This is a genomic window from Mesorhizobium silamurunense (assembly GCF_014843905.1).
GTDB classification, from domain to species: domain Bacteria; phylum Pseudomonadota; class Alphaproteobacteria; order Rhizobiales; family Rhizobiaceae; genus Mesorhizobium; species Mesorhizobium silamurunense.
In genome coordinates, this window is record NZ_LPVS01000092.1 from 1 (window position 1) to 55,223 (window position 55,223).

At 64.9% G+C, this 55,223-nt stretch carries 58 protein-coding genes, 1 tRNA gene and 1 pseudogene (1 of these 60 running past the window's edge); 26 read left to right on the plus strand and 34 right to left on the minus strand.

What is annotated here, in order from left to right; genetic code table 11:
- Positions 1-102: 102 nt before the first annotated feature.
- Complete coding sequence (locus AU465_RS27275) at positions 103-600, minus strand: FxsA family protein (RefSeq protein ID WP_192255099.1); 498 nt, start codon at positions 598-600, stop codon at positions 103-105.
- A 203-nt stretch (positions 601-803) separates the two neighbouring features.
- On the opposite strand from AU465_RS27275, the gene AU465_RS27280 reads away from it, so the two are divergent.
- Genes AU465_RS27280 through AU465_RS27295 form a run of 4 tightly spaced genes read left to right on the plus strand, consistent with a single transcriptional unit; the run spans position 804 to position 3,553 of the window.
- Positions 804-1,511 (plus strand): Tim44/TimA family putative adaptor protein, encoded by a 708-nt coding sequence (locus AU465_RS27280; protein WP_192255101.1) that lies wholly within the window; start codon positions 804-806, stop codon positions 1,509-1,511.
- A 21-nt stretch (positions 1,512-1,532) separates the two neighbouring features.
- Positions 1,533-2,639: a murein transglycosylase A gene (gene mltA, locus AU465_RS27285; RefSeq protein ID WP_192255103.1), complete on the plus strand. Its 1,107-nt coding sequence runs from the start codon at positions 1,533-1,535 to the stop codon at positions 2,637-2,639.
- The gene (locus tag AU465_RS27290) at positions 2,636-3,160 is read left to right on the plus strand and encodes a Smr/MutS family protein (RefSeq protein ID WP_192255104.1); all 525 of its coding nucleotides are present in this window, start codon (positions 2,636-2,638) and stop codon (positions 3,158-3,160) included. The genes mltA and AU465_RS27290 overlap by 4 nt, the downstream gene beginning before the upstream one ends.
- 27 nt (positions 3,161-3,187) lie before the next feature.
- Positions 3,188-3,553 carry a helix-turn-helix domain-containing protein gene (locus AU465_RS27295; RefSeq protein ID WP_192255106.1) on the plus strand — a complete coding sequence of 122 codons (366 nt, stop codon included), beginning with the start codon at positions 3,188-3,190 and terminating at the stop codon, positions 3,551-3,553.
- Between the two features lie 193 nt (positions 3,554-3,746).
- Here AU465_RS27295 and AU465_RS27300 read toward each other — a convergent pair whose 3' ends face one another.
- The 3 genes from AU465_RS27300 to AU465_RS27310 all read right to left on the minus strand — a co-directional run bounded on the left by AU465_RS27300 (position 3,747) and on the right by AU465_RS27310 (position 6,475).
- A complete protein-coding gene (locus AU465_RS27300) occupies positions 3,747-4,364 on the minus strand; it encodes a transglutaminase-like cysteine peptidase (RefSeq protein WP_192255108.1) in 618 nt (205 codons plus the stop codon).
- Between the two features lie 191 nt (positions 4,365-4,555).
- A complete protein-coding gene (locus tag AU465_RS27305; RefSeq protein WP_192255110.1) occupies positions 4,556-5,833 on the minus strand; it encodes a polyhydroxyalkanoate depolymerase in 1,278 nt (425 codons plus the stop codon).
- Positions 5,834-6,112: 279 nt separating this feature from the next.
- Entirely contained in the window at positions 6,113-6,475 is a 363-nt protein-coding gene (locus tag AU465_RS27310) for a septal ring lytic transglycosylase RlpA family protein (RefSeq protein ID WP_192255112.1), read from the minus strand.
- 308 nt (positions 6,476-6,783) lie between these two features.
- Here AU465_RS27310 and AU465_RS27315 point away from each other — a divergent pair, with 308 nt between their 5' ends.
- Positions 6,784-6,969, plus strand: a complete 186-nt coding sequence (locus AU465_RS27315; RefSeq protein ID WP_192255114.1) for a hypothetical protein — start codon at positions 6,784-6,786, stop codon at positions 6,967-6,969.
- 349 nt (positions 6,970-7,318) lie between these two features.
- On the opposite strand, the pseudogene AU465_RS27320 reads toward AU465_RS27315, so the two are convergent.
- The 5 genes and pseudogenes from AU465_RS27320 to tauA form a co-directional block, all read right to left on the minus strand.
- Positions 7,319-8,249: pseudogene (locus tag AU465_RS27320) on the minus strand (TauD/TfdA dioxygenase family protein).
- A gap of 41 nt (positions 8,250-8,290) precedes the next feature.
- Positions 8,291-8,491 (minus strand): hypothetical protein, encoded by a 201-nt coding sequence (locus AU465_RS27325; protein ID WP_192255118.1) that lies wholly within the window; start codon positions 8,489-8,491, stop codon positions 8,291-8,293.
- Between the two features lie 20 nt (positions 8,492-8,511).
- Positions 8,512-9,372: an ABC transporter permease subunit gene (locus AU465_RS27330; protein ID WP_192255120.1), complete on the minus strand. Its 861-nt coding sequence runs from the start codon at positions 9,370-9,372 to the stop codon at positions 8,512-8,514.
- Entirely contained in the window at positions 9,369-10,142 is a 774-nt protein-coding gene (locus tag AU465_RS27335; protein ID WP_192255122.1) for a taurine ABC transporter ATP-binding protein, read from the minus strand. Before AU465_RS27335 ends, AU465_RS27330 begins: the two co-directional genes overlap by 4 nt.
- A gap of 155 nt (positions 10,143-10,297) precedes the next feature.
- Positions 10,298-11,311, minus strand: a complete 1,014-nt coding sequence (tauA, locus tag AU465_RS27340; RefSeq protein WP_192255124.1) for a taurine ABC transporter substrate-binding protein — start codon at positions 11,309-11,311, stop codon at positions 10,298-10,300.
- 512 nt (positions 11,312-11,823) lie between these two features.
- Here tauA and AU465_RS27345 point away from each other — a divergent pair.
- A complete protein-coding gene (locus tag AU465_RS27345) occupies positions 11,824-13,158 on the plus strand; it encodes an FAD/NAD(P)-binding protein (protein WP_192255125.1) in 1,335 nt (444 codons plus the stop codon).
- Between the two features lie 3 nt (positions 13,159-13,161).
- On the opposite strand, the gene AU465_RS27350 is transcribed toward AU465_RS27345, so the two are convergent.
- On the minus strand, positions 13,162-13,932 hold the full coding sequence (locus tag AU465_RS27350; RefSeq protein ID WP_192255127.1) for a type 1 glutamine amidotransferase domain-containing protein: 771 nt from the start codon (positions 13,930-13,932) through the stop codon (positions 13,162-13,164).
- 275 nt (positions 13,933-14,207) lie between these two features.
- On the opposite strand from AU465_RS27350, the gene AU465_RS27355 reads away from it, so the two are divergent.
- The 4 genes from AU465_RS27355 to AU465_RS27370 all read left to right on the plus strand — a co-directional run bounded on the left by AU465_RS27355 (position 14,208) and on the right by AU465_RS27370 (position 18,947).
- A complete protein-coding gene (locus tag AU465_RS27355; RefSeq protein WP_192255129.1) occupies positions 14,208-15,644 on the plus strand; it encodes a pyridoxal-phosphate dependent enzyme in 1,437 nt (478 codons plus the stop codon).
- Positions 15,641-16,810: a trans-sulfuration enzyme family protein gene (locus tag AU465_RS27360; protein ID WP_192255131.1), complete on the plus strand. Its 1,170-nt coding sequence runs from the start codon at positions 15,641-15,643 to the stop codon at positions 16,808-16,810. Before AU465_RS27355 ends, AU465_RS27360 begins: the two co-directional genes overlap by 4 nt.
- 75 nt (positions 16,811-16,885) lie before the next feature.
- Positions 16,886-18,127 carry a D-amino acid dehydrogenase gene (locus AU465_RS27365; protein WP_192255133.1) on the plus strand — a complete coding sequence of 414 codons (1,242 nt, stop codon included), beginning with the start codon at positions 16,886-16,888 and terminating at the stop codon, positions 18,125-18,127.
- A gap of 13 nt (positions 18,128-18,140) precedes the next feature.
- A complete protein-coding gene (locus tag AU465_RS27370) occupies positions 18,141-18,947 on the plus strand; it encodes a maleate cis-trans isomerase family protein (protein WP_192255135.1) in 807 nt (268 codons plus the stop codon).
- Between the two features lie 65 nt (positions 18,948-19,012).
- Here the strand turns inward: AU465_RS27370 and AU465_RS27375 are convergent, their stop codons facing one another.
- Complete coding sequence (locus tag AU465_RS27375) at positions 19,013-19,969, minus strand: polysaccharide pyruvyl transferase family protein (protein WP_192255137.1); 957 nt, start codon at positions 19,967-19,969, stop codon at positions 19,013-19,015.
- Positions 19,970-20,193: 224 nt separating this feature from the next.
- On the opposite strand from AU465_RS27375, the gene AU465_RS27380 reads away from it, so the two are divergent.
- Complete coding sequence (locus AU465_RS27380; protein ID WP_192255139.1) at positions 20,194-20,976, plus strand: hypothetical protein; 783 nt, start codon at positions 20,194-20,196, stop codon at positions 20,974-20,976.
- On the opposite strand, the gene AU465_RS27385 is transcribed toward AU465_RS27380, so the two are convergent.
- On the minus strand, positions 20,973-21,788 hold the full coding sequence (locus tag AU465_RS27385) for a glycosyltransferase family 2 protein (RefSeq protein ID WP_192255141.1): 816 nt from the start codon (positions 21,786-21,788) through the stop codon (positions 20,973-20,975). The two genes, AU465_RS27380 and AU465_RS27385, sit on opposite strands and share 4 nt — an antisense overlap.
- A 331-nt stretch (positions 21,789-22,119) precedes the next feature.
- Between AU465_RS27385 and AU465_RS27390 the strand changes: the two genes are divergently transcribed.
- Positions 22,120-22,302, plus strand: coding sequence for a hypothetical protein (locus AU465_RS27390; RefSeq protein ID WP_192255266.1), 183 nt, complete (start codon positions 22,120-22,122; stop codon positions 22,300-22,302).
- A gap of 1 nt (position 22,303) precedes the next feature.
- Here the strand turns inward: AU465_RS27390 and AU465_RS27395 are convergent, their stop codons facing one another.
- Together AU465_RS27395 and AU465_RS27400 are read right to left on the minus strand one after the other, a co-directional pair.
- The gene (locus tag AU465_RS27395; protein ID WP_192255143.1) at positions 22,304-22,609 is read right to left on the minus strand and encodes a UBP-type zinc finger domain-containing protein; all 306 of its coding nucleotides are present in this window, start codon (positions 22,607-22,609) and stop codon (positions 22,304-22,306) included.
- Positions 22,609-24,300, minus strand: coding sequence for an FAD-dependent oxidoreductase (locus tag AU465_RS27400; protein ID WP_192255145.1), 1,692 nt, complete (start codon positions 24,298-24,300; stop codon positions 22,609-22,611). The genes AU465_RS27395 and AU465_RS27400 overlap by 1 nt, the downstream gene beginning before the upstream one ends.
- A gap of 217 nt (positions 24,301-24,517) precedes the next feature.
- On the opposite strand from AU465_RS27400, the gene AU465_RS27405 reads away from it, so the two are divergent.
- Complete coding sequence (locus AU465_RS27405; RefSeq protein WP_192255256.1) at positions 24,518-25,297, plus strand: class I SAM-dependent methyltransferase; 780 nt, start codon at positions 24,518-24,520, stop codon at positions 25,295-25,297.
- Between the two features lie 248 nt (positions 25,298-25,545).
- Here AU465_RS27405 and AU465_RS27410 read toward each other — a convergent pair.
- The 9 genes from AU465_RS27410 to AU465_RS27450 all read right to left on the minus strand — a co-directional run bounded on the left by AU465_RS27410 (position 25,546) and on the right by AU465_RS27450 (position 34,501).
- Positions 25,546-25,630, minus strand: a tRNA-Leu gene (locus tag AU465_RS27410).
- Positions 25,631-25,704: 74 nt separating this feature from the next.
- Positions 25,705-26,325, minus strand: coding sequence for a 2,3-bisphosphoglycerate-dependent phosphoglycerate mutase (locus AU465_RS27415; protein WP_192255147.1), 621 nt, complete (start codon positions 26,323-26,325; stop codon positions 25,705-25,707).
- Between the two features lie 86 nt (positions 26,326-26,411).
- On the minus strand, positions 26,412-27,233 hold the full coding sequence (dapB, locus tag AU465_RS27420) for a 4-hydroxy-tetrahydrodipicolinate reductase (RefSeq protein WP_192255149.1): 822 nt from the start codon (positions 27,231-27,233) through the stop codon (positions 26,412-26,414).
- The gene (locus tag AU465_RS27425; protein ID WP_192255151.1) at positions 27,230-29,089 is read right to left on the minus strand and encodes an ABC transporter ATP-binding protein; all 1,860 of its coding nucleotides are present in this window, start codon (positions 29,087-29,089) and stop codon (positions 27,230-27,232) included. Before AU465_RS27425 ends, dapB begins: the two co-directional genes overlap by 4 nt.
- Before the next feature lie 142 nt (positions 29,090-29,231).
- Positions 29,232-30,251, minus strand: a complete 1,020-nt coding sequence (locus AU465_RS27430) for a glucokinase (RefSeq protein ID WP_192255153.1) — start codon at positions 30,249-30,251, stop codon at positions 29,232-29,234.
- Between the two features lie 349 nt (positions 30,252-30,600).
- The gene (gene mepA, locus AU465_RS27435) at positions 30,601-31,683 is read right to left on the minus strand and encodes a penicillin-insensitive murein endopeptidase (protein WP_192255155.1); all 1,083 of its coding nucleotides are present in this window, start codon (positions 31,681-31,683) and stop codon (positions 30,601-30,603) included.
- A gap of 88 nt (positions 31,684-31,771) precedes the next feature.
- On the minus strand, positions 31,772-32,677 hold the full coding sequence (locus AU465_RS27440) for an SDR family oxidoreductase (protein ID WP_192255157.1): 906 nt from the start codon (positions 32,675-32,677) through the stop codon (positions 31,772-31,774).
- Complete coding sequence (queG, locus tag AU465_RS27445) at positions 32,677-33,828, minus strand: tRNA epoxyqueuosine(34) reductase QueG (protein ID WP_192255159.1); 1,152 nt, start codon at positions 33,826-33,828, stop codon at positions 32,677-32,679. Before queG ends, AU465_RS27440 begins: the two co-directional genes overlap by 1 nt.
- Positions 33,809-34,501 (minus strand): glutathione S-transferase family protein, encoded by a 693-nt coding sequence (locus AU465_RS27450; RefSeq protein WP_192255161.1) that lies wholly within the window; start codon positions 34,499-34,501, stop codon positions 33,809-33,811. The genes queG and AU465_RS27450 overlap by 20 nt, the downstream gene beginning before the upstream one ends.
- 160 nt (positions 34,502-34,661) lie before the next feature.
- Here AU465_RS27450 and AU465_RS27455 point away from each other — a divergent pair, with 160 nt between their 5' ends.
- Complete coding sequence (locus AU465_RS27455) at positions 34,662-35,468, plus strand: undecaprenyl-diphosphate phosphatase (RefSeq protein WP_192255163.1); 807 nt, start codon at positions 34,662-34,664, stop codon at positions 35,466-35,468.
- A gap of 144 nt (positions 35,469-35,612) precedes the next feature.
- Here the strand turns inward: AU465_RS27455 and AU465_RS27460 are convergent, their stop codons facing one another.
- A complete protein-coding gene (locus AU465_RS27460; protein WP_192255165.1) occupies positions 35,613-35,990 on the minus strand; it encodes a YraN family protein in 378 nt (125 codons plus the stop codon).
- Between the two features lie 60 nt (positions 35,991-36,050).
- Positions 36,051-36,941, minus strand: a complete 891-nt coding sequence (gene rsmI / locus AU465_RS27465) for a 16S rRNA (cytidine(1402)-2'-O)-methyltransferase (RefSeq protein WP_192255167.1) — start codon at positions 36,939-36,941, stop codon at positions 36,051-36,053.
- A 156-nt stretch (positions 36,942-37,097) separates the two neighbouring features.
- Between rsmI and AU465_RS27470 the strand changes: the two genes are divergently transcribed.
- A complete protein-coding gene (locus tag AU465_RS27470) occupies positions 37,098-37,286 on the plus strand; it encodes a hypothetical protein (RefSeq protein WP_192255169.1) in 189 nt (62 codons plus the stop codon).
- On the opposite strand, the gene AU465_RS27475 is transcribed toward AU465_RS27470, so the two are convergent.
- The 5 genes from AU465_RS27475 to rph form a co-directional block, all read right to left on the minus strand.
- Positions 37,283-37,603 (minus strand): low molecular weight protein tyrosine phosphatase family protein, encoded by a 321-nt coding sequence (locus AU465_RS27475; protein ID WP_192255171.1) that lies wholly within the window; start codon positions 37,601-37,603, stop codon positions 37,283-37,285. The two genes, AU465_RS27470 and AU465_RS27475, sit on opposite strands and share 4 nt — an antisense overlap.
- Positions 37,604-38,045: 442 nt before the next feature.
- Positions 38,046-39,224, minus strand: coding sequence for a radical SAM family heme chaperone HemW (gene hemW, locus AU465_RS27480; protein ID WP_192255173.1), 1,179 nt, complete (start codon positions 39,222-39,224; stop codon positions 38,046-38,048).
- Positions 39,221-39,898, minus strand: coding sequence for an RdgB/HAM1 family non-canonical purine NTP pyrophosphatase (gene rdgB / locus AU465_RS27485; protein ID WP_192255175.1), 678 nt, complete (start codon positions 39,896-39,898; stop codon positions 39,221-39,223). Before rdgB ends, hemW begins: the two co-directional genes overlap by 4 nt.
- A complete protein-coding gene (locus AU465_RS27490) occupies positions 39,898-40,308 on the minus strand; it encodes a VOC family protein (RefSeq protein WP_192255177.1) in 411 nt (136 codons plus the stop codon). Before AU465_RS27490 ends, rdgB begins: the two co-directional genes overlap by 1 nt.
- Before the next feature lie 183 nt (positions 40,309-40,491).
- On the minus strand, positions 40,492-41,208 hold the full coding sequence (gene rph, locus AU465_RS27495; protein WP_192255179.1) for a ribonuclease PH: 717 nt from the start codon (positions 41,206-41,208) through the stop codon (positions 40,492-40,494).
- Between the two features lie 133 nt (positions 41,209-41,341).
- Between rph and hrcA the strand changes: the two genes are divergently transcribed.
- The 5 genes from hrcA (at position 41,342) to cysK (ending at position 46,029) form a co-directional block, all read left to right on the plus strand.
- The gene (gene hrcA / locus AU465_RS27500; protein WP_192255181.1) at positions 41,342-42,424 is read left to right on the plus strand and encodes a heat-inducible transcriptional repressor HrcA; all 1,083 of its coding nucleotides are present in this window, start codon (positions 41,342-41,344) and stop codon (positions 42,422-42,424) included.
- A gap of 36 nt (positions 42,425-42,460) precedes the next feature.
- Entirely contained in the window at positions 42,461-42,658 is a 198-nt protein-coding gene (locus tag AU465_RS27505; protein WP_192255183.1) for a hypothetical protein, read from the plus strand.
- A 121-nt stretch (positions 42,659-42,779) separates the two neighbouring features.
- The gene (locus tag AU465_RS27510; RefSeq protein ID WP_192255186.1) at positions 42,780-44,129 is read left to right on the plus strand and encodes a PQQ-dependent sugar dehydrogenase; all 1,350 of its coding nucleotides are present in this window, start codon (positions 42,780-42,782) and stop codon (positions 44,127-44,129) included.
- 113 nt (positions 44,130-44,242) lie between these two features.
- A complete protein-coding gene (locus AU465_RS27515) occupies positions 44,243-44,860 on the plus strand; it encodes a LysE family translocator (protein WP_192255187.1) in 618 nt (205 codons plus the stop codon).
- 188 nt (positions 44,861-45,048) lie between these two features.
- On the plus strand, positions 45,049-46,029 hold the full coding sequence (cysK, locus tag AU465_RS27520) for a cysteine synthase A (protein ID WP_192255189.1): 981 nt from the start codon (positions 45,049-45,051) through the stop codon (positions 46,027-46,029).
- A 29-nt stretch (positions 46,030-46,058) separates the two neighbouring features.
- On the opposite strand, the gene AU465_RS27525 is transcribed toward cysK, so the two are convergent.
- The gene (locus tag AU465_RS27525) at positions 46,059-47,309 is read right to left on the minus strand and encodes an RNA polymerase sigma factor (RefSeq protein ID WP_192255191.1); all 1,251 of its coding nucleotides are present in this window, start codon (positions 47,307-47,309) and stop codon (positions 46,059-46,061) included.
- 10 nt (positions 47,310-47,319) lie between these two features.
- A complete protein-coding gene (locus tag AU465_RS27530) occupies positions 47,320-47,682 on the minus strand; it encodes a YciI family protein (protein WP_126091024.1) in 363 nt (120 codons plus the stop codon).
- Positions 47,683-48,018: 336 nt separating this feature from the next.
- On the opposite strand from AU465_RS27530, the gene AU465_RS27535 reads away from it, so the two are divergent.
- The 3 genes from AU465_RS27535 to AU465_RS27545 all read left to right on the plus strand — a co-directional run bounded on the left by AU465_RS27535 (position 48,019) and on the right by AU465_RS27545 (position 51,650).
- Positions 48,019-48,978, plus strand: a complete 960-nt coding sequence (locus tag AU465_RS27535) for a TAXI family TRAP transporter solute-binding subunit (RefSeq protein ID WP_192255193.1) — start codon at positions 48,019-48,021, stop codon at positions 48,976-48,978.
- A 201-nt stretch (positions 48,979-49,179) separates the two neighbouring features.
- The gene (locus AU465_RS27540) at positions 49,180-51,276 is read left to right on the plus strand and encodes a TRAP transporter permease (RefSeq protein ID WP_192255195.1); all 2,097 of its coding nucleotides are present in this window, start codon (positions 49,180-49,182) and stop codon (positions 51,274-51,276) included.
- The gene (locus AU465_RS27545; RefSeq protein ID WP_192255197.1) at positions 51,273-51,650 is read left to right on the plus strand and encodes a DUF1850 domain-containing protein; all 378 of its coding nucleotides are present in this window, start codon (positions 51,273-51,275) and stop codon (positions 51,648-51,650) included. The genes AU465_RS27540 and AU465_RS27545 overlap by 4 nt, the downstream gene beginning before the upstream one ends.
- A 128-nt stretch (positions 51,651-51,778) precedes the next feature.
- Here AU465_RS27545 and AU465_RS27550 read toward each other — a convergent pair whose 3' ends face one another.
- Together AU465_RS27550 and AU465_RS27555 are read right to left on the minus strand one after the other, a co-directional pair.
- Positions 51,779-52,228, minus strand: coding sequence for a thiol-disulfide oxidoreductase DCC family protein (locus tag AU465_RS27550; RefSeq protein WP_192255199.1), 450 nt, complete (start codon positions 52,226-52,228; stop codon positions 51,779-51,781).
- Positions 52,229-52,424: 196 nt separating this feature from the next.
- On the minus strand, positions 52,425-52,571 hold the full coding sequence (locus tag AU465_RS27555) for a hypothetical protein (protein ID WP_192255201.1): 147 nt from the start codon (positions 52,569-52,571) through the stop codon (positions 52,425-52,427).
- Positions 52,572-52,981: 410 nt separating this feature from the next.
- Here AU465_RS27555 and AU465_RS27560 point away from each other — a divergent pair, with 410 nt between their 5' ends.
- The 3 genes from AU465_RS27560 to ligD form a co-directional block, all read left to right on the plus strand.
- The gene (locus AU465_RS27560) at positions 52,982-53,485 is read left to right on the plus strand and encodes a YciE/YciF ferroxidase family protein (protein ID WP_192255258.1); all 504 of its coding nucleotides are present in this window, start codon (positions 52,982-52,984) and stop codon (positions 53,483-53,485) included.
- Between the two features lie 94 nt (positions 53,486-53,579).
- Positions 53,580-54,464, plus strand: coding sequence for a non-homologous end joining protein Ku (gene ku, locus AU465_RS27565; protein ID WP_192255203.1), 885 nt, complete (start codon positions 53,580-53,582; stop codon positions 54,462-54,464).
- 12 nt (positions 54,465-54,476) lie between these two features.
- Positions 54,477-55,223, plus strand: partial view of a DNA ligase D gene (gene ligD, locus AU465_RS27570; protein ID WP_192255205.1) — the beginning only. Its footprint extends 1,770 nt past the window's final position; the window shows 747 of its 2,517 coding nt (coding positions 1-747); it begins with the start codon at positions 54,477-54,479; the stop codon falls past the right edge of the window.

Here is a 55,223-nt window from a genome sequence, read left to right on the forward strand (position 1 = left end):
GCCTTCGCTGCAGCCTTCATCTTCTGGATCAATGAGTCCTGACCCTAGCGGGCCGCGCCTATCCGCAAACGCTCAAAGAGTCACAATCACTGTGAAACGGTACTAGTCGTCTTTCAGCCGCCGCCAAGGGGAGTTGTGGTCCGGCCCGCGCTTGTAGTCGTCCTCACGCGAATAATCGCTGTCGTCGAGATCGATGACCTTGTCGCGCCGACGGGCTGAAAAGCCGCCGCTGAAGCTCGTCGCCATCACGATGCGGTTCTTGAGCAGGCGCCAGGCGAGATCGCGCACCGGCGGCAGGAGCAGCAGGATGGCGGCAATGTCGGTGATGAAGCCTGGAATGATGAGCAGGATCGCCGCCAGCACGATCATCGCGCCATGCGCAAGCTGGCGGCTGGGATCGCGCCCGGCATCCATTTCCGCCCGCACCCGCGCCATCACCCCGAAACCCTGGTGCCGAAGCAGCAGGCTGCCGGCAATGGTGGAGAGGATGACGAGCCCGACCGTCGCCAAAGCGCCCACTTCGCGGCCGACGATGACGAAGCCGGCGATCTCCAGAAGCGGCAGCAGGAGCAGGAACAGTGGGAAGAGTGAAATTCGCAAGTGTTGACCGATCGCTTTCTTCTTTTAGAGGCCCCGCGGGTAATCGCCGCTGGCACTGGGGTCTTTAGATAGGTATGGCTGGCTTTGATTTGAATGATTGCGCCCGCCGTTCTATATGCTTTGGGTAATGAACGCTATGCGACCGCCGCCACCCTAGAGGCTCTGGTGGTCCGGCCAGGACAGGGATCGAATTGGCGGAAGATATGGGTTTCTTCGACTTCGGCACGATTTTCTTCTTGATTGCGGCGGTTGTGATCTTCTTCCAGCTGCGCAACGTGCTGGGACGTCGCACCGGAAACGAACGCCCGCCCTTCGATCCCTATTCGGCAAGCCGCACGCGCGAGCAGGACGCGGCGCAGAAGTCCGAGAATGTGGTGTCGCTGCCGCGCAAGCGCATGCCGGGTGAGACGGCGGCCGAGACCTATGCCGCGATCGACGCCTTCGCCAAGCCCGAGACGGATCTCAACAAGGGCCTGCGCACGATCAAGGACAACGACCCGTCCTTCGACCCCAAGACCTTCATCGACGGCGCCAAGATGGCCTATGAGATGATCGTCATGGCCTTTGCCGATGGCGACCGCAAGACGCTGAAGAACCTGTTGTCGCGCGAGGTCTATGACAGCTTCGTCGCCGCGATCGGCGAGCGTGAGGCGAAATCGGAGAAGATCCAGTCTTCCTTCGTCGGCATCGACAAGGTCGATGCAGTCGCCGCCGAGATGAAGGGCACCGAGGCGCATATCACGCTGCGCATCGTCAGCGAGCTGATTTCGGCGACCCGCGACAAGGTCGGCGCCGTCATCGACGGCGATCCCGAGAAAGTCGCCGAGGTCAAGGACGTCTGGACCTTCTTCCGCGATACCCGGTCGCGGGATCCGAACTGGAAGCTGGTCGCCACGGAAGAAGAAGACTGAGATAAAGCGGCGGGGCCAGTCGTGCCGCTCTCTCCTACATTCAGCGAAAAATCGTTCAGCGACCTCCGGGGTTGGGGCGAGGACGACCACCTCGCCGCTTTCGCGGCGTTCAAACGTTCCGCTTTCTATGCGTTGACCAAGCCTTATCGCACCGGTTCGCTCGGCGTCGCGTTCGACGCTTTCGCGGCGGCCTATGCCGAGGCGCGCTCCGTTTCGCCGGCGCATCGGTCCGAGGCGCGGTCTTTCTTCGAGCGCCATTTCGTTCCCGCTTCGGTGGCGGCGGAAAACGGCTGCGCCGGCCTCGTCACCGGCTTCTACGAGCCGGAGGTCGAGGCTTCGCCGGTCAGGACGGAGCGGTTCACGGTGCCGCTGCTTTCCCGCCCCGCCGACCTGATCGACATCGACGATAAAAACCGTCCGGCCGGGATGGATCCCTATCTCTCCTTCGCGCGCGACATGCCGGCAGACCCTGTCGAATATTTCGATCGCGGCGAGATCGAGCGCGGCGCGCTCGCCGGCCGGAATCTCGAGATTGCCTGGCTCGCCGACAAGGTCGACGCTTTCTTCATCCATGTGCAGGGCGCGGCGCGGCTGAGGATGACCGACGGCAGGCTCCGCCGCGTCACCTATGCCGCCAAGTCCGGCCAGCGCTTTGCCGGCCCCGGCAGGATCCTGAGCGAGCTCGGCGAGATTCCGCTGGAAAGAGTAACGATGCAGTCGATCCGCGCCTGGTTCAAGGCGCATCCCGATCGCGTCGACGAGATCCTCTGGCAGAACCGCTCCTATATCTTCTTCCGTGAGGCGCCGGTCGACGATCCGGCACTCGGCCCCATCGCCGCCGCCAAGGTGCCGCTGACGCCCGGCCGCTCGGTCGCGGTCGATCGGCTGCTGCACACATTCGGCACGCCCTTCTTTATCGATGCGCCGACGCTCAGCGCCTTCGAGCAAAAACCGTTCCGGCGGCTGATGATCGCGCAGGACACCGGCTCGGCCATCACCGGACCCGCGCGGGGAGATCTCTTTGCCGGGTCGGGTGCCGCCGCCGGCGAGATCGCCGGCGTGGTGCGCAACGCCGCCGATTTCTACGCGCTGGTCCCGCGCGGGCTGGTTAACGGGAGGCGCGCGTGATCCGCCGCGACGACACGCTCAGCGAGGACGACCGCATCCTCTGGAACCTGGTGGCGCGCACGACGCGGCCGCTGAAAGGCAAGGCCGCGGCCGAGATTCCCGATATCGTCGAGCCGAAGCCGGCGCCGGCGCCCGCGCCGGTCAACGGTATTGCGGCCACGGCCGCGAAGCCGAAGCCGCAGCACGTCTCGCATGCGCTGGACGACCAGACGCTCGATAAGCTGAAAAAAGGCCGGTTGCCGATCGAGGGCCGCGTCGACCTGCATGGCATGACGCAGGACGAGGCCTATTCGCTGCTCCTCACCTTCCTGCATCGCGCGCATGCCGGCGGCGTCCGCTATGTGCTGGTCATCACCGGTAAGGGCTCGTCCTCCGGCGGCGACGGGATCCTGCGGCGCTCGGTGCCGCACTGGCTGTCGACGCCGGCTTTCCGGCACCTGGTCTCCAGCCACGACCATGCCGCCCGCAACCACGGCGGTTCGGGCGCGCTCTATGTCCGGCTGAGGCGGACGCGCGCATGAGGATGCGGTCATGAGTAAGGCGATGGCATGACCCCGTTCGGTGAAAGGCTCAGGGCGTTGCGGGCCGAGCGCGGCGTCAGCCAGAAGGCGATGGCTGAGGCCATCGGCGTCAGCGCCGCCTATCTGTCGGCGCTCGAGCATGGCCGGCGCGGCGCCCCGACCTGGACGCTGATCCAGAAGATTATCGGCTATTTCAACATCATCTGGGACGACGCCGAGGACCTCGCCCGCCTCGCCGAAACGTCGCATCCGAGGGTCAGGATCGACACGTCCGGCCTGTCGCCCGCCGCGACCGAGCTGGCCAATCTTCTGGCCGAGAGCATCGAGAAGCTGGATGAGGCGGAGCTGCGCCGTCTTAGCGCCTCGATCCGCGCGGCCCTTGGCCGAGGGTAGCTGACAGGACCCGGAGGCGAAGTCGGCGCCTTCCTACAACGTTGGCAATTGGCGAAATCCTCGGCGCGAGCGTCCTTCTCCCCGTTCTACGGGGAGAAGATGGCGGCAGCCAGATGAGGGGCAGCGCCGGCCTGCGATATCTAAAGACGTACGATGAAACCGCTTCGCGCGCCGTGAAGGCGGAGTCTGCCTTCTACTGCACCGAGCCGACCAGCACCTGCTGGCCATCGCGGATCGAGACCCAGCGGCCGGTGTTGTCGATCGCCTGGCGCTTCAGGTAGCGGTAGCCGGTCGCGTCCCAGGCTTTGACCTTGTCGGTCAAATTGTCGAGGACGTAGTCACCCTTGTCGGTGCGCACTGTCAGCACGGAATGGCCTTCGCCGTCGGGCTTGCGCACGACGGTGATCAGGAGATCGGCAAGCGACACGCCCATTCGGTAGAGCTCGCGCCGCTTCTCCAGCACATAGTCCTCGCAGTCGCCAAAGCCGTTGTCCGGATAGGTCCAGACCTCGTCCTTGCCGTAATTGTCGAGATCGCTCATCGGCTTGACGGCGGCGTTGACCCTGGCGGTGACGCTGATCAGCCTGCGCAAGAGCCCATCGGTCAACTTGGCCGGCGCGAGATTGGCCGGGCGAATGTTGCACTCGCTCGGATGCGCCTTGCAGAAATCATAGTGTCCGATCGGCTGCGAGGTCAGGCCGCCGGTGGTCATGGGGCCCGCCGCCCATGCCGGCACCGCCCAATGGGCCGAAATCGCCAGCCCTGCGACTGCACACAAGCGCAGCGTCCACGCCATCGGTGAGGAGTTCATTGTCCCCCGGTCCACCCTGTTCTTTTATTAACGAAACGTTAAAGGGGATTTACAGTCCGTGTCAATTAGAGACAACGGCTAGTTTGACGCATGGTTACTTCGGCAATCTCGACAGCGGCTATTTCGCAACAGAGCTGTCCGGCAAGCGAGCAAAGCCGCCATGCGGCGGCTGGTTCGTGTCTCGCCTTCGCTCAGCCCTTGGCGGAGCGGACCAGCTTCGGCTTCGCGGCCACACGGGTCTGGCGGCCATAGCTGGTGATGAAGTCGACGATGCGCGGCACGATCTCCGACCGGAACCGCGAGCCGTTGAAGACGCCGTAATGGCCGACGGCCGGCTGCATGTAGTGGGCCTGCCGGTCGGAAGGGATGTTCACGCAAAGGTCATGCGCGGCCTGGGTCTGGCCGAGGCCGGAAATGTCGTCGTTCTCGCCCTCGACGGTGAACAGGGCGACATTGCGGATCGCCTTGGGATCGACGGCCTCGCCGCGATGCGTCATCTCGCCCTTCGGCAAAGCGTGGCGCACGAACACCGTGTCGACGGTCTGCAAATAGAACTCCGCCGTCAGGTCCATGACCGCCAGATATTCGTCGTAGAAGTCGCGGTGCTTCTCGGCGCTGTCGCCATCGTTTTTCACAAGGTGCATGAAGAAGTCCTTGTGGGCGATGATGTGGCGGTCGAGGTTCATGCTCATGAAGCCCGAAAGCTGCAGGAAGCCGGGATAGACGTCGCGGCCGAAGCCCGGCACCGGCCAGGGCGCCTGCATGATGACATTGTCGCGGAACCAGTCGATGCCCTTTTCCTCGGCCAGGAGATTGACCGCGGTCGGGTTGCGGCGGGTGTCGATCGGGCCGCCCATCAGCGTCATGGTCGACGGCACGAAGGGGTCGCCGCGCTTTTCCATCAGCGCCACCGCCGCCAGCACCGGCACCGAGGGCTGGCAGACCGCCATCACGTGGGTGTCGGGGCCCAGCGCATGGAACATCTCGACGATGTAGTCGATATAGTCGTCGAGATCGAAGCTGCCCTGCGACAGCGGCACCATGCGGGCATCGACCCAGTCGGTGATGTGCACGTCGGCGTGAGGAAGCATCGCCTCGACCGTGCCGCGCAGCAATGTCGCATAATGGCCGGATATCGGCGCCACGATCAGAAGCTTGGGGTCTGGCTTGCGGCCCGCCGGCAGCGAGCGCTCGAAACGGGTGAGATTGCAGAAAGGCTTCGACCAGACAGTCTTTTCGGTGACGTCGACGGTTTTCCAGTCGACCACGGTCTTGGTCAGGCCGAATTGCGGCTTCCCGTAGCGGCGCGTCGTCCGCTCGAAGAGTTCGGCGGCCGCCGCGACCGAACGGCCGAGTGCCGTGTGCGAGACCGGATTGAGCGGGTTCGAGTAGAAGAACCGCACCGCGTCGGCATAAAAGCGGGCGGGCTGCAGCGCCGCATGGTTCATTTCGTAGAGCTGGTAGAACATCGACGACCCCGCTGCTGCTTGGCGACCAAAGGGACGACGAGCAGCGCCGAGCCTTGAATGTCTCGCAGTGAGGTTAACAACATATTATTGCGATGCAATACGTCAACTTGCGTGACTTATGCTGCTTTCGTCCAAACTGTTGAAAACCGGCACCTGACGGCAGAGCCGGCTTAGGGTGCGGTGCCGAAATGTGTAGGAAATATGTCCGGCCCCTCTGCCGGACACTCAGACCATGATCCCGAACTACGGTTCGGAAAGGTCATGGTCCGAGAAAATACATCATACCTGCGCCATGCACACTGCGGTGTGGCCCGAGCCGATGAAGCCGAGCTGGCTGGCGGCGCCGCGGGAGAGGTCGAGCACGCGGCCCCTGATGAACGGCCCGCGATCGTTGATGCGCACGACGACGCTGCGGCCGTTGTTCTTGTTGGTGACCCTGAGCTTGGTGCCGAACGGCAAGCTGCGGTGGGCTGCGGTCAGCGCGGCGGGGTTCATGCGCTCGCCGGAAGCGGTTCTCGAATGCAGGGCATACCAGGAGGCGCGTCCGCATTGCGCGGCAGCCGAGGAGGCGGTCGAGGCGCCAGCCATCAGGCCAGCCGCGATCGTTACCGCGACAAGCGCGGTGCGGTTGGTTTTCTTCATCTTTTAGGGGTGGGCTCCATTTATAGACAACCCGCCGTATGTGCCGAATGAGGCAGGAAATGCGGCAACCGTCTGGCGGTTCCATGGCAAGTGCACACGTTTGGAGTCGCCGCGAAACAGTTTGTCATGACATTTCCGGCGTGCGCGGACGTATTCTTTGTGAAGATCGCGCCGATTTACGGGAAGTCCTGAGTAGGATCGGCCGTCAGTCCGCAAGTAGAAGAGAGAAGCGATTGCTTCGCTTCCTTTCGCTCCTTTATTGCGCGTGCATTTCGGTGAAGGATCGACTTTCCGGGGGGATCTCGCTGATGCGACTGATCAGGAATTTGCTGGCGCTGCTTGTGCTGGCGCTCGGTGTGCGGTGGTCGCTGCAGGGCCTTGGGCTGGTCCAGGGCAGCTTCATGACCGGCCAGAGGGAATGGCTCTATATCGGGCTCGTCACCGTGCTGGTCGGCCTGCTGGGCCTGCGCTGGGCGAACCGCTCGCGCAACTGAGGGGCAGCAGTTGCGAGCCGACGCGCCGCCGCGACCTGGTCGAGGAATGCGGCGGTACAAAGGTGAGATCTGCAGTGATCCTTCGCACCCCCCTCTGGCCTGCCGGCCATCTCCCCCGCAAGGGGGGAGATCAGCTGTCACGTCGGGTTTCGCCAATCTCCAACGTTGCAGAATGAGCGGGGCGCGGAACTGCCAATCTCCCCCCTTGCGGGGGAGATGTCCGGCAGGACAGAGGGGGGTGCTGTCCCGCCGACGTTTCGAAGTGTCTTCACCGCGCAACGCTGGGCAAATCTCCAGGATTTGTCACCTGGCGCCACATCCAGCCGGACGAACGGCGCCCTGGCAGCCTTCACGCGGCCTTCGCCGCCGGCTTGGCCGTCTTGACGTGAGTCACGCTGCGGCGTCCGTCGACGCTGATCGGCACGTCGCCGTCGACGGTGGCGCGGCGCACGATCCGCTGCTGGTCGCCATAGTCGTTCACCGCATAGTGCTGGGTGGCGCGATTGTCCCAGATCGCCACGTCGCCGACCTGCCACCGCCACCGCACAGTATTCTCAGGCGTGGTCACATAGGTTTGGAACAGTTCGTAGAGCTTTGAGGAGTCGCTCTTCGACAGGCCGACGAAGCGCTGAACGAAGTTGCCCAAAAGCAGCGATCGCTCCCCGGTTTCCGGATGCACGCGCACGACAGGGTGCTCGGTTTCGTAGACGGTCGAGGTGAAGACCTCCTCGAAATGTCTCTTTTCCTCGGCGGTGGCGCGAGGCCGCACGGCGGCGTAGTCGTAGGCATTGCTGTGAATGGCCCAGAGATTGTCCGCCAACAGTTTGAGCGGCGCCGGCAGGCTTTCATAGGCGGCATGGGTGTTGGACCAGATGGTATCGCCTCCGGCCGCGGGAATGACGACGCCACGAAGGACGGAGAACTTCGGATAGGCATCCACGAACGTGACGTCCGTGTGCCATTGGTCGGCGCGGCCGCCGCCGCGGCTCGAGTCCAGATTGAGGATCGAGGCGGTGCCCGATACCGGCCCTTGGGTGGGATGCGGCACAAGGTTCCCGAGGCGCCGCGCGAAAAGTTCATGCTCGGAATCGTCGAGATGCTCCTGGCCGCGGAAGAAGACGACCTTGTGCTGCAAAAGAAGCTGATTGATCGCCGCGATAATGGCATCGGACAGGCTTCCGCCAAGGCGAACGCCCCTGATTTCTGCCCCGTACACGGGCGCTGAGCGGAATGACATCGCTCGCAGGAATGATCTGGTCGACGGGGTCCAGGTTGCTCATGGGTATCTCCTCGTTGCTGATTGGGGAAGGACGGGGGTTGATCACTGCGACCAGTACTGCCAGGCCCAGTAGAAACTTTCGTCGCGCGGCGGCAGGCGGTCGCGCTCGGCGTCCAGCCGCACCGGTGCCGGCGATTTCGGATCGCCTTGCGACTGCCCCGTCTCCGGCGTTTTTCTCTCTTGTGGTCTCGCAAGCAGCCAGTTGCCGACCTGGGCGAAAAGCACCGCGGTGGAATGCGTCATCGTCATTCTCCTTGTTTCGCTCAATCCTTGCCCGCCCAGGGAACCAGCGCCCGTTCGACCCTGCGGATGACGAATTCCAGCGCGAAGGCGATGGTCGCGATCACCAGGATGCCCATCACCACGACGTCGGTGACCAGGAACTGCGCCGCCGACTGGATCATGAAGCCGAGCCCGCGCGTCGCCGCCACCAGTTCGGCCGCCACCAGCGTCGACCAGCCGGCGCCGAGCGCGATGCGCAGGCCGGTTAGGATCGAGGGCAAGGCGCTGGGCAAAATGACGTGGCGCACGACCTGCCGCCGCGTCGCGCCCAGCGAACGCGCCGCGTCGATGCGTTCGCGCGAGACGCCGCGCACGCCGGCGGCGGTCGACAGCGCCACCGGCGCCAGCATGGCGATCGCAATCACCAGGATTTTCGACGGCTCGCCGATGCCGAACCAGATGACGATCAGCGGCAGGTAGGCGAGCGGCGGGATCGGCCGCAGGAATTCGAGCAGCGGATCGAACACGCCGCGCCCGACCTTGCTGATGCCGATCGCGAGCCCGACCGGAACGCCCACAATGATCGCCACGATCAGCGCCGCGAACACACGGCCTAGACTGGCGGTGACGTGCTGAAGCAGCGTCGCGTAGACGAAACCGTCGCGGACGACCACGACGAACTTTGCCCACACGGCGGCGGGAGAGGGGAGGAAGACCGGCGAGACGAGCTGCAGCCGGGCCGACAATGTCCAGGCGCCCAGCAGGATGAGGATGGTGATGACGCTGATTGGCCGCGCCGAGATGCCCGTCCGCTTCGGCCGTGGCCGCGACCACGGCACCGAAAACCCGTCATTCTCCTCGGCTTTCGCTCCGGGCCGTTCGCTATAGCTGCCGACGCTCACGCCGCTTCTCCTTCGAAGATCGCATCGGTCAGGTCCGCGCGGGCTGCGGCAAAAGCCGGATCCGCCTTGATCGCGCGAATAGGCTCGCCGGCGGCATAACGCCGGCCGAAATGCGTTTCGAATGTCCCCACCACATGGCCGGGGCCCGGCGCCAGCACGACGATGCGCGTGGCGAGCACCAGCGCTTCTTCGATGCCATGCGTGACCATGAGCACGCCGACTTCGGCAGCCGCCCAGAGATCGAGCAGCGTCGTCTGCATGCGTTCGCGCGTCAGCGCATCGAGCGCGCCGAGTGGCTCGTCAAGCAGAAGGAAGTCCGGCTCGGCGGCTAAAGCGCGCGCCAGGCCGACGCGTTGCCGCATGCCGCCGGAAAGCTCCCAGATGCGCTTGTCGCCGGCGCCGTTGAGCTTGACCAGCGACAACAATTCGTCGGCGCGCCGCGCTCGCTTGTTGGCGCTCACGCCGCGCAGTCTGAGCGCGAAGGCGACGTTCTCGCGCGCGGTCAGCCAGGGAAACAGCGCATCGTTTTGGAAGACCACGGCGCGGTCGGGTCCAGGCGCGGTGATCGGCCGGCCGGCGATCGTGGCCCGGCCGCGCGCGGGCTCGACCAGCCCGGCGGCGACGTTGAGCAGCGAGGTCTTGCCGCAGCCCGAGCGGCCGACCAGCACAACGAAGTCGCCCTTGCCGATGTCGAGCGAGACACGCTCGACCGCCGGTTCCGGCTGGCCGTCATAGTGGACGCTGACCTTGTCGAGGGCGAGATGCGGCATCAGGATCCAGGCCTCCGTCGAACGAGGGGCCTGCCCCGAGGCCGCTCCTCGTAAGCGGTCCCGGGACAGGCAAGCGCAAGGCCAGGGAAGAGGGCCGCGCTTCCGAGCAATTCCAGGAAAGGCGGTCTTCCTTCCGGAATTGCGTGGAGAAAAGCTCAGTTCGAGGCGAGCGCCTCGCTGGCATATCTGGTCGTCACGTATTTCGAGTAATCGGGCAGCACGGCGTCGATCTTGCCCTGCTCCTTGAGGAAGGCGGACGTCGCCGCGACCGCCTTGACCGTGGCGCCGCCGAGGAACTTGTCCGAGGCCTGCTCTTCGAGCGGCGGGAAGACATAGCCCTTGAGCAGTTCCGGCACTTCTTCGAGCTTCGCGCCGGTGAGCTTGGCGATCTTGCCGGCCTCTGGCGACGACACCGACCAGGCGTCCGGCTTGGCCAGGAACTTGGCGTAGGCTTCGCCGGTCACCTTGACGAAGTCGCGCACCGCTTCCGGGTGCTTGTCGGCAAAGTCGGTGCGCACGATCCAGGCGTCGAAGGTCGGCGCCCCCCAGGCCGCCACCTGCGCGGAATCGAGCACCACCTTGCCGGACGTCTTTATCTGGCCGAGCGCAGGATCCCAGACATAGGCGGCGTCGATGTCGCCGCGCGCGAAGGCGGCAGCGATTTCCGGCGGCCTGAGGTTGAGGATCTCGACCGACTTCGGATCGACGCCTTCATGCTTCAGCGCCGCAAGCAGGCTGTAATGCGTGGTCGACACGAAAGGCACCGCCACCTTCTTGCCGGCAAGGTCGGCGACCTTCTCGATGCCGGCGCCGTTGCGGGCGACCAGCGCCTCCGACGGGCCGATCAGCCCGACGACGAAGATGGTCTGGATCGGCAGCTCGCGGCTGGCGGCCGCGGCCAGCGGGCTCGAGCCGACATAGCCGATATCGACCGAACCGGAAGCGATCGCCGCGATGACATCGGCGCCGGAATCGAATTTGCGCCAGTCGATCGCGGCCTTGGTCGCTTTCTCATAGGCGCCGTCGGCCTGCGGCACTTTCGAGGGTTCGACCACCGTCTGGTAGCCGATGGTGATCTTGAGATCCTCCGCCGCGGCCGGGCTGAGATAAGCAGCGCCCGCGAGTGCGGCGGATGACAGAAGCAGAATGCGTCGTGAAATGGTTGACATGAAAGGCTCCCACCAAAAGAGAAAACCGGATTGCCTTTCTATCGTCGGTTAATTCTATCGGGTTTGTAGAGTTAAATCCTTCCAACCGAACGGCTTTTGTTGGAAAAGTGTCGCTAGGTACCGGCGGCAGAAGCGCAAAAGGACGGTCGTGGATGGCTGGGTGGGCTGAGGATCTTGAGACCCAGCTTCGGAGAGTGGCGGAGCAATCCATCCGACGTTGTCGGGTTGGCGCGATGAAGCACCGCAGCGAACGAAAATCCTCCCGTCAGCTTTCCCAGGTAAATCCGTGCCCCAGATAGCGGCGGAATTGAAACGAGGTTCCGTGTACGAACGGGTTAGTATAGTAATCTTATCAACATTAGGGAGAGAGAACGATGCGCGACCACCTGAACCGCATACCGCCAGTCGTTCGCGGCACCAGCCTGACGGCTGCGGCATTGGCTGCGTCATGGCGGCCGGCGCTGGCCGCCTAGGCTCGGTCGCGGCCCCTCGATAGCTCCTGAATTTCAGCCATGGTTGGACGCGGCAACTCCATCATCATTGTCGGCGGCGGCGCCAGCGGCGTCGTGCTGGCCGCGCATCTTTTGAAATCGCCGAACCCCGATCTGCGCGTCACGCTGATCGAGAAGCGACCGCATTTCGGCCAGGGCATGGCCTATTCGACGCTGCTCTCCGCGCATGTGCTCAATGTCAACGCTTCCGGCATGAGCGCCTATGCCGACGACCCGGGCAATTTCGCGCGCTGGGTGCTGGAGCGCGGCCTCGCCCAGCCGGACCGTGGACCGTTCTACGCGCCGCGCAGCCTTTATGCCCGCTACTTGAAGGAGCTGCTCGACGATCTCGAGGAGCGCGAGCGCGAGAGCGGTCGCTTGCGGCTGATCCGCGAGGAGAGCCTGTCGATCTCGCCGACCCCGTCGGGCGTCGAGGTGGCCTTGGCCAACGGCACCAGCGTCGTCGGCCATCTCGCCGTGCTCGCCACCGGCCATGACGAGCAGCCGGGCGCCTTCCAGGGCCGCGCCATCCGGATGGGTTCGGAGGCCGACACCGCGCTCGACCCCGAGGCCACGGTCCTCGTGCTCGGCACGGGCCTCAGCATGGTCGACGCCTTCCTGTCGCTTGAGCAGCGCGGCCATCGCGGCGAGATCATAGCTGTGTCGCGGCGCGGCCTGCTGCCCTCGCCGCACCGCAAGGGCAATCCGATCAAGCTCGACGTCGCCGACATTCCGCTCGGCACCCAGCTTTCCTATTTCGTCGGCTGGTTCCGCAACCTGATCCGCGAGAACCAGAAGGCCGGGGGCGACTGGCGCGACGTGGTCGACGGCCTCAGACCCTTCAACCAAAAGATCTGGCAGAACTGGCCGTCCTCGGCGAAACGCCGCTTCGTCGAGCACACCAAGGCCTGGTGGGACATTCATCGCCATCGCATGGCGCCGGAAGTCTATGAGCGTGTCACGGAAGCTGTCGGCTCTGGCCGCATCCGCCTCGTCGCCGGCCGGGTCGTGGACATCGAGCCAGGCTTCACCGTCACGATCCAGCAGCGCGGCACGCAGGCGCTCGAAACGCTCGAGGTCGCCCGTATCTATGACTGCATGGGCATTGCCCGCGACATCTCGAAGACCTCGAACGGCGTCGTGCGCTCGCTGGTCGAACGCGCCCTGGCGCGTCCCGACCCGCTGCGCCTCGGCCTCGACGTCACCGCCAGATGCGAGCTGATCGCGGCCGACGGCACGGTGTCGTCGAAGCTCCTCGCCGTCGGACCGCTGACGCGCGGCACCTTCTTCGAGATCGACGCCATCCCGGACATCCGCGTCCAGTGCGCCAGGCTGAGCGAGCAGTTGTTGGGTTAGGCATCAGCCGCCAAGCGCCTCGCAGACGACCCGCGCGGTTTCGGCGCCGGAAAAATTCTGCTGGCCGGTTATAAGATTGCCGTCGCGCACGGCAAAGCCGCGCCACAGGCCGGCCTGGACATAGTTGGCGCCGATCGCCTTGAGCTCGTCCTCGATCCGCCATGGCACCAGATGCTTGCCGCGTTCGAGCGCACCCATCTCCCAGGTGGCGTTGTCGGCGAAATCCTCCTCGACATTGGCAAAGCCCGTCACTGTCCTGCCGGCGGCAAGCGGCGTTCCGTCGGCGCGCATGGCGTAGCGCAGGATGGCGGTGCCATGGCAAAGCGCGGCGGCCACCTTGCCTGCATCATGGAAGGCGACGAATACTTGCTGGAGCCCGGTCGCGCGCTCGTAAGTGAACATCGGCGACTGGCCGCCGGCGACGACGATCGCGTCGAAGCGCTCGACGTCGATTTCGGCCACAGGTCGCGTATTGTCGACCAGGGCCGCCAGTTTCGGGCTAGAAATGAAGCCGAGCGAAATGAGGTCGGTCTCCGAATAGCCCGACGGATCGCGCGGATCGCTCAGCGCGTCGGCCTCGCATTTGCCGCCGTCCGGCGAAAAGATCTCGACCTCGTAACCGCGCTCGGTGAAGGCGAACCAGGGATGGGTGAGCTCGCTCCACCAGAAGCCGACCGGCCAGCCGGTCGTGGTCGAGATGGCCGGATTGGCGATGACGATCGCCACGCGCCTGGGCTTGCGCGCATTGACCGGATTGGCATCGCGTACGCTCATCTTCGCTCTCCCTTATGAAGCTTTTGCCGACAAAGCCGGACGCTGCAATCTGGCCATATGGCCGGGTCGCCCCTTGCGCGGCTGGTTGCCTCCCAGTCTTGAAATTCCATTCCCCCACTCGCCCCCGGATTGGCACGATCTATCTTCTTTCCGGAGGCAAAGGGCTGGAAAAGACGCTCGTGCATGATGCGTGAAGCCGGAATGGATTCCGGCCGGCATCATGCGCGAGATTGTCAGTCACCCCGCGTCGAACTTGCTTCCATGGAGGGCCCGAGATGAGCGTGCACAGGAAAGCGGCGCCGAACGGCGCGGAAAACACTCTGGCGCGGTTGCGGCCGCCTTACGCCTCAGTGCTCGACCTGATCGGCCAGACACCGGTCGTCGAGCTGACCAAATTCGACACCGGCAAATGCCGGCTGTTCATCAAGCTGGAAAGCCAGAACCCCGGCGGCTCGATCAAGGATCGCATCGCGCTGTCGATGATCGCGGCGGCCGAGAAGGACGGCAGGCTGAAGCCCGGCGGCACCATCGTCGAGGCGACCGCCGGCAACACCGGCCTCGGCCTCGCCCAGGTCGGCATCCCCAAGGGCTACCGCATCATTCTCGTCGTGCCCGACAAGATGTCGCGCGAAAAGATCCAGCATCTGCGCGCTTTAGGCGCCGAGGTGCACATGACCCGCTCCGATGTCGGCAAGGGCCATCCCGAATATTACCAGGACATGGCCGAGAAGATCGCCGCCGAGCTGCCGGGCGCCTTCTATGCCAACCAGTTCGCCAATCCGGCAAATCCGCTCGCGCACGAAACCACCACCGGGCCGGAAATCTTTGCCCAGCTCGACGGCGACGTCGACGCGGTCGTCGTCGGCGTCGGCTCCGGCGGCACGCTGACCGGCCTCGGACGCTATTTCGCCAGGCATTCGCCGAAGACCGAGATGGTGCTTGCCGATCCGGTCGGCTCGGTGCTGGCGCCGCTGATCAAGACCGGCAAGATGGAAGAGGCCGGCAGCTGGACCGTCGAAGGCATCGGCGAGGACTTCGTGCCGCCCAACGCCGACCTGTCGCTGGTGAAGAAGGCCTATTCCATCCCCGACAAGCAAAGCATGCTGGCGGTGCGCGACCTGCTGTCGAAGGAAGGCATCCTCGCCGGCTCGTCCTCCGGCACGCTTTTGTCGGCCGCGCTTCGCTATTGCCGCGAGCAGACGACCGCCAAGCGCGTCGTCACGCTGGTCTGCGACAGCGGCAACAAATATCTGTCGAAGGTGTTCGACGACATCTGGCTGGCCGAGCAGGGCCTGGACGAGCATGAGCAGCATGGCGACCTGCGCGACCTCGTCATGCGCTCGCATCGCACAGGCGACACGGTCTGGGTCGGCCCGGACGAAAGCCTGCTCAACGCCTATGGCCGCATGCGCCGCTCCGACGTCTCGCAGCTGCCGGTGCTCGACGAGGGCAAGCTGGTCGGTATCGTCGACGAGAGCGACATCCTGGCCAAGGTCGACGGCCCCTATGACGGCCGCTGGGACCGCTTCAACGCGCCGGTGCGCACGGCCATGACCGCCACGCTCCACACGCTGCAGGCCAGCCAGACGCTCGACGCGCTGCTGCCCGTCTTCGACCGCAACGAGGTCGCCATCGTCTTCGATGGCGAAGAGTTCATCGGCCTGATAACCCGTATCGACCTGATCAACCATCTGAGGCGCCGCGCAAAATGACCACATCCGGCAGGAACCGCCTGGCTTTTTCCACCCGCACCGTCCATGGCGGCCAGAGCCACGACCCGACCACGGGCGCGGTGATGGTGCCGATCTACGCCACCTCGACCTACGGCCAGCAGTCGCCCGGCGTGCACAAGGGCTTTGAATATGCCCGCAGCCAGAACCCGACGCGCTTCGCCTTCGAGCGCGCCGTGGCCGATCTCGAAAGCGGCACGAAAGCCTTCGCCTTCGCCTCCGGCCTGGCTTCGATCTCGACCGTGCTGGAGTTGCTCGACGCCGGCGCCCACATCGTCGCCACCGACGACATCTATGGCGGCTCGTCCCGGCTGATGGAGCGGGTGCGCAAGCGCTCGGCAGGCCTTCAGGTCAGTTTTGCGGACTTCACCGACCTGGCCGCCGTCGACGCCGCGATCCGCCCCGAGACAAAACTGCTCTGGGTCGAGACGCCGACCAACCCGCTGCTGCGCATCGTCGATCTCGAAGGCCTCGCTTCGCTCGCGAAACGCAAAGGTTTGCTCACCGTCGCCGACAACACTTTCGCCAGCCCCTATATCCAGCGGCCGCTGGAGCTCGGCATCGACATCGTCGTCCATTCGACGACGAAATACTTGAACGGCCATTCCGACATGGTCGGCGGCGTGGCGGTCGTCGGCGACAACAACGACCTCGCCGACCGGCTGAAATTCCTGCAGAACGCCATCGGCGCCATTTCCGGCCCGTTCGACAGTTTTCTGGCGTTGCGCGGCATCAAGACGCTGGCGCTCAGGATGGAGCGCCATTCGGCAAACGGCCTGAAGATCGCGCAGTGGCTGGAAGGCAGGAAGGACGTGCGCCGCGTCATCTATCCAGGGCTCGCCAGTCACCAGCAGCACGAGATCGCGAAGCGCCAGATGCACGCCTTCGGCGGCATGATCTCGGTCGATCTCGACCGCGACCTTGCCGGCACAAAGCGCTTCCTGGAGCGCACGCAGCTCTTCACCCTGGCCGAGAGCCTCGGCGGCGTGGAAAGCCTGATCGAGCATCCGGCTTTGATGACGCATGGCTCGATTCCGGCCGAAAAACGCGGCGCCATCGGCATTTCCGATTCGCTGGTGCGGCTGTCGGCCGGCATCGAGGACGGCGATGATCTGATCGCCGATCTGGAACAGGCATTGCAGGGCTGACTGGCCCATAAGTCCCGGCTTTGCAATTTCCGATTACCCTTTAAACTGTGCCGGCTTGCGATCTCCGGAGGCGTCATGCGCGTGATCGTGTTGGGTGGCGGCGTGGTCGGCGTCACCACCGCCTATCAGCTGCAGAAGGACGGGCACGAGGTCGTTATCCTCGAGCGCCAGCCTCAGGTCGCCGCCGAGACCAGCTGGGGCAATGCCGGCATGATCGCGCCCGGCCATTCCTTCGTCTGGTCCTCGCCCAAGGCGCCGATGATCCTGTTGAAGTCGCTGGTGCTGAAGGACCAGGCGCTGCGCTTCAAGCTGTCGGCCGATCCCAGGCTCTACAGCTGGTCCTGGTTGTTCCTGATGGAATGCACGGCCGAGAAGGCCAGGCGCAACACGCTTCTCAAGCATCGCCTTGCCGCCTATTCGCAATCGGTACTGCACGAGGTCATTGCCGACGAGCAGATCGACTATGACCGCAACGATCGCGGCATCGTCTATTTCCACCGCAGCCAGCAGGCGCTCGACAAAGGCGTCGAGCACATGAAGCTGCTGGAATCGGACGGACAGGAGATCAGGGTGCTTGACCGCGACGGCGTCGTCGCGCTCGACCCCTCGCTGGCCTCGGCGAAGGACAGGATAGCCGGCGGCATCTACTGCCCGACCGACGAGACCGGCGATCCGGCGAAGTTCACCCGGGCGCTGGCGGCGAAAATTGTCGAGCGCGGCGGCGAAATCCGCGCTGGCACCACCATCACCGGCATCGAGACCTCGGGCGACGGCGTCACCCAGGTGCTGACCGACAAGGGGAGCATCAAGGGCGACGCCTATGTGCTGGCGCTCGGCTCCTACAGCCCGCTCATCGCAAAAACGATCGGCATCGGCCTGCCGATCTATCCGATCAAGGGCTATTCGCTGACCATTCCCGTCGGCAACCGGCCGCATCCGCCGACCATCGCCTCCGTCGACGAGCACAATCTGGTCGCCATCTCGCGCTTCGGCGACCGCATCCGCGTCACCGCCACGGCGGAATTCGCCGGCTACGACACCAGCCACAAGCCGGCCGATTTCGCCTTCATGAAGGGCGTGACGCAGGAGCTTTACCCCGAAGGCGCCGACTACGACCGCGCCGAAATGTGGGCGGGCCTCAGGCCGATGACGCCGAACAACCTGCCCGAATTCGGGCGGCGGCGCCTCGGCAACCTCTATCTCAACACCGGGCACGGCCATATCGGCTGGACCATGTCGCATGGCTCTGCCCGCATCACCGCCGATCTGATCGCCGGCCGCCAGCCTGCCATCTCGATGGATGGGCTGCTCAACTGAAAAGGGGAATGCCATGTCTGCCGGACTCGCCGCCTCTGTCCCTCTGGCACCAGAACCTGTCGATCTGGGCGTGTTGCCGTCGGAGCTCGATGGCGGCCTTGCCTCGCGCGCGGCGATCGGCCTGGCGGTCCTCGCCACCGACCAGACGCTGGAGCATGAATTCCGCGCCCTGGTGCGCATTCCGGGCGTCGCCTTCTACGAAGCGCGTCTTTTCAACGACAACGACATCACGCCCGACACGCTGCGCGCCATCGGCCCGCGGATCGCGCCGACCGTCGAACTCATCCTGCCCAGCATTCCGCTCGACGTCGTCGGCTTCGGCTGCACCTCGGCCACGATGACGCTCGGCGAGGAGGCCGTCTTCGCCGAGATCAGGAAGGCGCGGCCGGGCGTCGCCTGCACCACGCCGGTCACCGGCGCGCTTGCCGCTTTCAGGGCGCTCGGCGCCAAGGGCATCGGCCTGCTGACCCCTTATGCGCCCGAGATCAACCGGGGCCTCGTCACCTATTTCACCAGCAGGGGCCTCGACATCGCCGCCGTCGCCACCTTCGACCGGCGCGACGACCGCGAGGCGGCCCGCATCTCGCTCGCCTCGATCGAGGCCGCGGCCGAGCGCATGGCGGCGGCGCCTGGCGTGGACGCGATCTTCATCTCCTGCACCAGCCTGCGCGTCGCCGAGGCGGTGGCCGGGCTGGAACGGAAGATCGGCATTCCTGTCACCTCCTCGAACCACGCCATGGCCTGGCACTGCCTGCGGCTCGCCGGCATCGACGACGTCGTGCCGGCCGGCGGCAGGCTGTTCGCGCTGCCGGCCAGCTGAGGTCAAGGACGCACGATCGTACGCTTCCCGATTGGAGAGCGGCGAGGCGGACCTAATTCACTGGGCTAGGGCTCTATTCTCACCACCCCGTCGACCACGGAGCCGACCGACCCTAGCGACGTGTCAGGCAGGCTAGCCCGGTCGGCGGGCGTTCGTGCTTCGGCGTGACCTCGCCGACCAATCAGCGCCACGGCATCGGCGCGAGCCCTGGAAGATAGGTCCAGGATCGTCGCCTGCGAAGTGGTCACCGCTTCGACCAGCCATTCGGCCAGAATCCGGCGCATCTGGCCGGCGAGCAGAGCTTCATTGGCTTCCTCGATCGAGTAGGCGAGCGGCCAGCCGATGCGGTTGAGGATCGGTTTCACCTTGCCCGTCCCCCTGATCTGGTCGATGGCGATCACCGGCTTACCTTTCGAGAGTCCGTAAAGCGAACCGTGCAGCCGCGTCGTCAGGACGAGATCGACGATCTCGAACTGGCGCTCGATCTTCGCTGCCTCGTTCCCCGGCCTCAACACTGTGTCGATCGGCTCGGTATCGAGACCGAAGGTTTCGGCGAGCTGCAACAAGAGCCGTTCAGCCCTGGCCCATTCGCTCATGCCATTGCCGTAATCCCGCTGGTCGCCACGGAAGCATAGCCCGGCTTTCAGCCGCTTGCCGGGTGGTGGTACCGCGCAAGGCAGAGAATGCGAAATCGCGAGATCGAAGGATTGTCTCGACAGACCGTCGCGCGCCAATACGGCCTCGAAGCGCGCCGCCATGTCCCGGTGCCGGGAAATGACGCTGACGCCAACGGCGATCTTCCTCGCCTTCCGGTGCACGGCCAGCAGGTCGACCAATTCGTCGGTCTGAACGATCGGGCCGCAGACGAACACCAGCGTTTCGATTTCGCAGCGCATGTCGAACAGGTCCCTCACCTGACGGTGGCCGGCAATGCCAAGGGCCGGATGGCTCAGAACGTCATGGTCATGGCCGGCCTGGCGCAGCGCCGCGGAAAGATTCTCCACCGCATGCAGATCGCCCACAGTCGCGCCGCCGCCGCCTTCGAAGCTTCCCCACCAGACAAGCGTAAGGGGCGAGGCGGCGGTGCGCCTAAGCAATCTGTGACGACGGTTGAAGGATCGGCATTTACGGCTGAGCAGCGACATAAGGTTTTGAGTTTCTTTCGAGATCTACTAGACAGCGGTCTTTCTGCAAGTGTGCTAGGCGCTTCTGCGTCGCATAGAGAAAGACGAGAAGGCAGGCAATATTGGCAGCCCCAACGGTCAACATGCTGTGGATCGGCGATGGGCTCGGTCGCATTGAGTTGCTGTCCATCGCCTCCTGGCTCGCTCATGGCCACGCGGTGCGCCTTCACGCCTACCAGCCGGTCGCCAATGTGCCGCGCGAAGTCGATTTGGTCGACGGCGGACGCTGCGTTCCCTTTGCCGATATAAAGCGCCTTCGTCACAGCAAGACCGGCTCGTATGCTCTGGCTTCCGACTATTTCCGCTACCGGCTGCAGCTGGTTTCTGGCGGGCTTTGGTCCGACCTCGACATAGTTTGCTTGAAGCCGGTGACTATTGAAGGGACATGCCTGTTCGGGCTCGAGGATGAGACCACTATCAATGGCGCCGTTCTCTATCTCGATGCCGGCTTGCCGGTGACGGTTGAGTTGGCAGGCCTGTTCCGCAATAACTATTTCCCGCCCTGGACGCGCTTGAACCGGGCGCGCAAGGCCCGGTTCAGGCGCCTCCTCGGCCTCCCGGTGCGGCCGGCCGATCTTCCCTGGGGAACCTTCGGCCCCAACGCGCTGACGGCGCTGGCGCGCAAGCACGGATTGTTCGAGCGGGCGCTGCCGCGGCACGTCTTTTACCCGCTCCATTTCGGCAAGGCACGTTCTGTCTACGATCCGACGTTCTCGCTGGACGCGGTCCTGCGCGAGGACACGCTGACATTGCATCTGTGGAACGAGATGCTGCGAGATCTGAAGCACGGTCCACCCCCGCCCGGTTCGCCGCTGGCGAAGCTTTTCGCCGAGTTCGGCATTTAAGCGGCGTTCTTGCGAAGGCGGGCCGCCTCTATCCTGTCGCGCACGATCTTCAGATTTACCGCGGCGCGGCTCGGATCGGCCTGCTTGTGCCAGATATGCAGCACCTCCGTCGCCCACGTGCCGGCGCGCCGGATGATGCCCCTGTCCTGCAGGCGAAAAACGAAGTCGATGTCCTCCGAGCCCCAGCCCGTGAAGGTCTCGTCGAAGCCGCCGACGGCAACCGCGTCGCTTTTCCAGCAGGCGAGATTGCAGCCCTTGATGCGCCGGAAGACGAAGGAGCGATAATCCGACATTGGCCGCCAGGGCAGCCGCACGAAAAACGCGACGATCTTGGAAATGTCGCCTTTCAGGCGGTGGCGCAGGATGTTCCGACGGAAGACTTGGTAGTCCCATGTCCCTGCGGCCAGCAATTGCTTGCTGAATTTCCGACCAAGCAGAATGCGGCTGCCGGTGATGAGGTGGTTCAGCCTGGCCAGCGCGCAATGTTGGGCAACGAAATCCGGCTGCAGGATGCAATCGCCGTCGATGAAGATCAGATAGGAGCCGCACGCCTCGGCTATGGCCTTGTTGAGGATTGCGGCGCGGCGAAAGCCGACATCCTCATGCCACACATGCTTGACGGGGACCGATGAAGAGCCGGCAAAGGCCTTGACCACGTCGGCCGTGCCCGGGCGCGAACCGTCGTCGGCAACGATAACCTCAAAGCAACGTTCGGTCTGGCCGGCGAGCGACTGGAGGCTGAGCCTTAGCGCCTCCGGCCAGTTGTAAGTATTGACGATCACCGAAACCGATACAGCACCGGCCGGGGTCATGAAAACGCCCCTGCCGTTTCTTCGCGTTGATCAAAAATGTTTCGGATAAGGCCGCGACAACGCAGCCTTTCGCGCGCAAATATTGCGCGCACCATCCCCCCAAGCATCCCCCACACCCCACAAAGAAACCCCGTTCGCTTTCTATTGGTGTCGAACTGCCTTCGTCAATATAATTAGAATTCGCTTATTTATAGGACATCGGATCGGGCGAACTGCCAAGGCGGCTTGCCGACCAGCTGATCGCCGGTTTCCGAGATTGCCGGGTTAACGGTTCCGGAAGGGGTTGTTTAACGCTTCGCTACTATGTCCCGCCCTCGGGAGGCATGACAGAGTGAGCGCGATGAACGACAGCCCCGAAAAGCGCAATGAATGGCGCGCCATCTTCTACGTGCAGGCGCGTGTGGCGATCCTGTTTGTGCCGATCATTGTCAGTCTTTTGATCATAGGCGCGCTCGCCGGCAACGACCGCGATCCCGGCGCCATCGACCGGACTGTCACCAGTTCGGTGAAGTAACTCAATAAAAGCGCGGGATCGGACCGTTCTGCGGCGTCGTGCGCTCGCCAAGGTCGATGAAAACCTCATCGACATAGCACCATGCCCAGCCTTCCGGTGGGTCGTAGCCTTCGATGATCGGATGCTGGGTGGCATGAAAATGCTTGGTCGCGTGGCGGTTGGGCGAGTCGTCGCAGCAACCGACATGGCCACAGGTGCGGCAGAGCCTGAGATGCACCCACCAGGAACCGCTCTTCAGGCATTCCTCGCAGCCGAGCGCGCTCGGCGTCACGTCCTCGATGTCGCTGGTATGCCTGCATTCGTCCATCACGATCTCCTGACCAATTCGGGATGACTGGCGCGGCCGCCGTTCCGCGCAAGATAGGCATGCAGCGCTGCCACCACCTGGGCGCCTTCGCCGACGGCGGCCGCGACGCGCTTCGTCGAGCCGCAGCGCACGTCGCCGATGGCGAAGACGCCGCTGCGGCTCGTTTCCATCAGGCCGTGGCCGGGCGCCACATCCGGTCCGGTTCGGACAAAACCCTTGGCGTCGAGCGCCACGTTGCAGCGCGCCAGCCAGTCGGTATTCGGGTCGGCGCCGATGAACAGGAAGAGGTGGCGGATGGGCCGCGTCGTCTTGACGCCGGTAGCCTGGTTGCGCCAGCGCAGCTGGTCAAGGTTGCCCTCATGTCCCTCCAGCGCCTCGATCTCGGTCTCCGTCAGCACCTCGATGTTCGGCTGCGCCTCGACGCGCTCGACGAGATAGCGCGACATGGTCTCGTTGAGACTGTCGCGACGTACGAGCATTGTCACCTTTCGTACCTGGCTGGCCAGATAGACTGCCGCCTGGCCGGCCGAATTGCCGGCGCCGACCAGCGCCACTTCCTGGTCCCGGCAAAGCCGCGCCTCGATGGGCGAGGCCCAATAGTGCACCGACGTGCCTTCGAATTGCGCGAGGTTCGCGATATCGAGGCGGCGGTAGCGCGCCCCGCTCGCGATCACCACCGTGCGCGCACGCACGGCCTCGCCGTCGCCGACATCGAGCCTGTAGCGTGCGCCGTCGCCGTCTGCGCCGAGCAGCTTCGCTTCGTCCGGGATCACCATCTCGACGCCGAACTTCTGCGCCTGATTATAGGCGCGCGCCATCAGCGCCATGCCTGTAATGCCGGTCGGAAAGCCGAGATAGTTCTCGATGCGCGAGGATGCGCCCGCCTGCCCGCCGAAGGCGCGGCAGTCGAGCACGATCGTCGACAGCCCTTCCGAGCCGGCATAGACCGCTGCGGCAAGCCCCGCGGGTCCGGCGCCGACAATGGCCACGTCGTAGATTTTACCGGCATCGATCGGCCGCAGCAGGCCGACGCAGCGGGCGAGATCGCTTTCGCCCGGATTGTGCAGCAGCTTGCCGTTCGGGCAGAGCACGATCGGCAGATGGTGCGGATCGACATGAAAGCGCTCGATCAGCGTCTTCGCGCAAGGATCGGTTTCGGAATCGAGCGCCCGGTGCGGCTGGCCGCTGCGGGTGAGAAACCCCTGCAGCCGCAGCACATCGCCATTGCCGGGAGGTCCGATGATGATCGGCCCGCTGATGCCGCTTTCGAGCAGACCGACACGACGCAGGATCAGCGCCCGCATGATGCGCTCGCCAAGGTTCGCCTCCTGCACCATCAGGTCGCGCAGGCGTTGCGAGGGGATGACGATGGCCTCGACCGGCTCGATCGCTTCCGCATTGACCAGCGACGGGCGGCTCGAAAGCTGCGCCAGCTCACCGATGAAATTGCCCGGGCCGTGAGTGATGATCGCCGCGCGAGGGCCGAGCCCGCCGGCCTGCGTGATGTCGACTTTGCCCGACAGGATCACGATCAGCCCGGGTGAGACCGTGCCGGCGGTGACGATATGCTCGCCGGCAGCATAGGGGCGCGCCTCGCCGAACCGGCGCATGCGCTCGATGTCCGCGTCGGTCAGGACGGGAAACATCTGGTCGCGGCGGGCGGCGATGGTCGGGCTGACGGAAGGGGCCATGCCGTGACCGTACCGTCCCGGTCGCCGGGTTTGAAGCGGTTTGTTCGGCGCCTGGCCGGAAGAGGAGGTTCGCCCTTTCCGCCCTTCGCTCTTGCTACAGTTGGATGCCTCGCCAAGAGTGCAAGTCAGTTCCGCGACGACTGATAGAGGCTTACAAGGCTGTCGTGGAAACGGCAGAGCAACCAACGTCCGTCGGCAGCCAAGATAAAGCAGGATGATGGCATTGGAATGCGCTGACTTCTACGACACGGAACTGGCACGGCACAATCGGCACCTTGGGGCCGCTGCCGCTGTCGCGATACGTGACCGGGTGCTGGACATCGGCTGCGGCGCGGGACAAACGACCCGCGAGGCCGCACGCGTCGCTGTCGACGGAAAAGTTGTCGGCGTGGATACGTCCAGTGAGATGCTCGAAGTTGCGCGGCGGCGTTGCGCCGAAGACGGGCTGCGCAACGTGGCCTTTGAGCGGGGGGACGCGCAATCTCACCCGTTCCCTGCCGCCAGTTTCGATCTTTGCATCAGCCGATTCGGAGTGATGTTCTTTGCCGATCCGGCGGCGGCATTCGCCAATATCGGCCGGGCGATGCGGCCGGGCGCGCGCCTTGTGTGGATGGTCTGGCAGAACCAGGAGCGCAACGGGTGGTCAGGAGCCATTCGGCAAGCCTTGAACCCGCAAAGCATGCCGTCCGAGGATGTTCCCATGGCGTTTTCACTTGGGGATCCTGCCGTCGCTGCAGATCTTCTCAGCGCGGCCGGATTTGTATCCATCGACTTCACTGAGGTGCATGAGCCGGTCTTCTACGGGCCGAATGTCGATGCCGCGTTTGAGGCTGTCAGCAGCTTCCAAATGGTGAAGGAAGCGCTTGTGCGTACGGCTGAGCCGCCCGGGAAGGTGTCGCAGCGGCTGCGCGATATGTTGGAGGCGCACATGACGACCGAGGGCGTGCTGTTCGACTCGCGCGCGTGGCTCATCACTGCCCGCCGAGCGAACGGATAGCCGGCGAAGCCTGAAAATCAGCTGCTCATACCGTGCAGTCCTCCTTCGCCAAGGCTTCGGAGGATACCCCTTCGCTCTTGGAACTCCGGATGGCCTGTCCTCCTTCGCCAAGGCTTCGGAGGATATCCCTTCGCTCTTGAAACTCCGGGTGGCCTGCCATCCGACCTCCTTCGCCAAGGCTTCGGAGGATATCCCTTCGCTCTTGAAACTCCGGGTGGCCTGCCATCCGTAGCTCGAAGAGCGAAGGATGGTGCCCAGAAGAGGACTCGAACCTCCACTCCTTGCGGAACACGGACCTGAACCGTGCGCGTCTACCAATTCCGCCATCTGGGCTGGTGGGCGCTCATGTAAGCGGGCGAACGAAGCGTGTCAACGCGCTTTTTTCAAACCCGCATGGCTGCGCTGGTTCACCCCTCCAGCACTTCCTTCTTCGCCACGGTCGAATCGGCGTTGAGCTTGTAGATCACCGGCACGCCAGTGCCGAGTTCGAGCTTGACGATCTCCTCGCCGCTCTTGCCGTCCAGCGCCATGATCAGCGCGCGCAGCGAATTGCCGTGGGCCGCGACCAGCACCGTCTCGCCGCGCAGCACATGCGGCTGCACGTCGTGCAGATAGTAGGGCCATACGCGCGCGCCGGTATCCTTCAGGCTTTCGCCGCCGGGCGGCGCCACGTCGTAGGAGCGGCGCCAGATATGCACCTGCTCCTCGCCCCATTTCTTGCGCGCGTCGTCCTTGTTGAGGCCGGAAAGGTCGCCGTAGTCGCGTTCGTTGAGCGCCTGGTCGCGGATGGTCTCGAGGTTGCTCTGGCCGACCACGTCGAGAATGTGCTGGCAGGTCTCCTGCGCCCGCTTCAGCGCCGAGGTGAAGGCGATGTCGAATTTCAGCCCGCGCGCCTTGAGCTTCTCGCCTGCGGCGAGGGCCTCCGTGTTGCCCTGCTCGGTCAGATCGACATCGCGCCAGCCGGTGAACAGGTTCTTCAGGTTCCATTCGCTCTGGCCGTGGCGCACGAGCACGAGAGTTCCCGACATGTTTGCTCCTTCGTTAGAGCAATTCCAGGAAAAGTGTGTAGCGGTTTTCCGTCCGGAATTGCGTAAGACAATATGGAAAGGCCGCCTCAGCTCAGGCCGAGCACGTCCCGCATGGAATAGAGCCCGGGCTTCTTCGCGCGCGCCCAAAGCGCCGCCTTGACCGCGCCGCGGGCAAAGATCGCCCGGTCCTCGGCCTGGTGCGAGAGCGTGATGCGCTCGCCGGTGCCGGCCAGGATCACGCTATGCTCGCCGACCACCGAACCGCCGCGCAGTGTGGCGAAGCCGATCGTGCCGGGCTTGCGCACGCCGGTGTGGCCGTCGCGCACCCGCACGCTGTTGTCCTTGAGCGCGATCTCCCGGCCCTTCGCCGCTGCCTCGCCAAGCAGCAGCGCCGTGCCGGACGGCGCGTCGACCTTGTGCTTGTGATGCATCTCCAGGATCTCGATGTCGAAATCTTCGCCGTCGAGCGCGCGCGCCGCCTGCTCCACCAGCACTGCCAAAAGGTTGACGCCGAGGCTCATATTGCCGGATTTGACGATTGTCGCATGGCGCGCGGCGGCCGCGATCTTCGCATCGTCTTCCGCCGAGCACCCGGTGGTGCCGATGACATGGACGATGCGCGCCTGCGCGGCGTAGCCTGCGAATTCGACGCTTGCTTTGGGTGCCGTGAAATCGAGCACGCCGTCCGCCTTGGCGAAGGCCGGCAGCGGGTCGTCGACGATCGGCACGTTGATGGTGCCGATGCCGACGAGCTCGCCGGCATCCTTGCCGAGATGCGGCGAATCCGGCCGCTCGACAGCACCTGCAACGCGCGCGCCGGGAATGGAGTGGATGGCGCGGATCAGCGTCTGGCCCATCCGGCCGGCGGCACCGACCACCACCAGGCCCATATCGCCCGTTTCACTCATGCGCTTCTCCTGACAGCCTTCTTCGCGCGCGTGCGCGGCAGCGGAGTTTGGATTGGCTTGGCGTCATCGACAAGTCCCAACCCCTTCTTGCCCTGTATGCGATGAAAGCGGGCATAGATGCTGTGCGGGTCGGCCATTAGCGTCGCATGGGTGCCTTCCTCGACCAGCCGCCCTTCTTCCAGCACGATGATGCGGTCGGCGTTGACCACAGTCGACAGCCGGTGCGCGATCACGATGGTGGTGCGCCCCTCCATGACATGGGTGAGCGCCTCCTGGACGCGTGCCTCCGCCTCGTTGTCGAGCGCCGAGGTCGCCTCGTCGAGCAGAAGGATCGGTGCCTGGCGAACGATGGCGCGCGCGATCGAGACCCGCTGGCGTTGGCCGCCCGACAGCGTCGCGCCGTTTTCGCCCACCGGCGTGTCGTAACCCTGCGGCTGCTGACGAATGAAATCGTCGGCAGCGGCCTGTTTCGCGGCCTGTTCGATCTCCGCGTCGGTTGCCGAAAGCCGTCCGTAGCGGATGTTGTCGCGGATCGTGCCCTCGAAAAGATAGGGCGCCTGCGAGACGTAGGCGATCGAGCCGCGCAGCGAGCGCTTCGTCAGCTTCGAGATGTCCTGGCCGTCAACCTCGATGCTGCCCTTGTCGACGTCGTAGAAGCGCTGCAAGAGGGCTACCAGCGTCGACTTGCCGGCGCCCGAGGCGCCGACGATCGCCGTCACCTTGCCGGCGGCGGCGGTAAAGCTCAGATCCCTCAGCACCGGCATGTCGGCGCTGTAGCCGAACGTGACATTGTTGAAGCGCACTTCGCCGGAAGTGATCTTCGCTTCGACGGCGTCGGGCGCGTCGTTTTGTTTCGGCTCGAGGTCGAGCAGTTCGTAGATCATGCGCGCGTTGACCAGCGCACGTTCCATCGCCACCTGCATGCGCGCCAGCCGCCTTGCCGGATCATAGGCCAGGATCAGCGCGGTGATGAAGGAAAAGACCGCGCCCGGCGGCTGTCCCAGCACCAGCGCCCGGTAGCCGGAATAGGCGATCACGCCGGTGACGGCGAGACCGGCCAGCATGTCGGAAATCGGCGACAGCCGTTCCGAGACGCGGGCGATCTTGTTGCTGCGCTGCTCGGCCGTGTCGGCCATGACGCCGATGCGGCGCGCCAACTCGTCCTCCATGGTGAAGGCCTTGACGATGGCGATGCCTTGCGTGGCCTCCTGCACGGACCCGCTCAGCCGTGAATTGATCAGCACGGATTCCCGGTTGATCTTGCGCACCCGGCGGGTGATGTAGACGACGGCCCAGATCAGCGGCGGCCCGATCAGCAGCGAACTGAGCGACAACACCGGATCCTGATAAACCATGAGGCCGACGAGGCCGGCCAGGGTCACCGCGTCGCGGGTGATCGAAATCAATGTCAGCGACAGCAGATCGCGGATGCCGCCGATATTCTCGTCCAACTGCGCCGCCAAGCGGCCGGAGCGTGTGTCGTTGAAAAAATTGACGCCGAGCCTCATCAGATGGTCGAAGGTGCGCTTCTGGTAGCGGGCCACCAGATTGTTGCCGATCGTGGCCAACGCCACCGCCTGGCCGTAGCCGGCGAAACCACGCACGAGGAAAGCCCCCATGAAACCGGCACAGATCCACACCACCGCGTCGCCGCGCCGTTCGTAGAAGATTTCGTTGACCATCGGCGCCATGACCCAGGCCGAGAAGGCAGTCGCGCCCGAAACCAGCAGCGAGCAGACGATGGCGACTACATAGGACCAGCGATGGTCGTGGCCGTTTTCAGCGATGATCCGGCGTAGCACCGCCGTGACCTCGCCGGGTCGGACCTTTTGTTTGTTTGGATTTTGACGTGTCAAATCAGAAGCGCTTCGTGGTTCTCGTAAGACGATCTCGCAGGATCGGGCCGCAATTCGGCACTCCTCTTAGCGTCCCGGCTACGGCTTGCCTATGGCGAAACTTCGTCGCGGCGGCCGATGGCCATCCCGAACCCCGGCGCGATCACGTTCGCCAGTGCCGCCCCGCCGTCTGCACCCCGAACAGCGACGGGGTCCTGGCATAGGCGGCGAGGCCGAGAAGCGCCGCCAGCGGGTGGGTAATGACATAGACCGGCATCGCGCGCATCAGCGCGCTGTGCGGCGCCTTGTCCTCGAAGGCGGCGCGGAAATTGCCGGCTTTCAGCGCCGGCACGATTTTTTGCGCGATGCCCCCGGTGAGGAACACGCCGCCACGGCTCATGAACACCAGCGCCAGGTCGCCGGCGGTGCGGCCGAGGCAGGTGACGAACAGTTCCAGTGCTTCCTGTGCCACCGGATCGGATTTGGCGAGCGCGGCCGCGGTGATCTCGGCCGGCGTGCTGAACGGTGCCGCCTTTGCGTCGGCCTTGGCCACCGCGCGATAGAGATTGACCAGCCCGCGGCCGCACAGGATCTGCTCGCCGGAGATGCGGCCTTCGAGCTTCTCGATGTGCGGGAACACCTCGAAGTCGCGCGGCGTGCGCGGCCCGATATCCATATGCCCGCCCTCGCCCGGCACCGGTATCCAGTGGCGAAGCGCGTAGATCAGCCCGGCGACGCCGAGCCCCGTCCCGGGGCCGAGCACGACCCGGCCGGCGCCCGGCTCGGGCGTGCCGCCGCCGATCTTTTCCATATGCTCTTCGCCGAGTGCCACCACCGCCAGCGCCTGCGCCTCGAAATCGTTGAGCACCACGATCTCGCTCAAGCCCAGATTGGCAAACATCTGGTGCGGCTTGACCACCCAGGGGCAATTGGTGAGCCGGATCTCGTCGCCGTCGACCGGCCCGGCAACCGCCAGCACCGCCGAATGCGGCTGGATCGACGAGCGGTCGAGCACCGCCGCCTGGATCGCTTCATCGATGGTCTTGAAATTGGCCGTCTGGACGATCTGCGGCTCGGTCGCTTCCGAATTGGCGTCGAGCACGATCGAGAAGCGCGCATTGGTGCCGCCGATGTCGCCGATCAGGACCGGAAACCGCAACGCTGTGTCGTCTTCGCCTGCCATGCTCTTTGTTCGTCCCGTTCCGGCCGCCTGCCGTTTGTCTGTTCGTTGAACTAGCGCATGGGCTTGCAAAGGGAAAGTCGGTTTGGCCTCAAGGTTCGTGGCATTTGCTTCAGCGTTCAGGCCGCCCTCGCTCACCCTTTCAGCGTTTGCGCTGCCCCTCACCTGCCTGCCGGCATCCTCTCCCCCCTTGAGGGGGAGATGTCGCCGAAGGCGACAGAGGGGGTCGCCGCGCGTGAAGCGCCGACGCTTTCCGAGACGAAAGACAAAGCCGGCGATCTATGTGAGACGACCCCCTCTGACCGCTTCGCGGCCATCTCCCCCTCGAGGGGGAGATTACGCAGGCTGGACCTCAATTCCCCGGCCTTGGTCGCGGCAGCGGAATGCCGATTTTCGGTGTCGGAGCGAAGGCGCTCGCCTGGGCCGGGAGCGTCGGCGTACTGCTAGAGATCGTCTCCACCGGCTCGGTCGCCTCCGGTTCGGCCGCCGCGACCGCTGCCGCGCCGCCGCCTTGATAAATGACGGCTTCCAGCGAAGGCGCGTCCGGCGCGGCGAGCACCGCCTGGCACTCCCTCGGCAGGTTGGCCATCGTCATCAGGTCGCGGGCCTTCGGCACGTCCGGGTTCTTGTTCGGGCGCCACGGCTCCTCGGTGAACCACCAGGCAAGCGGCTTGCCGCAGCCGTCGTCGTCCGGCGTCGCCTCCTGCGCCTTGCAGCCGGCCGAGCCAGGCTGGCAGCCGATGCGCATATGGAAATGATAGTCGTGGCCCCAGAACGGGCGGATCTTGCGCAGCCAGGAACGGTCGCCCGTGACGGTGTCGCAAAGCTTCTTCTTGATACCCGGATTGACCAGGATGCGCTCGACCTCCGGATAGCTCGCGGCGCGCCTCAGCAGCCGCGTATGCGCCGGCGTCCACAGCGCGTCCTTCACCAGATGCGTCTTTTCGTCGACCATCAGCGTCGCGCTCATATTCTCGCGCTGCGCCATGGTCAGCGGGCGCCTCGGCATCGGCGTCAGCCAGATGTCGGCATCGAGGCCGATCTGGTGCGAAGCATGGCCGGTCATCATCGGCCCGCCGCGCGGCTGCGAGATGTCGCCGATCAAAAGCCCGGGCCAGCCGTCGGCATGGGCGTCGCGCGCGAGCTTCTCGATCAGCGCGATCATCGCCGGATGGCCCCAGCGGCGGTTGCGCGAGGGGCGCATCACTTCCCAGGCCGGTCCGTCCATCGGCAGGGCGACGCCGCCGGTGAAGCAGCCTTTGGAATAGAAGCCGAAGGATTGCGCCGGCGCCACCGCCGGCAGCTTCTTGGCGCCGAACAGGTCTTTTGCGCGCGGTTCGGCCGAGATCGCGGCCGCAGCCAGCGCGGCTAAAGTCACCAGCGCAAGCGCGGCGGTCAGGAACGGCTTGCTGTCAGGCAGCGATCGCAACGTCATCAGGTCGGGTCCCCTCTCCAGTGGCGCGACGCAATCTCGGCGACATGCTTCAGACGCGAATCATACCATGTCCCGCGCGTCGCTTCGATCACCGGCGCTTCATCGGGCTGCGCGGCTCTCCGTCCCGCCAGTTGCCGTCCGCCCACATCCGCTCCAACGCCACCCGGTAATTCGGGAAACGAAAGCTGTAGCCGGCCGCTTTGATCGCCGCGTTGGCGACGCGCTTGTTCTCGCCATAGAAAGAACGCGCCATGGGCGAAAGTTGGGCGGTCTCGAACGGAATCTCCGGCGGCGCCTCAACGCCCATCAGCCCGGCGGCATAGGCGACGACGTCCTGCGGCGGCGCCGGTTCGTCGTCGGTAACGTTGAAGATGGCGCCGAGATTCCTATCGGCCAGGTGCCGGAGCGCGCCGGCAATGTCGTCGCAATGGATGCGGTTGAACACCTGATCCTTCTTGACCAGCCGCCGCGCGGTGCCGTCTTCGAGATTGACCAGCGCGTTGCGGCCCGGACCGTAAATGCCGGAAAGCCGCAGGACCGCCACCGGCCTGCCGGCCTCGCGGCCGAGCTTCAGCCATTCCTGTTCGGCCGCCACCCGCATCACCGAGCGCTTCGACACCGGTTTGCAGTCGGCGCTCTCGTCCACCCAGGCGCCGCCATGGTCGCCATAGACGCCGACGGTGGAAAGGTAGCCGATCCATTCCAGCGCCGGCATCTTCGCCCGGATGGTCTCGCCGGCAGCGTTGAGCACCGGATCGCCGGACTCGTCCGGCGCGACCGAGACAATGAGATGCGTGGTTTGCCGAAGCGCGTCGCTGATCTCGGACGTCAACGAACCATCGAAGCGTAGCGGCTCAATGCCCGCCCGCCGCAGCGCCTCGAATTTTTCCGGCGAGCGCGTCGTGCCCAGGATCGGCGCACCCTGCCCGTTGGCTCGGGCAAAGGCCTTGCCGGAATAGCCGGCGCCGAAGAAGAAGAAGTGTTTTTCGCCCATCAAGGAACCTCTGCTGAATTTCGCTGCGCCGACAGCCATTCGTCGCGCACGGTTGTGTCGCCTTCGGTCTCCAAGGCCGATGCAGCGAGCTTGGCAAAATCGCGCTCAGGCAGCAGTCGCGATAGCGCCCATACTGCCGCACCCCGCACCAGCGGCGAGCCTTCGTCGAGCAGGCCGCGCACGATCGGCGTCAGCGAAGCATCGTTGGAATTGCCGGCGGCTATCAGGACATTGCGGACAAAACGGTCGCGGCCGATGCGCTTGATCGGCGAGCCCGAAAAGAAAGCGCGGAACGCCGCGTCGTCGAGGAGCAACAGCTCCGACAGCGGCGGCTCGCGCAGGTCGTCGCGCGCGGCAAGCTTGGCTTCCGAGGCAACGCTGGCGAACTTGTTCCACGGACAGACGGCGAGGCAATCGTCGCAGCCATAGATGCGGTTGCCGATCTTCTCGCGGAATTCGCGCGGGATCGGCCCCTTGTTCTCGATGGTCAGGTAGGAGATGCAGCGCCGCGCATCGAGCCGGTAGGGCGCCGGGAACGCATCGGTCGGGCAGACGTCGAGACAGGCGCGGCAGGAGCCGCAATGGTCGATCTCCGCTTTGTCCGGCTCGAGCTCGGCCGTCGTGAAGATGGTGCCGAGGAACAGCCATGAGCCATGCGCGCGGCTCACCAGATTGGTGTGCTTGCCCTGCCAGCCGAGCCCGGCGGCTTCGGCAAGCGGCTTTTCCATCACCGGCGCCGTGTCGACGAAGACTTTGACGTCGCCTCCCGCCCGCGCGACGATCTTGCCGGCGATCTCCTTCAGCCGGCCCTTCATCACGTCGTGATAGTCGCGGTTTTGCGCATAGACAGAGATCGCGCCGCGATCCCGCTTTTCGAGGATATCGCGCGGATCGCGGTCCGGTCCGTAGTTCATCGCCAGAACGACGATCGAGCGCACCTCCGGCCACAGCGTCGAGGGCTCGGCGCGGCGCCCGATCGTCTCGGCGATCCACTCCATCGAGCCGTGGAAACCGTCGGCGACGAATTCGGCCAGGCGCGCCGGCGCCAGCGGGATCGCGCCAGGCCTGGTCACCGCGACGGCATCGAAGCCGGCGCGGCGGGCCTCCGCGTCGATCAGCGCGCGGAGCTTGTCAGAAGTCGAGGTCCGCATAATGCGATACCGGCGACAGGCCGCGCACCCGGTCGGTGAGCAGCGGCCGGAACGACGGCCGTGATTTCACCCGCGTGTACCATTCGCGCGCGGCGGCATGCTCGCGCCAGTCGATCTCGCCGAGATAGTCGAGCACCGAAAGCGTCGCCGCCGCGGCGAGGTCGGCATAGGTCACCTTGTTGCCGGCCAGCCAATGGCGCGTGCCGGCCAGCCAGTTGGTGTATTTCATGTGCTGGCGGATGTTGGCGCGCGCGGCGCGGATTGCCGCCGAATCGGGCGAGCCGCCGCCCGCCGTCTCCGGCATGACCGGCTTCAGCACGCGCTCGCGCACCAGATGGCGGGTGACCTCGCTGTCGGCCTTGCTGAGATACCAATCGGTCAGACGGCGGATTTCGGCGCGCTGCATCGGGTCTTCGGCAAACAGCCGCCTGTCGCGCTTCAACACCCCGCGCGTCTCGTCGAGATATTCGGCGATCACCATGGCGCCGACGATCGGCACGTCGCCCTCTGCAAGCAGGATCGGCAGCGTGCCGGCCGGATTCAGCGCCAGAAACTCCTTGCGCCGCGTCCAGGGCTTCTCCTCGATCAGCGCCAGTTCCTCGCCATACTCGCCGAAGGCGAGGCGCACGAACCGGCAGGTGGCGAACATCGGGTGGTGGAAAAGCGTCAGCATGGTTCCGCGATGATAGGGCGCACTGGCGAATCGTTACCGGCGCCGGTAAGTCTTGGCGGCCCGTCATGCGGCCGTCACGGTGCTGCGACCTATAGGGGGACTTCCGCGCCGTGACAAGCAAGCCGTTGTCTCCAGTCGTCCCCGAAATCCTGAGGTTGCCATGGAAAGCCAGACTATTGTCGAAGCGCTGCTGCTTGGGCTGCTGGAGGGCCTGACCGAATTCATCCCGGTGTCTTCGACCGGTCATATCCTGCTCGCCGGCCATTTCCTCGGCTTCCACTCGACCGGCAAGGCCTTCGAGATCCTGATCCAGCTCGGCGCGATTCTCGCGATCCTGAGCGTCTATTTCCGCCGCCTTTGGAAGATGCTGCTCGAACTGCCTTATGATCGGCGGACCCGCCATTTCGTCATCGGCATCCTGATCGCCTTCCTGCCGGCTGCGGCCATCGGCGCGCTCGCGCATGATTTCATCAAGACCTTCCTGTTCGAATCGCCGCGGCTGATCTGCATCATGCTGATCATCGGCGGCGTCGTGCTGCTCGCCGTCGACCGCATGAAGCTGAAGCCGTTCTACCAGGATGTCGAGCGCTTCCCGACCAGGCTCTATCTGCAGATCGGCCTGTTCCAGTGCCTGTCGCTCATTCCCGGCACCTCGCGCTCCGGCTCGACCATTGTCGGCGCGCTGCTTTTGGGCGTCGACAAGCGCGCGGCGGCGGAGTTCTCCTTCTTCCTCGCCATGCCGACCATGGTCGGGGCCTTCGCGTTCGATCTCTTCAAGAACCGCAACGTGCTGACCTCGGCCGACCTGCCGATCATCGCCGTCGGCTTCGTCGCCGCCTTCGTCAGCGCCCTGATCGTGGTGCGCTTCCTGCTCGATTTCGTCTCGCGCAAAGGCTACTCGCTGTTCGGCTGGTGGCGCTTGGTGGTGGGTGCTGTGGGATTGGTGGCGCTGATGATCTGGGGGTGAGCGCCCACCCTCCCCCTTGTGGGGAGGGTCGATCCGCATAGCGGATCGGGGTGGGGGTCGGTACCGTACCCCCGCCCCGGCTCGCCAACGACGCTTCGCGTCGCTTGCTCGCCGACCCTCCCCACAAGGGGGAGGGTAAGCCTCTCAATTCCTTCCATAAAACGCGTTCTCGACATGCACCGGCCAGCGCCAGGGCAGCACCGCCACCATGTCGAAGCGCACCGAAAGCCGGCCGTAATCCGGCTGTCGTGACAACCAAAGATCGGCCGCGCCCTCGATGCGACGCTCCGACGAGTGGGCGATCGCTTCCATCGCCTCCATCAAAGTCCGGCGCGCCTTGACCTCGACGAACAGCACGAGGTCGCCGCGCCGGGCGATCACGTCGATCTCGCCGAGTTTCGTGCGATGGCGGCGGGCTAGAATCCGGTAACCCTTCAGCATCAGCGCCAGCGCCGCCAGCCATTCGCCGCGATGGCCGCGCCGATAGGCTTTGCGCCGATGACCAACGGTGCGCTCAGCCACCGCGGGTTTCTCTTTGTTTGACCATGATCTTTTCCGAAAACCGGTTTCCACTTTTCGGGATCATGGTCTGTCCTTAAGCTCTAGCAGCCGCCGATAGAGCGCCTGCTTCTGGCCGCCGGTCATTTTCGCCGCTTCCGCTGCCGCCTTGGAGGCCGGCATTTCGGCGGCGAGCGACAACAGCAATCTGTCGATGTCGGCCGGCTGGTCCGCCGTGGGCTCCGCCGGGCCTACGCAGACCACGATCTCACCCTTAGGCGTATCGGCCGCCGCGTAGTGATCGGCAAGCTCGCCAAGCGTACCCGTTCGCATTTCCTCGAATGTCTTGGTGAGCTCGCGGCCGATCGCCGCTTTGCGCACCCCGCCGAGCGCCTCGACCATCGCGCCAAGCGTCTCGGCCAGCCGCCGCGGCGATTCGAAGAAGATCAGCGTCGCCGGCACCTGCTTGAAGCTTTCGAGCTTCGTCAGCCGCTGGCCGGCCTTGGCAGGCAAGAAACCGGCGAACAGAAAGGCATCGGACGGCAGCCCGGAGGCTGTTAGCGCGGCGAGCGCGGCGGACGGTCCGGGCACCGGCACCACGCGGACGCCGCGCTCCAGCGCCTCGCCGACCAGCCGATAGCCGGGATCGGAAACCAGCGGCGTGCCGGCATCCGAGATCAGCGCCACGCTCTGCCCAGCCGCCAGCGCCTCGATCAGCTTCGGCCCGGCCTCGGCGGCATTGTGCTCGTGATAGGCCGTGGTGCGGCGTCGGATGCCGTAGCGCTCGAGCAACACGCGCGAGACGCGCGTGTCTTCGCAGGCGACGATGTCGGCACTAGCCAGCGTTTCCAGCGCGCGCAGCGTGATGTCGGCAAGATTGCCGATCGGCGTCGCCACCAGATAAAGCGCCGGCGCCAGCGGCCGCGCCGGAATCTCGGTCTGCCCGATCAGATAGCTGCGTTTCTCGCCGGTCAAGAATAACCCTCCATTCACCCTGTTTGGCATGGCGCACGCCTGGTTGCAAAACGTGAAGTCGAGGCAAGCGGATCGCCATGCCTTCGCCACAGTGAGGAACGAAACCGTGGCCGGTCGATTTAATCCCTGATTCCCCGGAGGAGGCAGGACCGGACGATGCCCAATCGCTTCGATATCTTCATCAGCCGACTTGAAAGCAAAACCGCCCGCGAGGGCATACCCCCACATCCGATCGCCGCCCAGCCCGGCGCCCGCCGCGACAAGGCCGACACGAAGCCGGTCCGCTCCGGCGAAGCGCACACGGAAAAGACCCGCGGCAAGCACCGCCAGAAGCACGACGCCTAAAGGTATCGCGGCACCTTCGCCTCGAGCAGCCGCACCAGCTCCGGATCCATGAACTCGTAGTCGTCGGGGATGTCGAGGCAGATCACCCTGGCCCGCTTCAGGCTCGACCGGAACTTCTTCTGCAGCTTGGCGCGATGGGCCTTCTCCATCACGAAGATGATGTCGGCCCAGGCGACGAGTTCAGGCGTCAGTGGGTTTTCGGCGTCGTGATTGGTGCCGGCCGATTCGACCTCGATATCGCGCTGTTTGGAGAACACCTGCTCGGCGGTCGGACTGCGCAGACGGTTCTGGCTGCAGACGAAGAGGGCGTTTTTCAACGGTTGCTGGCGCTCCGCCGGTCGTGGCGGGTACGGTTACTCATCGAAGATATCTCGTATCGTTTTTGTCAGCGGTATGTACTGATCCTGGGTAAGTCCGTTCAGGTCAAATTCTATCAAATCGTTTTTTGCGATTGCTCTTAAATTTATCCCAACATAGGTCATAAACCTGCGCACAACGTCGAACTTGCTTAGACCCGATGATCTGTGCTTCTTTGACTTTTTGTTTCTGCTGAACACGATTTCTGTTTCATAGAAATCGTCGTACTCTCGGGACTTCGAAATCTCGCCCAACCCAAACTCGAAAACATCATCCGTGCAGCGTCTCATGGATCGGGAACTTCATGGCAGATCCTATTGGATGCACCGCAACGGCATTCGGTTAAGCGAACCGAACATCTCACATACCCGCATAGACCGATAAATCAGTTGGCCGCTGCGTTTACCGCGCCAAATCCGCCACCACTGCATCGAGCACGATCATCCCCGCAGTGGTGGCGCGCAGACGGGCGTTGCCGACCGGCGCCACCAGCCCTTCCTCCTGCAGCACCGCCAGCCTGGCACTCGAAAGACCACGTCCCGAGAGCGTCTCGTAGCGCTGAAGGTCGATGCCTTCGGCAAGCCGTAGGCCCATCAGCAGGAATTCGTCGGCCTCTTCCGAGCGTGTCAGCACCTCGCCGCCGGTGACGCCGTGCCCTTTGGCCTCGACCAGGTTGAGCCACGTCTCCGGCATCTTTTCCGCGACGGTCACGGTGCGGCGGCCGTTCTCGACGAAGCGGCCATGCGCGCCCGGCCCCACGCCGACATATTCGCCGTAGCGCCAATAGGTCAGATTGTGCCGGCTCTCGGCGCCCGGCCGCGCGTGGTTCGAGATCTCATACGCGGGCAGCCCATGTGCCGCAGTCACCTCCTGCGTCAACGCATAGAGATCGGCGGCATGATCGTTGTCGGGAAGGATGAATTTCCGCGCCGCGTGCAGGGTATGGAAGGGCGTGCCTTCCTCGATGGTGAGCTGGTAGAGCGAAAGGTGGTCGGCGGCGTGGCCGATCGCCTGTTCGAGCTCCGCCCGCCAGGCCTCCGGCGTCTGGCCCGGCCTTGCATAGATCAGGTCGAAGGAAAGCCGCGGGAAGATTTCGCGCGCCAGCCCGATTGCAAGCAGCGCCTCTTCGACATTGTGCAGCCGGCCGAGGAAGCGCAGATCCCTGTCGTTCAGCGCCTGCACGCCGAGCGAGACGCGGTTGACGCCGGCAGCCCGGTAGCCGCGGAAGCGCTCGGCTTCGACCGAGGAGGGGTTTGCCTCCAGCGTCACCTCGATGCCGGCGGGCACCGTCCAGTTCTTGGCCACCGCCTCCAGCACCGCCGACACGGTTTCCGGCTTCATCAGCGACGGCGTGCCGCCGCCGAGAAAGATGCTGGTCACCTCGCGCGGCCCGGTGCGGGCGCGCATGGTCTTGAGCTCCGTCTCGAAGGCGCGTGCAAAACGCTCCTGGTCGACCGGCTGGTGGCGGACATGGCTGTTGAAGTCGCAGTAAGGGCATTTGGCCGCGCAGAACGGCCAATGGATATAGACGCCGAAGCCGGGGCTGCGGTCGAGCGGCATGGTATGGCCGGTCCCGATCATTCCGAACCGAGCCGTGCCAAATCCAAGCGGGCTTGGGCGAATTTCTGGAAAGCGCGGGCGCGGTGCGAAAGGGCGGTTGCCTGACCGGGCTTCCAACCATGCTTTTGCTGAGCGCTCATCTCGCCGAAAGTCTTGTCGAAACCGTTCGGCAGGAATACCGGATCGTAGCCGAAACCAAGCGTGCCGCGCGGCGGCCATACCAGCGTGCCTTCGGCCTCGCCGCGATAATATTCCGCCTCGCCGTCGGGAAAGGCGAGACAAATGACGGCGACGAAGCGGCCGGTGCGTTGCGCCGGCTCGGTCGCCCCGACCTCCTGCAGCGCCACTTCGGTGCGCTGCATGGCCATGCCGAAATCGCGTGTGCCATCCGGCGTCTCGGCCCAGTTGGCGGTGTAGACGCCCGGCGCGCCGTCGAGCGCGTCGACGCAGAGGCCGGAATCGTCCGAAAGCGCCGGCAGACCGGTCGCCTTGGCCGCGGCATATGCCTTGATATAGGCATTTTCCTCGAAGGTCGTGCCGGTCTCGTCCGGTTCCGGCAGGCCGTATTCCTTGGCCGATTTCGCCTCGAAGCCGAACGGCGCCATCAGGTCGGCGAACTCGCGCAGCTTGCCTTCATTGTGGCTGGCGACGACGATCTTTTGTCCCCCAAAGGAATGAAAAAGTGGCGAATGCATCAGAGGCCCCAGATCCTTGGCTCGGCGAACTCGATCGAATTGCCCGACGGGTCGCGGATATAGATCGAATGTCCGCCCTGCGGCCATTCGAAATCGCTTTCGATGGCGACGTTCTTGGCCGCCAGATGCTTGCGCCACTGGGCAATCTCGTCGGCGCTTGCCGTGAAGCAGAGATGACCTTCGCCGGCCGTGCCGTGCGGCGGCACCTTCAGCCGGGCGTCCGGCGACGGCGGAATTTTGGTCGCTTCGGCGTTGAAGAGAAGCAGCACGCCGCTGCCGCAGCGAAAAAACACATGCCTACCCTCGACCTTGCCCAGCGCTTCGAGTCCGATGATGTCGCGGTAGAACACCTCCGCGGCTTGCAAGTCAGTGACGTAGAGTGCCGATTCTAAGATCGCGGACGGTGTCACGAGGCGCCCCCCTCTGCCCTGCGGGGCATCTCCCCCTCAAGGGGGGAGATTGGCTGTGGCTGCGCCGGCATCCCTCTTGCGGCGTTGGTGATTGGCGAAGGCCGAGACGCTATCTGATCTCCCCCCTTGAGGGGGAGATGGCCGGTAGGCCAGAGGGGGGTGCCTTGGCTCGGCATTTGGAAACTACGCCACCGCCATCTGCTGCAAGCTCACCAGCCGCGAAATGCCCTTCTTGGCGAGCGTCATCAGCGCGGAAAACTGCTCCTCGGAAAACGGCTCGCCCTCCGCTGTGCCCTGGATCTCGACGATGCCGCCCTTGCCGGTCATGACGAAATTGGCGTCGGTGCCGGCCGAGGAGTCCTCGAGATAGTCGAGATCGATGACCGGCTGGCCGTCATGGATGCCGCAGGAAATCGCCGCCACATGGTCCTTCAGCACCTTGGAGACGCTCGCCATCTGGCGGGCTTCCATCCAGCGCAGGCAGTCGTAGAGCGCCACCCAGCCGCCGGTGATCGAGGCCGTGCGGGTGCCGCCATCGGCCTGGATGACATCGCAGTCGACGGTGATCTGCTGTTCGCCCAGCGCCTGCAGGTCGACCACGGCGCGCAGGCTCCGGCCGATCAGCCGCTGGATCTCCAGCGTGCGGCCGCCCTGCTTGCCGGCGGAGGCCTCGCGCCGCATGCGCTCGCCGGTCGAGCGCGGCAGCATGCCGTATTCCGCCGTCACCCAGCCCTTGCCGGAATTGCGCATCCAGGCAGGCACCTTTTCCTCCAGGCTCGCCGTGCACAGCACATGCGTATCGCCGAACTTCACCAGGCACGAGCCCTCGGCATGCTTGGAGACGCCGCGCTCGAAGGAGATGGCGCGCATTTCATCGGCTTGGCGTTTGGAGGGGCGCATCAAGGCTCTTTCTGTTCTTTTCTCGGATTCGTCGGCGGCTTGTAGACGCATGCGGCGCATGGCGCAAAGGAAAATGGGCCGTTGCACCCGGAGCGGCTAAGTCTATATCTTTCGGTAGGAGGTTTTCGCCGGAATGAACAAGGCAGTCGATCCCGCGTCGCAGCCGCCCGTGCTTCAGTCGCTCGACATGCGCTCGCGCGATATTTTCCGGCGGATCGTCGATTCCTATCTGCGCGACGGCGAGCCGGTCGGCTCGCGCAGCCTGTCGCGCATCCTGCCCTCGTCGCTGTCGCCGGCCACCATCCGCAACGTGATGAGCGATCTCGAGCATCTCGGCCTGATCTACGCGCCGCACATCTCGGCCGGCCGCCTGCCGACCCAGACCGGGCTGCGCTTCTTCGTCGACGCCTTCATGGAGCTTGGCGATCTGTCCGACGAGGAGCGCCGCGTCATCGAGGCGCAGGTGCGCGCCTCGGGCTCGGGCGCCACGCTGGAACACATGCTGACCGAGGCCAGCCAGATGCTGTCGGGCATGTCTCGCGGCGCCGGCCTGGTGCTCGCCGCCAAGAACGAGGTGGCGCTCAAGCACATCGAGTTCATCCAGCTCGAACCCACCAAGGCGCTCGCCGTCCTGGTGTCGCAGGGCGGCGATGTCGAGAACCGGGTGGTCGACCTGCCGGCCGGCATCACCGTTTCCCAGCTGCACGAGGCCTCGAACTTCCTCAATGCCCATATCCGCGGCCGCACGCTCGCGGAGGCGCGGATCGAGATCGCCCGGATCAAGGACGAGACCAGGGCGGCCCTCGACACGCTGTCGCAGGACCTGGTCGAGAAGGGCCTCGCAGTCTGGGCCGGGGCCGAAAGCGGCCTGCCGGCGCGCCTTATCGTGCGCGGCCGCGCCAACCTTCTGGAGAACGTCACCGCCCAGGCGGACCTCGAATTGCTGCGCCATCTGTTCGAGGATCTGGAAACGCAGGACGGGCTGCTGCAGCTTCTCGACCTCGCCGAGCAAGGTTCCGGCGTGCGCATCTTCATCGGCTCGGAGAACAAGCTGTTCTCGCTGTCCGGCTCGTCGCTCGTGGTCGCGCCCTATCGCGACAAGGACGCGCGCGTCGTCGGCGCGCTCGGCGTCATCGGCCCGACGCGGTTGAACTATGCCCGCATCGTACCGATGGTCGACTATACGGCCCAATTGATTTCGCGCATGCTGAGCTGACCGGGAGCGGGCGGGGTCGCCGCAAGGAGGGTGGAAATGGCGCTGGAATCGCTCAAGGCCCAGATCAGCCTGTTGCTCGAGGAGATGGTGAACCAGCCTGAGGACGAGCACGAGGTGCAGGAGCAGCTGCGCGAGAAGCTCAGGGAAATGCGCGCCATGGGCCTGCCGCTGCCGGCCGACCTGGTCGCGCTGGAAAAGCAGCTCGACGACGATCTCGACGTCGAAGAGAGCTGATCTGCCGGTAATTTCCGTCAAATCTGCGTGCCCGCGCTTCTCTTTGGGGACGCCTGCCCGATATCTGCTGTCTGGTCGCGCCGATCGTGACAAGGCGCGTCGGCCATAGACGGAGCACAGCATGATACGGATCGCCGGCCTTGCGGCCCTTACCCTTCTCCAGGCCACCGGCGCCTTCGCGCAGCAGTCCGACCAGCCTTTGCTCACCGGCGCAAAGGCCTTCGGCGATTGGAAGGTTGACCGGCCCGGCCTGCGGCGTCTCATCAAGCCGGACGATCTCCCGCAGCCAAATGTCGCCGAATCCGCCTCGAATAGCGCCGGCCTCGCCGACCGCCCTGCGGATGCCAAGCCCGCCGTGCCGGCCGGCTTCTCTGTCGAACTCATCGCTTCCGGCATCGACAATCCGCGTGTCGTGCGCGTGGCGCCGAACGGCGACCTCTTCGTCGCCGACAGCGAGGCCAATCGAGTCAGGGTCTATCGGCTGGCGGAAGGCAGCGCGAAGCCCGCCGAGAAAGCCGTCTTCGCCAAGGGCCTCACCCAGCCCTACGGCATTGCCTTCTATCCGCCGGGCGACAAGCCGCAATGGGTCTATGTCGCCAACAGCAACAGCGTCGTGCGCTTCCCCTATCGCGATGGCGACATGCAAGCGTCGGGCAGGCCAGAAACGATCGTCTCCGACATCCCCTCAAGCCACCACTGGACGCGCGACATCGCCTTCTCGCCCGATGGCAAGACGCTCTATCTGTCGGTCGGCTCGGGTTCCAACACCGCCGAGGATATGGGCGCGAGCCCGAAGGGCGGTGTCGAGGAATGGGCGCGGTCCGAGCCGCTCGGCGCTGCCTGGGGCGCGGAGGAAGGCCGCGCCGACGTGCTCGCTTTCGACCCCGACGGCAAGAACCGCAGGATGGTCGCCACCGGCCTGCGCAACTGCTCGGGCATGACCGTGCAGCCGGCGACCGGCGCGCTCTGGTGCGTCGTCAACGAGCGCGACGAACTCGGCGACAACGTGCCTTTCGAATATGCCACCACCGTCAAGGACGGCGCCTTCTATGGCTGGCCCTGGTACTATATCGGCGACAACGAGGATCCGCGTCACAAGGGCGCGCGGCCCGACCTTGCCGGCAAGGTCACGGTGCCGGACGTGCTGATGCAGGCGCATTCGGCGCCGCTCAATATCGCCTTCTACGAAGGCGGCAACTTCCCTGCCGACTACAAGGGCGATGCCTTCGTCACCCTGCACGGCTCATGGAACCGCAATGTCCGCACCGGCTACAAGGTGGTGCGGCTGAAATTCAAGGACGGCAAGCCGACCGGAGAGTATGAGGATTTCGCCACTGGCTTCGTCATTGCCGACGACGCGGTCTGGGGCCGGCCGGTGGGCGTGGCGGTGGCGAAGGACGGCGCGCTGATCCTGACCGAGGACGGCAACGGCACCATCTGGCGCGTCACGCATGGCGATGGCCGGTCCTGAAGCGGCGCTGGTGCAACGGAATCCTGCTGCAAGGGAATTAACGCCGTCCCGGCGCCGTGGTAAGAGGCCGCCGCTCTGGATCCCGGTTGCGGGATAGCGCTAGGTCTCGAACCATGACACTGACAGGATTTCTTGCCTACAGCGCCGCCCTCGGCGTTGCCGCCGCCATTCCGGGCCCCGGCGTCACGGCGCTTGTCGCCCGCGCGCTCGGCTCCGGCTTCCGCTCGTCGCTGGCCATGTCTTTCGGCCTGATGCTCGGCGACATAACCTATCTTACCGCCGTCGTGCTCGGCCTCGCCTTCGTCGCGCAGACCTTCGGCATGGTCTTCCTGGCCATCAAATGGGCCGGCGTCGCCTATCTCGCTTTCCTTGCCTGGCGCTTCTGGACCAGCGGCATCTCGCCGGAGAACATCGAGGCGCGGAAGGGCAAGGGTGGCTTCGTGGCGAGCTTCATCGCCGGGCTGACCGTGACGCTCGGCAACCCCAAGACGATGATCTTCTATCTTGCCATCACGCCGACCATCGTCGACCTCAAGACGATCACGCTGGCCGACTACGGCATCCTGGTGGCGCTCACCGTCGTTGTGCTCTTCGTCGTGCTGGTGCCCTATCTGGCGCTGGCCGCCAAGGCGCGCTGGTTCCTGAAGTCGCCGCGCGCGCTGAAAGTTCTGAACCGCACCGCCGCCGGCTTCATGATGGGCGCAGCCGCGGCGATCGCCGCGCGTCAATAGGCTGCAATCTCAACCGGTCCCCATTTCGGCCAAGCCATTCCGAAAACGGGCCGATCCGGAAAATGCATTTCCGGCGCGGGGTGGTTTTCAGCAACCGCCCCACTCGGATATTTTCGGCTACCAGCCTATCTTGCGCGGCTGAAAGTCCTATTCTGTCTGCCTATGCCATTGCCTTGGGAGCGAAACCAATGAACAAGCCCGTCACTTCCGCGCGCGTCCCCGGCCGCGGCCGCATCTTCAACTCGATCACCGAGACGATCGGAGACACGCCACTGGTGCGGCTGGACAAGTTCGCCAGGGAGAAGGGCATCGTCGCCAATGTGCTGGCCAAGCTCGAATTCTTCAATCCGATCGCCTCGGTCAAGGACCGCATCGGCGTCGCGATGATCGAGGCGCTGGAGGAGGCCGGCAAGATTTCGCCCGGCAAGACCACGCTGATCGAGCCGACCTCGGGCAACACCGGCATCGCGCTGGCCTTCGCCGCCGCCGCCAAGGGCTACAAGCTGATCCTCACCATGCCTGAAACCATGTCGGTCGAGCGCCGCAAGATGCTGGCGCTGCTCGGCGCCGAATTGGTGCTGACCGAAGGGCCGAAGGGCATGAAGGGTGCCATCGCCAAGGCCGACGAGCTCGCCGCGACGCTCCCCAACGCCATCATCCCGCAGCAGTTCGAGAACCCGGCCAATCCGGAGATCCATCGCCGCACCACGGCGGAGGAGATCTGGAACGACACCAATGGCGATGTCGACATCTTCGTCGCCGGCATCGGCACCGGCGGCACCATCACTGGTGTCGGCCAGGTGCTGAAGAAGCGCAAGCCCTCGCTGCATGTCGTGGCGGTCGAGCCGGAGGCCTCGCCGGTGCTCTCCGGCGGCCAGCCCGGTCCGCACAAGATCCAGGGCATCGGCGCCGGCTTCGCGCCAAAAATCCTCGACACCTCGATCTATGATGAGATCGTCAGGGTCTCGAACGAGGATTCGGTCGCCAATGCCCGTCTCGTCGCCCGTCTTGAAGGCGTGCCGGTCGGCATCTCGTCGGGCGCGGCACTCCAGGCGGCGATCGTCGTCGGCTCGCGGCCGGAAAACAAGGGCAAGAACCTCGTCGTGGTGATCCCTTCCTTCGCCGAACGCTATCTCTCGACGATCCTGTTCGACGGGCTGGGGGCTTAGTCTGCTCTCCCCTCGAGGGGGGATTCGCCTCAGTTCCGCACGAGCTTCCCCCGTTCGGCCTGCAGGAAACGGCGCAAGGCCGGATCGCGCTCGAGGCCGACGGCCTGGTCGTACGCTTCGGCGGCCTCGGCCGATCTGCCGAGCCTGACCAACAGCTCGGCCCGAGCCGCCCAATAGGGCTGGTACTCGGCAAGCCGCTTGTCGCCGCCGACCCCGTCGAGCGCGGCTAGGCCCTCTACCGCCCCCTCGGCTCCGGCGATCGCCACCGCGCGGTTGATCGCCACCACCGGCGAACCGGCAATCGCCATCAGCGCATCGTAAAGCTGGCGGATCGCCGACCAGTCGGTGCGGCCGGTCCGCCGACGCGCCGTATGCGCCGACTGCACCGCGGCCTCCAATTGGTATCGGCCGATGATTCCTCTGGCCGCGGCGCGCCTGAGCAGCGTTTCCGCCTCGTCGATCAGCGTGTCGTCCCAGAGCGCGATGTCCTGTTCTGCAAGCGGCACGAAATCGCCTTCGGGGCTGCGCCGCGCCGCACGCCGGGCTTCGGCGAAAAGCATCAGCGCCAGAAGCCCGAGCGTTTCCGGTTCGTCCGGGATCAGCGACGCGACCAGCCGGCCGAGCCAGATGCCTTCCGTGGCCAGGTTGCGCCGTCGCGTCTCTGTGCCGGCCGGATCTGACCAGCCCTCGGCAAAGGTGGCGTAGATCGCTTCCAGCACGGCGCCGAGCCTTTCACCGAGCTCGGCCCGCTCCGGCACCCGGAAGGGGATGCCGGTCTCGCGGATGCGGTTCTTGGCGCGCACGAGGCGCTGGCCCATCGTCGCCGGCGAAACGAGGAAGGCCGAGGCGATGGTCGCCGCGTCGAAGCCCAGCACAGTCTGCAGGATCAGTGGGGCGCGCACGCCGGGTTCGATTGCCGGATGGGCGCAGGCAAACATCAGTCTGAGCCGCTCGTCGGGCAAATCCTCATTCGTCATGCGTGCCTCCGCCTCTTCGGCAATCAGCTGCAGGTGGTCCCGAGCCGCCTCGCCGGTCAGCCGCCGCCGCACGGCGTCGACGTCGCGCCGGCGCGCCACTGCGAGCAGCCAGGCTTCCGGCTTTTCGGGCACGCCGCTCTTCGGCCAGCGCTCCAGCGCCGCGGCGAACGCATCGGCCAGCGCATCCTCGGCGCCGGCGACGTCGCGCATGCGGGCCGCGAGATAGGCGACCAGCTTGCCATAGCTTTGTCGGGCGGCCGCCTCGGCCGCCGCCCGCGCCGTCTCCGGGCGATTGTCCGTCACGGGATCGTGTCTAGGACAGGTAGTCGGTCATTTCCCAGATCGGCCGCACCTCGACCGTGCCGGTGCTGGCTGCCGGGCAACGCGCGCCCCATTCCATCGCCGTGTCTATGTCGGTCGCCTCGATCATGTAGAAGCCGGCAAGTTGCTCCTTGGTATCCGCATAGGGGCCGTCGAGCACATTGGTCTTGCCGTTGGCCAGCCGTATCGAGGTGGCCGCCTGGGTCGGGCGCAGCCTTTCGCCGGCGAGGTACGCGCCGGATTTCTTCAGGGCTTCGGTATAGGCGCCATAGGCCGCCAGGGTCTGCTCGGTCTTGTCGCGGGGCGCATTCGCCATTGCGGCTTCGTCGTTGTAGATCAAAAGCATGTATCGCATGGTCTTCTCCGTTTTCTCGAAGGCCGCGTCGTCGCGGGCCAACCTATGTCGTGCGGCCACGGCCGATTTCGACAGGCGCTGAGAAAAATCTTTCGCCCCCTGTGCAGGAGAGCGCAAGCCGTCGGCCGTTGCCTCATCGGTTCAACCCTTCGTCTAGACCATGATCCCGAACCGAAGGTCAGCGAACGCAAAAAGTGGATTCCGGTTTTTGGAAAAGATCATGGTCAAACAGAAAGGTCTGCAATTGCGGGTTGGAATTTGGCGCCTCCTGTCTAAACTCCCAGCTTCGCGCCGAGGAGGCGGCGCGGCGCGACCGTTTCAGGAGGAGGAAACCATATGCTCGATTTCAGGACGAAATTTGTTGCCGCCGGCGTTTTGGCGTTGTCGCTCGGCCTCGGCGCCATGCCGGCCGGGGCACAGGAATTCATCAACGTGCTGACCGGCGGCACGTCGGGCGTCTATTATCCGCTCGGCGTCGCGCTGTCCGAGATCTACGGCAAGGGTATCGAAGGAGCCCGCACCCAGGTGCAGGCAACGAAGGCTTCGGTCGAGAACCTCAACCTGTTGCAGCAGGGCAAGGGCGAAATCGCCTTCGCGCTCGGCGATTCCGTCAAGCTCGCCGCCGAAGGCAATACCGAGGCCGGTTTCCCCGGCAAGCTCGACAAATTGCGCGGCATCGCCGCCATCTATCCCAACTATATCCAGATCGTCGCCAGCAAGGAGTCCGGCATCAAGACGCTGGCCGACCTCAAGGGCAAGAGCCTGTCGGTCGGCGCGCCTGCCTCCGGCACAGAGCTTAACGCCCGCGCCATCTTTGCCGCCGCCGGGCTGAAATACGAGGATCTCGGACGCGTCGAATATCTGCCCTTCGCCGAATCGGTGGAGCTGATCAAGAACCGCCAGCTCGACGCCACGCTGCAATCCGCGGGCCTCGGCGTCGCCTCGATCCGCGACCTCGCGACCTCCGTGCCGATCAACGTCGTCGCCGTGCCGGCCGAGGACGTCGCCAAGATCGGCTCGCCTTATCTGTCGGTGGTCATTCCCAAGGGGACCTATGAGGGTCAGACGGAGGATGTCGCGACCGCCGCGGTCGGCAATTTCCTCGTCACCCGGGTCGATGTTTCCGACGACACCGCCTATCAGATGACCAAGCTGATGTTCGAGCATCTCGACCAGCTCGCCGCCGCCCACGCCGCCGCCAAGGCGATCGATCCGGCCAAGGCGTTGAACGGCATGCCGGTGCCGCTGCATCCCGGCGCGGAGCGGTATTACAAGGAGAAGGGGCTGCTGAACTAAGGCGCTGGTTTTCCCTCCCCTCTGAGGGGAGGGTGGCCCGCAGGGCCGGGTGGGGTCCTCCTCGACGCGCTCCGGCTCTTTCAGTCAAGTCGAGGCAGTTAAAGTCGCGCACTGCCGCAAGGACCCCACCCGTCCATCCGCCTTCGGCGGCTGTCCACCCTCCCCTCAAGGGGGAGGGGAGCGCCCGTCAGGAGCCCGCCAATGACTGAAACGCCGACCGTTATTTCTCCAACTGCCGAAGAGCCTCTCGAAGGCCTGCCGCCGGGCTTCGGCGAAGGCATCGCCGGCAAGGCGGCCTTCCTGATTGCCGTCGCCTTTTCCGTCTTCCAGATCTACATCGCCGCCTATGGCAGCCTGCCAAGCCAGGTGGTGCGCGCCATGCATGTCGGCTTCCTGCTGCTGCTCGGCTTCGGCCTGATCGCCAATCTGCGCGCCACCGGCACGGCGGCGAAAGCCGCATTCTGGACGCTTGGCGTGCTTGGCTTCGCCACCGGCATCTACAACTGGGTCTTCTACGCCGACCTCATTCGCCGCTCCGGCTTCCTCACCACGCCGGACCTGATCGTCGGCGCGCTGCTGGTGGTGCTCGTCTTCGAAGCCGCTAGACGGCTGATGGGCCTGCCGCTCGCAATCATCGCCTTCATCTTCCTCGCCTATTGCTTCGTCGGCAATCACCTGCCGCCGCCCTTCATCCATCGCGGCTACGATTTCGCGCAGCTCGTCGACACCTTCGCCTATGGCACCGAAGGCATTTACGGCACGCCGGTCTATGTTTCGGCGGCCTACATCTTCATCTTCGTCGTCTTCGCCGCCTTCCTCGAACGCGCCGGCATGATCGCGCTGTTCAACGATTTCGCGCTCGGCCTGGTCGGCTCCTGGCGCGGCGGCCCGGCGCAGGTCTGCGTGCTGTCCTCGGCGCTGATGGGCACCATCTCCGGTTCGGGCGTCGCCAATGTCGTGGCGAGCGGCCAGTTCACCATCCCGCTGATGAAACGCTTCGGCTTCCGCTCGGCCTTTGCCGGCGCCGTCGAGGCGACCTCCTCGATGGGCGGCCAGATCATGCCGCCGGTGATGGGCGCGGTCGCCTTCATCATGGCCGAGACGCTGAACATCCCTTACGCCGAAGTGGTCAAGGCGGCGATCATTCCGGCGCTGCTCTATTTCGGCGCCTGTTTCTGGCAGGTGCATCTGGAGGCCGGCAAGGCCGGCCTGCACGGCATGGCCAAGGGCGACCTGCCCAATCCCTGGGATGCGGTGCGGCAGCACTGGCCGCTGGTGCTGCCGCTTGCCGTGCTGGTCTACCTGCTCTTCGCCGGCTACACGCCGATCTTCGCCGGCACCATGGGCCTGGCGCTGACCATCGTGCTGATCCTCGGCACGCCGCTGGCGGCCTTGATCGGGCCGTTCGCCTTCCGCGTCGTCTTCTGGCTGGCGCTTGGGCTTGCCGCCGCCTCCTTCATGCGGTTCGGCGTCAACATTCTCGGCCTCGTCATCGCGGCGCTCATCGTCGCCTGCGTCACCTTCAAGGGCGGCCGCGAGACGCTGCGCATCTGCGTCGATTCGCTTGCCGAAGGGGCGAAGAACGCGCTGCCGGTCGGCATCGCCTGCGCCATCGTCGGCATCGTCATCGGCACGCTGACGCTGACCGGCATCGCCTCAACCTTCATCAGCTGGATCATCTCGATCGGCGAGAACAATTTGTTCCTGTCGCTGGTGCTCACCATGCTCACCTGCCTTGTGCTCGGCATGGGCATCCCCACCATCCCTAACTACATCATCACCTCCTCGCTCGCCGGCCCGGCGTTGCTGTCGCTTGGCGTGCCACTCATCGTCAGCCACATGTTCGTCTTCTATTTCGGCATCATGGCCGACCTGACCCCGCCGGTGGCGCTTGCCGCCTTCGCCGCGGCGCCCATGGCCAGGGAAAGCGGTCTCAAGATCGGCATCCAGGCGACCAAGCTCGCCATCGCAGGCTTCGTCGTGCCGTTCATGGCTGTCTATACACCAGCCCTGATGCTGCAGGATGCCGGCCCGATCGCCGCCTCGTTCGGCTACCCGGTCGAGGTCGCCTACATCGTCGTCAAGGCCTGCATGGGCATCGTGCTCTGGGGCGCCGCCGCCGTCGGCTTCCTCGCCCGCCGCATGGCCTGGTGGGAGCGCCTCGTCGCCTTCGCAGCCGGCGTGCTCCTGGTCGCGGCGCTGCCGCTCACCGACGAAACCGGCTGGGCGCTGGCGCTTCTCTGGATCGGCTGGCACTGCTGGCGCGCGCGTCAGGCATCCGCAAGGGATGTTGCGTGAGTCTCTGCATCCTCGCAGCCGGCAAGACGGTGACGCTTGCCGTCGCCGCCTTCACGCTGTCCTGGACGCATTCGGTGGAACGGACGCGCTGGCAGGAAGACTGGAAAGTGACGCCTGCCGGGCTTCAGCTCGTCGAGGCGCGGGTCAAGGGCTCCGGCGCCGGCATGGAGCCGCCCGAGGGCTCGGTGCTGCGGAACGGCTGGTGGGTCTATGCGCCCGGGATCAGGCCTCAGCCGCGCGTGGTGTTGGCAGCCTCCGGCGCAACCGGGGAAGGCTGGACGCTTTGCACCGCCCAATCCTGCCGCGAACTCGGCAGGACGGCGGGCGAGCCGATCCTGCTCGAAGCTTGCGAGGGCTCCAGCCAGTCGCGATAGCGCAAGGCCAGCCGCCGACGACGGCGCCGGGCAGTTCCCAGGAAAAGCGCGTGACGGTTTGCCGCCCGCAATTGCGTAAAAGCAAAAGAAAGGGAGCGGTTCGCCGTTTCGGCGGACGGCGACATTCACTAGCCGATCAGCCGTTGCCGCAGTTCGGCGGACGGGATTTCGCAGCTGTCCTTCCTGCCGAACAGCGCGTAGCGGTTCTTGGCGACGCGGTCGTAGAGCCAGTCGCGCAACGGCCGCGGCAGGACGAGCAGCAGCCTTGCGGCGCGCCACGGCCAGCCGAGCGCGGCCATGACGGCGACGAAACTGTCGAGCTTCGTGAAGGCCGCGCCGTCGATGATGGCGAGATTGGTTTCGTAATTATTGGTTGCCAGGCCGTATTTGCGAAACAACGCCTCGCCGAACGGCGATTGCGCCGTGGCGAAGCGGAACCGATTGCCGCGGTCGAGCTTGACGATCAGTTGGACGAATCCCGAGCAGAACACGCAGACGCCGTCGAAGACGATCAGCGGCTGGGTCGCGCCGAAGAACTCGGATTGAGACGGACGATTCCGGTCGGGCAGCTCGGTCATGTCGGCCCCGGCTATCTGTGTCCCCTGTACACTAAACTAAGGGGACACTAAGCCAGCCGGCGGCGGCGTCAAAGTCGCGGCGTTGTCGCACGCCTGCCGTCGGCGACGGCGGGGCGCTCGTCACGGTAGGTCGTGGCGCGGTTGTCGGCGGCCGGCTTGCAGATCCGGCTGTTGTGGCGGCTGTCGAGCATGGCGATCAGTTCGTGCCGATGCCGAGCGAGGTGCCGCGCCGCGCGCAGGCCGGACCCGGACCGCGCATGTAGTAGCGCTCGGGCCGATAGGTCGGCGCGACGAATTCGCGGATGGCGGCGGCATAGCCGGCGATGTGGTTCCAGAAGTTCATTTTACGTGGTCCCTGTCCCGTTTTCGGATGTCCCTTCCGAATTGTCCGAGAGCATAGCGTCGAGGCGTGAATAGTCGGTGAACGTGATGTTAATTTCTGGTCCGAAACCCGTTGCTTCGTGGCTGGAATGCGGCTGATTCGCGGTCTTTCGGTGCCTTTTGTCGCGTTTCCGGCGCATGTGTCTTTTGCATCACATATGTTTCGTCTGGATGTCGCTTGGACGCGGTTCTGTTTCACGTTCGGCCGGCGCCCGGAAATTTCATTGCTCGTCCGGAAAAGGTCAGGAACCGGCCCGGAAGGGACACGTTGATTCCCTCAAAGCCCGCGCGGCGCCGAGGAAGGCGGCCGCGCCGCCGATTGAATTCCCCAACCCGGAACAAGCCCCGGAACAAGCAATGGAAGGCAAAGCCATGGGTTTCTTTTCGAAAGACATCAAGACGCTGGACGACCTCTTCATCCATATGCTGCGCGAAATCTATTATGCCGAGAAGCAGATCGAGCGGATGCTGCCGAAGATGATCGCCGAGGCGACCGATCCGCAGCTGAAGGCCAGCTTCGAAAAACACCTCGAGCAGACCAAGGGCCATGTCGATCGGGTCGAGCAGGTATTCGAGCTGCATGGCGTCAAGGCCAAGGCCATCAACTGCCCGGCCATCGACGGCATTCTCGAGGAGGCCGAGGAGGTGAGCGGCGATATCGACGACAAGGAGGTTCTCGACGCCGCGTTGATCGCGTGCGCGCAGGCGGTCGAGCATTACGAGATGACGCGCTACGGCACGCTGATCGCCTGGGCCAAGCAGCTCGGCCGCAGCGACTGCGCCAACGTGTTGGCCAAGAACCTCAAGGAAGAGCAGGCGACCGACCGCAAGCTCACCGAGATTGCGGAAAGCAGGATCAATCTGCTGGCGGCCTGATGGGCAATGCTGCAACGACAGGTCCCGGCTTGCCGGAACCCAGGCGAGCCCCTGTCCGTTGCCGTTGGAATCGCTTCGCGCGCAGGAGTTCGCCATGGCACCGCGCCCCGCCTGGAAGGGCTATCTGAAACTGTCGCTGGTCACTTGCGCCATCGAGCTGACCAACGTCGTCACCCATGCCGAGAAGGTTTCGTTCCGCATCCTCAATCGCAAGACCGGCAACACCGTCAGACGCATCTATGTCGACGCCGAAACTGGCAAGCCGCTGGAGGAAGGCGACGAGATCAAGGGCTACGAGGTGAGCGACGGCGACTTCGTCCATATCGAGGAAGACGAGATCGAGGCGGTTGAGATCGAGTCCTCGCACACGCTAAGCCTCGACGGCTTCGTCGAGAAATCCTCGATCGAGCAGATCTATCTCGACACGCCCTACTATGTCTCGCCGGCGGACGAAGTGTCGGAAGAGGCCTTCGCCGTCATCCGCGACGCTATGGCGGCGAAGAAGATGGCCGGCCTCGCGCGCATCGTGCTCTACAACCGGGAACGTCCGGTGGTGATCGAGCCGCTCGGCAAGGGCATGGTGCTGACGACGCTGCGCTACGACAATACGGTGCGCCAGCCCGACACGGTGTTCGACGACATCAAGGCAACCAAGACCGATGACGAGATGATCGATCTTGCACAGCACATCATCGACAGCAAGAAGACGAAGTTCGACCCCTCGAAGTTCGACGACCGCTATGAGGACGCGCTGCTCGAATTGATCCGCGCCAAGAAGGCCGGCAAGAAGGCGCCCAAGGCCAAGGCGCCGGCGAAGCCGTCCAATGTCGTCAACCTGTTCGACGCGCTGAAGAAGAGCCTGAACGCGGAAGGCAGTGGGAAAGCCGGCAAACCTTCATCGAAGGCGCCGTCGGCGCGGCCGAAGGCCAAGGCCTCCGCGTCCGGTCACAATCAGCATAAAAGGCGCAGATCCGCATAGGAGCAGGATGCCATGGCCGGCCTCGAGCAATATCATGCCAAGCGCGACTTCCGCAAAACCGCCGAGCCGGCCGGCAAGGTGCCGCGGCACAAGAAGAGCGAGGCCGGCGGCATCTACGTCATCCAGAAGCACGCCGCCACCCGCCTCCACTACGATTTCCGGCTCGAGCATGACGGTGTGCTGTGGAGCTGGGCGGTGACGCGCGGTCCGAGCCTCGATCCGCATGAGAAGCGGCTGGCCGTTCACGTCGAGGACCACCCGATCGACTATGCGTCCTTCGAGGGCACCATTCCGAAGGGCGAGTATGGCGGCGGCTCGGTCATCGTCTGGGATGACGGCAAATGGATTCCGGAAGGCGACCCGGCCGAAGGCATGAAGAAAGGCCACATCAATTTCGAACTCGAAGGCCATAAATTGCATGGCCGCTGGCACTTGGTCAGGCTGAAGCCCAGGCCCGGCGAAAAGCGCGACAACTGGCTGCTGATCAAGTCCGATGATGCCGCCGCCCGCCCTGGCGAGGACATCCTCAAGGACGAGCCGCAATCGGTGAGGTCGGGCCTCACGATAGAAGAAGTCGGCGAAGGCAAGGCGGCCAAGGGTGAGAAGCCGAATGTCTGGCACTCCAACAAACCGGCCGCCCGCAAGGCCAAGGCCGGCCATGCCAAACGGCTCGAATTCATCGAGCCGCAGCTTGCAACGCTGGAAAGGAACGCGCCCTCCGGCGACGACTGGCTGCACGAAGTAAAATTCGACGGCTAT

Coding starts and splice junctions, on each gene's coding strand:
- AU465_RS27280 (WP_192255101.1), top strand. CDS start 804: ATGGGTTTCTTCGACTTCGGCACGATTTTCTTCTTGATTGCGGCGGTT.
- AU465_RS27295 (WP_192255106.1), top strand. CDS start 3,188: ATGACCCCGTTCGGTGAAAGGCTCAGGGCGTTGCGGGCCGAGCGCGGC.
- AU465_RS27300 (WP_192255108.1), bottom strand. CDS start 4,364: ATGAACTCCTCACCGATGGCGTGGACGCTGCGCTTGTGTGCAGTCGCA.
- AU465_RS27305 (WP_192255110.1), bottom strand. CDS start 5,833: ATGTTCTACCAGCTCTACGAAATGAACCATGCGGCGCTGCAGCCCGCC.
- AU465_RS27310 (WP_192255112.1), bottom strand. CDS start 6,475: ATGAAGAAAACCAACCGCACCGCGCTTGTCGCGGTAACGATCGCGGCT.
- AU465_RS27315 (WP_192255114.1), top strand. CDS start 6,784: ATGCGACTGATCAGGAATTTGCTGGCGCTGCTTGTGCTGGCGCTCGGT.
- AU465_RS27325 (WP_192255118.1), bottom strand. CDS start 8,491: ATGACGCATTCCACCGCGGTGCTTTTCGCCCAGGTCGGCAACTGGCTG.
- AU465_RS27335 (WP_192255122.1), bottom strand. CDS start 10,142: ATGCCGCATCTCGCCCTCGACAAGGTCAGCGTCCACTATGACGGCCAG.
- tauA (WP_192255124.1), bottom strand. CDS start 11,311: ATGTCAACCATTTCACGACGCATTCTGCTTCTGTCATCCGCCGCACTC.
- AU465_RS27345 (WP_192255125.1), top strand. CDS start 11,824: ATGGTTGGACGCGGCAACTCCATCATCATTGTCGGCGGCGGCGCCAGC.
- AU465_RS27350 (WP_192255127.1), bottom strand. CDS start 13,932: ATGAGCGTACGCGATGCCAATCCGGTCAATGCGCGCAAGCCCAGGCGC.
- AU465_RS27355 (WP_192255129.1), top strand. CDS start 14,208: ATGAGCGTGCACAGGAAAGCGGCGCCGAACGGCGCGGAAAACACTCTG.
- AU465_RS27360 (WP_192255131.1), top strand. CDS start 15,641: ATGACCACATCCGGCAGGAACCGCCTGGCTTTTTCCACCCGCACCGTC.
- AU465_RS27365 (WP_192255133.1), top strand. CDS start 16,886: ATGCGCGTGATCGTGTTGGGTGGCGGCGTGGTCGGCGTCACCACCGCC.
- AU465_RS27370 (WP_192255135.1), top strand. CDS start 18,141: ATGTCTGCCGGACTCGCCGCCTCTGTCCCTCTGGCACCAGAACCTGTC.
- AU465_RS27385 (WP_192255141.1), bottom strand. CDS start 21,788: ATGACCCCGGCCGGTGCTGTATCGGTTTCGGTGATCGTCAATACTTAC.
- AU465_RS27395 (WP_192255143.1), bottom strand. CDS start 22,609: ATGGACGAATGCAGGCATACCAGCGACATCGAGGACGTGACGCCGAGC.
- AU465_RS27400 (WP_192255145.1), bottom strand. CDS start 24,300: ATGGCCCCTTCCGTCAGCCCGACCATCGCCGCCCGCCGCGACCAGATG.
- AU465_RS27405 (WP_192255256.1), top strand. CDS start 24,518: ATGGCATTGGAATGCGCTGACTTCTACGACACGGAACTGGCACGGCAC.
- AU465_RS27415 (WP_192255147.1), bottom strand. CDS start 26,325: ATGTCGGGAACTCTCGTGCTCGTGCGCCACGGCCAGAGCGAATGGAAC.
- dapB (WP_192255149.1), bottom strand. CDS start 27,233: ATGAGTGAAACGGGCGATATGGGCCTGGTGGTGGTCGGTGCCGCCGGC.
- AU465_RS27430 (WP_192255153.1), bottom strand. CDS start 30,251: ATGGCAGGCGAAGACGACACAGCGTTGCGGTTTCCGGTCCTGATCGGC.
- mepA (WP_192255155.1), bottom strand. CDS start 31,683: ATGACGTTGCGATCGCTGCCTGACAGCAAGCCGTTCCTGACCGCCGCG.
- AU465_RS27440 (WP_192255157.1), bottom strand. CDS start 32,677: ATGGGCGAAAAACACTTCTTCTTCTTCGGCGCCGGCTATTCCGGCAAG.
- queG (WP_192255159.1), bottom strand. CDS start 33,828: ATGCGGACCTCGACTTCTGACAAGCTCCGCGCGCTGATCGACGCGGAG.
- AU465_RS27450 (WP_192255161.1), bottom strand. CDS start 34,501: ATGCTGACGCTTTTCCACCACCCGATGTTCGCCACCTGCCGGTTCGTG.
- AU465_RS27455 (WP_192255163.1), top strand. CDS start 34,662: ATGGAAAGCCAGACTATTGTCGAAGCGCTGCTGCTTGGGCTGCTGGAG.
- AU465_RS27470 (WP_192255169.1), top strand. CDS start 37,098: ATGCCCAATCGCTTCGATATCTTCATCAGCCGACTTGAAAGCAAAACC.
- hemW (WP_192255173.1), bottom strand. CDS start 39,224: ATGATCGGGACCGGCCATACCATGCCGCTCGACCGCAGCCCCGGCTTC.
- rdgB (WP_192255175.1), bottom strand. CDS start 39,898: ATGCATTCGCCACTTTTTCATTCCTTTGGGGGACAAAAGATCGTCGTC.
- rph (WP_192255179.1), bottom strand. CDS start 41,208: ATGCGCCCCTCCAAACGCCAAGCCGATGAAATGCGCGCCATCTCCTTC.
- hrcA (WP_192255181.1), top strand. CDS start 41,342: ATGAACAAGGCAGTCGATCCCGCGTCGCAGCCGCCCGTGCTTCAGTCG.
- AU465_RS27505 (WP_192255183.1), top strand. CDS start 42,461: ATGGCGCTGGAATCGCTCAAGGCCCAGATCAGCCTGTTGCTCGAGGAG.
- AU465_RS27510 (WP_192255186.1), top strand. CDS start 42,780: ATGATACGGATCGCCGGCCTTGCGGCCCTTACCCTTCTCCAGGCCACC.
- AU465_RS27515 (WP_192255187.1), top strand. CDS start 44,243: ATGACACTGACAGGATTTCTTGCCTACAGCGCCGCCCTCGGCGTTGCC.
- cysK (WP_192255189.1), top strand. CDS start 45,049: ATGAACAAGCCCGTCACTTCCGCGCGCGTCCCCGGCCGCGGCCGCATC.
- AU465_RS27530 (WP_126091024.1), bottom strand. CDS start 47,682: ATGCGATACATGCTTTTGATCTACAACGACGAAGCCGCAATGGCGAAT.
- AU465_RS27535 (WP_192255193.1), top strand. CDS start 48,019: ATGCTCGATTTCAGGACGAAATTTGTTGCCGCCGGCGTTTTGGCGTTG.
- AU465_RS27540 (WP_192255195.1), top strand. CDS start 49,180: ATGACTGAAACGCCGACCGTTATTTCTCCAACTGCCGAAGAGCCTCTC.
- AU465_RS27550 (WP_192255199.1), bottom strand. CDS start 52,228: ATGACCGAGCTGCCCGACCGGAATCGTCCGTCTCAATCCGAGTTCTTC.
- AU465_RS27555 (WP_192255201.1), bottom strand. CDS start 52,571: ATGAACTTCTGGAACCACATCGCCGGCTATGCCGCCGCCATCCGCGAA.
- AU465_RS27560 (WP_192255258.1), top strand. CDS start 52,982: ATGGGTTTCTTTTCGAAAGACATCAAGACGCTGGACGACCTCTTCATC.
- ku (WP_192255203.1), top strand. CDS start 53,580: ATGGCACCGCGCCCCGCCTGGAAGGGCTATCTGAAACTGTCGCTGGTC.